General features: G+C 45.8%; 53 protein-coding genes (2 of these 53 running past the window's edge). 7 read left to right on the plus strand and 46 right to left on the minus strand.

The genetic code is table 11. From position 1 onward, the window contains the following. The 3 genes in view from V7M78_RS06605 to lgt are tightly spaced (at most 20 nt apart) and all read right to left on the minus strand, a layout consistent with a single transcriptional unit that may run on beyond the window. Nucleotides 1-448: the 5' portion of a hypothetical protein gene (locus V7M78_RS06605; protein ID WP_333647662.1), read on the minus strand. It extends 35 nt beyond the left edge of the window; the window shows 448 of its 483 coding nt (coding positions 1-448); the start codon lies at nucleotides 446-448; its stop codon lies off the left edge, out of view. Nucleotides 449-468: 20 nt separating this feature from the next. Then, the gene (locus V7M78_RS06610; RefSeq protein ID WP_333647664.1) at nucleotides 469-621 is read right to left on the minus strand and encodes a hypothetical protein; all 153 of its coding nucleotides are present in this window, start codon (nucleotides 619-621) and stop codon (nucleotides 469-471) included. Beyond that, entirely contained in the window at nucleotides 590-1,501 is a 912-nt protein-coding gene (gene lgt, locus V7M78_RS06615; protein ID WP_333647666.1) for a prolipoprotein diacylglyceryl transferase, read from the minus strand. The genes V7M78_RS06610 and lgt overlap by 32 nt, the downstream gene beginning before the upstream one ends. Before the next feature lie 207 nt (nucleotides 1,502-1,708). Between lgt and ychF the strand changes: the two genes are divergently transcribed. Both ychF and V7M78_RS06625 read left to right on the plus strand, forming a co-directional pair. Beyond that, nucleotides 1,709-2,806: a redox-regulated ATPase YchF gene (gene ychF / locus V7M78_RS06620; protein ID WP_333647668.1), complete on the plus strand. Its 1,098-nt coding sequence runs from the start codon at nucleotides 1,709-1,711 to the stop codon at nucleotides 2,804-2,806. A gap of 146 nt (nucleotides 2,807-2,952) precedes the next feature. After that, nucleotides 2,953-3,645 carry a formate/nitrite transporter family protein gene (locus V7M78_RS06625; RefSeq protein ID WP_333647670.1) on the plus strand — a complete coding sequence of 231 codons (693 nt, stop codon included), beginning with the start codon at nucleotides 2,953-2,955 and terminating at the stop codon, nucleotides 3,643-3,645. A 433-nt stretch (nucleotides 3,646-4,078) separates the two neighbouring features. On the opposite strand, the gene V7M78_RS06630 is transcribed toward V7M78_RS06625, so the two are convergent. The 16 genes from V7M78_RS06630 to V7M78_RS06705 all read right to left on the minus strand — a co-directional run bounded on the left by V7M78_RS06630 (nucleotide 4,079) and on the right by V7M78_RS06705 (nucleotide 24,058). Next, nucleotides 4,079-5,566, minus strand: a complete 1,488-nt coding sequence (locus tag V7M78_RS06630; RefSeq protein ID WP_333647672.1) for a glutamate synthase subunit beta — start codon at nucleotides 5,564-5,566, stop codon at nucleotides 4,079-4,081. A gap of 13 nt (nucleotides 5,567-5,579) precedes the next feature. After that, nucleotides 5,580-10,139: a glutamate synthase large subunit gene (gene gltB / locus V7M78_RS06635; RefSeq protein ID WP_333647674.1), complete on the minus strand. Its 4,560-nt coding sequence runs from the start codon at nucleotides 10,137-10,139 to the stop codon at nucleotides 5,580-5,582. 413 nt (nucleotides 10,140-10,552) lie between these two features. Then, the gene (locus V7M78_RS06640) at nucleotides 10,553-10,819 is read right to left on the minus strand and encodes an HPr family phosphocarrier protein (RefSeq protein ID WP_333647676.1); all 267 of its coding nucleotides are present in this window, start codon (nucleotides 10,817-10,819) and stop codon (nucleotides 10,553-10,555) included. Between the two features lie 102 nt (nucleotides 10,820-10,921). Continuing rightward, nucleotides 10,922-11,557, minus strand: a complete 636-nt coding sequence (locus V7M78_RS06645) for an epoxyqueuosine reductase QueH (RefSeq protein ID WP_333647678.1) — start codon at nucleotides 11,555-11,557, stop codon at nucleotides 10,922-10,924. Nucleotides 11,558-11,626: 69 nt separating this feature from the next. Then, nucleotides 11,627-12,769 carry an RNA polymerase sigma factor RpoD gene (gene rpoD, locus V7M78_RS06650; protein WP_333647680.1) on the minus strand — a complete coding sequence of 381 codons (1,143 nt, stop codon included), beginning with the start codon at nucleotides 12,767-12,769 and terminating at the stop codon, nucleotides 11,627-11,629. Between the two features lie 117 nt (nucleotides 12,770-12,886). After that, the gene (locus V7M78_RS06655; protein ID WP_333647682.1) at nucleotides 12,887-13,801 is read right to left on the minus strand and encodes a diacylglycerol/lipid kinase family protein; all 915 of its coding nucleotides are present in this window, start codon (nucleotides 13,799-13,801) and stop codon (nucleotides 12,887-12,889) included. Nucleotides 13,802-13,806: 5 nt separating this feature from the next. Beyond that, nucleotides 13,807-14,904: an A/G-specific adenine glycosylase gene (mutY, locus tag V7M78_RS06660; protein ID WP_442914630.1), complete on the minus strand. Its 1,098-nt coding sequence runs from the start codon at nucleotides 14,902-14,904 to the stop codon at nucleotides 13,807-13,809. Then, entirely contained in the window at nucleotides 14,897-15,874 is a 978-nt protein-coding gene (locus V7M78_RS06665) for a biotin--[acetyl-CoA-carboxylase] ligase (RefSeq protein WP_333647686.1), read from the minus strand. The genes mutY and V7M78_RS06665 overlap by 8 nt, the downstream gene beginning before the upstream one ends. 5 nt (nucleotides 15,875-15,879) lie before the next feature. Continuing rightward, nucleotides 15,880-16,188, minus strand: a complete 309-nt coding sequence (locus V7M78_RS06670; protein ID WP_333647688.1) for a DUF6637 family protein — start codon at nucleotides 16,186-16,188, stop codon at nucleotides 15,880-15,882. 2 nt (nucleotides 16,189-16,190) lie between these two features. Further along, nucleotides 16,191-17,126, minus strand: coding sequence for an ornithine carbamoyltransferase (gene argF / locus V7M78_RS06675; RefSeq protein WP_333647690.1), 936 nt, complete (start codon nucleotides 17,124-17,126; stop codon nucleotides 16,191-16,193). Between the two features lie 84 nt (nucleotides 17,127-17,210). Continuing rightward, nucleotides 17,211-18,371, minus strand: coding sequence for a patatin-like phospholipase family protein (locus V7M78_RS06680; RefSeq protein ID WP_333647692.1), 1,161 nt, complete (start codon nucleotides 18,369-18,371; stop codon nucleotides 17,211-17,213). A gap of 121 nt (nucleotides 18,372-18,492) precedes the next feature. Continuing rightward, on the minus strand, nucleotides 18,493-19,425 hold the full coding sequence (locus tag V7M78_RS06685) for an SPFH domain-containing protein (protein WP_333647694.1): 933 nt from the start codon (nucleotides 19,423-19,425) through the stop codon (nucleotides 18,493-18,495). Nucleotide 19,426: 1 nt separating this feature from the next. Beyond that, a complete protein-coding gene (locus V7M78_RS06690) occupies nucleotides 19,427-19,867 on the minus strand; it encodes an NfeD family protein (protein WP_333647696.1) in 441 nt (146 codons plus the stop codon). A 114-nt stretch (nucleotides 19,868-19,981) separates the two neighbouring features. Continuing rightward, a complete protein-coding gene (locus V7M78_RS06695) occupies nucleotides 19,982-20,758 on the minus strand; it encodes a TrmH family RNA methyltransferase (protein ID WP_333647698.1) in 777 nt (258 codons plus the stop codon). A gap of 13 nt (nucleotides 20,759-20,771) precedes the next feature. Continuing rightward, a complete protein-coding gene (locus tag V7M78_RS06700; protein WP_333647700.1) occupies nucleotides 20,772-22,682 on the minus strand; it encodes an NAD(+) synthase in 1,911 nt (636 codons plus the stop codon). Then, complete coding sequence (locus tag V7M78_RS06705; RefSeq protein WP_333647702.1) at nucleotides 22,682-24,058, minus strand: MATE family efflux transporter; 1,377 nt, start codon at nucleotides 24,056-24,058, stop codon at nucleotides 22,682-22,684. The genes V7M78_RS06700 and V7M78_RS06705 overlap by 1 nt, the downstream gene beginning before the upstream one ends. A 167-nt stretch (nucleotides 24,059-24,225) precedes the next feature. Here V7M78_RS06705 and V7M78_RS06710 point away from each other — a divergent pair, with 167 nt between their 5' ends. Continuing rightward, entirely contained in the window at nucleotides 24,226-24,666 is a 441-nt protein-coding gene (locus V7M78_RS06710) for an RrF2 family transcriptional regulator (RefSeq protein ID WP_333647704.1), read from the plus strand. A 76-nt stretch (nucleotides 24,667-24,742) separates the two neighbouring features. Here the strand turns inward: V7M78_RS06710 and V7M78_RS06715 are convergent, their stop codons facing one another. The 16 genes from V7M78_RS06715 to V7M78_RS06790 form a co-directional block, all read right to left on the minus strand. Continuing rightward, nucleotides 24,743-25,498: an acyl-CoA dehydratase activase gene (locus V7M78_RS06715; RefSeq protein WP_333647706.1), complete on the minus strand. Its 756-nt coding sequence runs from the start codon at nucleotides 25,496-25,498 to the stop codon at nucleotides 24,743-24,745. A 3-nt stretch (nucleotides 25,499-25,501) separates the two neighbouring features. After that, nucleotides 25,502-26,656, minus strand: coding sequence for a double-cubane-cluster-containing anaerobic reductase (locus tag V7M78_RS06720; protein WP_333647786.1), 1,155 nt, complete (start codon nucleotides 26,654-26,656; stop codon nucleotides 25,502-25,504). Nucleotides 26,657-26,740: 84 nt separating this feature from the next. Next, nucleotides 26,741-27,481 (minus strand): amino acid ABC transporter ATP-binding protein, encoded by a 741-nt coding sequence (locus V7M78_RS06725; RefSeq protein ID WP_333647708.1) that lies wholly within the window; start codon nucleotides 27,479-27,481, stop codon nucleotides 26,741-26,743. Between the two features lie 20 nt (nucleotides 27,482-27,501). Next, nucleotides 27,502-28,335 (minus strand): transporter substrate-binding domain-containing protein, encoded by an 834-nt coding sequence (locus V7M78_RS06730; RefSeq protein ID WP_333647710.1) that lies wholly within the window; start codon nucleotides 28,333-28,335, stop codon nucleotides 27,502-27,504. Between the two features lie 28 nt (nucleotides 28,336-28,363). Continuing rightward, nucleotides 28,364-29,026 (minus strand): amino acid ABC transporter permease, encoded by a 663-nt coding sequence (locus tag V7M78_RS06735; protein ID WP_333647712.1) that lies wholly within the window; start codon nucleotides 29,024-29,026, stop codon nucleotides 28,364-28,366. Nucleotides 29,027-29,212: 186 nt separating this feature from the next. Then, a complete protein-coding gene (locus tag V7M78_RS06740) occupies nucleotides 29,213-31,567 on the minus strand; it encodes a ribonucleoside triphosphate reductase (protein ID WP_333647714.1) in 2,355 nt (784 codons plus the stop codon). Between the two features lie 404 nt (nucleotides 31,568-31,971). Beyond that, nucleotides 31,972-32,832: an Rpn family recombination-promoting nuclease/putative transposase gene (locus V7M78_RS06745; protein ID WP_333647715.1), complete on the minus strand. Its 861-nt coding sequence runs from the start codon at nucleotides 32,830-32,832 to the stop codon at nucleotides 31,972-31,974. 304 nt (nucleotides 32,833-33,136) lie between these two features. Continuing rightward, a complete protein-coding gene (hflX, locus tag V7M78_RS06750) occupies nucleotides 33,137-34,384 on the minus strand; it encodes a GTPase HflX (protein WP_333647717.1) in 1,248 nt (415 codons plus the stop codon). A 9-nt stretch (nucleotides 34,385-34,393) separates the two neighbouring features. After that, entirely contained in the window at nucleotides 34,394-35,170 is a 777-nt protein-coding gene (locus V7M78_RS06755; RefSeq protein ID WP_333647719.1) for a tetratricopeptide repeat protein, read from the minus strand. Nucleotides 35,171-35,210: 40 nt separating this feature from the next. Continuing rightward, complete coding sequence (locus V7M78_RS06760) at nucleotides 35,211-35,648, minus strand: dUTP diphosphatase (RefSeq protein ID WP_333647721.1); 438 nt, start codon at nucleotides 35,646-35,648, stop codon at nucleotides 35,211-35,213. Next, nucleotides 35,645-36,352 (minus strand): SMC-Scp complex subunit ScpB, encoded by a 708-nt coding sequence (gene scpB / locus V7M78_RS06765; protein WP_333647723.1) that lies wholly within the window; start codon nucleotides 36,350-36,352, stop codon nucleotides 35,645-35,647. Before scpB ends, V7M78_RS06760 begins: the two co-directional genes overlap by 4 nt. Beyond that, nucleotides 36,345-37,205 (minus strand): segregation and condensation protein A, encoded by an 861-nt coding sequence (locus tag V7M78_RS06770; protein WP_333647788.1) that lies wholly within the window; start codon nucleotides 37,203-37,205, stop codon nucleotides 36,345-36,347. Before V7M78_RS06770 ends, scpB begins: the two co-directional genes overlap by 8 nt. 75 nt (nucleotides 37,206-37,280) lie before the next feature. Then, nucleotides 37,281-38,138, minus strand: a complete 858-nt coding sequence (locus V7M78_RS06775) for a metallophosphoesterase (RefSeq protein WP_333647790.1) — start codon at nucleotides 38,136-38,138, stop codon at nucleotides 37,281-37,283. 165 nt (nucleotides 38,139-38,303) lie between these two features. Then, a complete protein-coding gene (locus V7M78_RS06780) occupies nucleotides 38,304-38,528 on the minus strand; it encodes a hypothetical protein (RefSeq protein WP_333647725.1) in 225 nt (74 codons plus the stop codon). Nucleotides 38,529-38,651: 123 nt separating this feature from the next. Next, nucleotides 38,652-39,995 carry a serine hydrolase gene (locus V7M78_RS06785; protein ID WP_333647727.1) on the minus strand — a complete coding sequence of 448 codons (1,344 nt, stop codon included), beginning with the start codon at nucleotides 39,993-39,995 and terminating at the stop codon, nucleotides 38,652-38,654. A 137-nt stretch (nucleotides 39,996-40,132) separates the two neighbouring features. Then, on the minus strand, nucleotides 40,133-40,810 hold the full coding sequence (locus V7M78_RS06790) for an NUDIX hydrolase (protein ID WP_333647728.1): 678 nt from the start codon (nucleotides 40,808-40,810) through the stop codon (nucleotides 40,133-40,135). Nucleotides 40,811-41,084: 274 nt separating this feature from the next. Here V7M78_RS06790 and V7M78_RS06795 point away from each other — a divergent pair, with 274 nt between their 5' ends. Both V7M78_RS06795 and V7M78_RS06800 read left to right on the plus strand, forming a co-directional pair. Next, nucleotides 41,085-41,579 (plus strand): superoxide dismutase family protein, encoded by a 495-nt coding sequence (locus V7M78_RS06795; RefSeq protein WP_333647730.1) that lies wholly within the window; start codon nucleotides 41,085-41,087, stop codon nucleotides 41,577-41,579. Between the two features lie 122 nt (nucleotides 41,580-41,701). Continuing rightward, the gene (locus tag V7M78_RS06800; RefSeq protein WP_333647732.1) at nucleotides 41,702-42,358 is read left to right on the plus strand and encodes a phosphatase PAP2 family protein; all 657 of its coding nucleotides are present in this window, start codon (nucleotides 41,702-41,704) and stop codon (nucleotides 42,356-42,358) included. 57 nt (nucleotides 42,359-42,415) lie between these two features. Here V7M78_RS06800 and V7M78_RS06805 read toward each other — a convergent pair whose 3' ends face one another. Together V7M78_RS06805 and V7M78_RS06810 are read right to left on the minus strand one after the other, a co-directional pair. Continuing rightward, nucleotides 42,416-43,435 carry a glycosyltransferase family 2 protein gene (locus V7M78_RS06805; protein ID WP_333647734.1) on the minus strand — a complete coding sequence of 340 codons (1,020 nt, stop codon included), beginning with the start codon at nucleotides 43,433-43,435 and terminating at the stop codon, nucleotides 42,416-42,418. Continuing rightward, entirely contained in the window at nucleotides 43,432-44,184 is a 753-nt protein-coding gene (locus V7M78_RS06810) for a CPBP family intramembrane glutamic endopeptidase (RefSeq protein ID WP_333647736.1), read from the minus strand. Before V7M78_RS06810 ends, V7M78_RS06805 begins: the two co-directional genes overlap by 4 nt. Before the next feature lie 426 nt (nucleotides 44,185-44,610). Here V7M78_RS06810 and arcC point away from each other — a divergent pair, with 426 nt between their 5' ends. Then, entirely contained in the window at nucleotides 44,611-45,549 is a 939-nt protein-coding gene (arcC, locus tag V7M78_RS06815) for a carbamate kinase (protein WP_333647738.1), read from the plus strand. A gap of 66 nt (nucleotides 45,550-45,615) precedes the next feature. Further along, nucleotides 45,616-46,476, plus strand: a complete 861-nt coding sequence (gene pdaA / locus V7M78_RS06820) for a delta-lactam-biosynthetic de-N-acetylase (RefSeq protein WP_333647740.1) — start codon at nucleotides 45,616-45,618, stop codon at nucleotides 46,474-46,476. Nucleotides 46,477-46,521: 45 nt separating this feature from the next. Here pdaA and V7M78_RS06825 read toward each other — a convergent pair whose 3' ends face one another. The 9 genes from V7M78_RS06825 to V7M78_RS06865 form a co-directional block, all read right to left on the minus strand. After that, the gene (locus tag V7M78_RS06825) at nucleotides 46,522-48,255 is read right to left on the minus strand and encodes a restriction endonuclease FokI C-terminal domain-containing protein (RefSeq protein ID WP_333647742.1); all 1,734 of its coding nucleotides are present in this window, start codon (nucleotides 48,253-48,255) and stop codon (nucleotides 46,522-46,524) included. Between the two features lie 151 nt (nucleotides 48,256-48,406). Continuing rightward, a complete protein-coding gene (locus tag V7M78_RS06830; protein WP_333647744.1) occupies nucleotides 48,407-49,564 on the minus strand; it encodes a DUF4317 domain-containing protein in 1,158 nt (385 codons plus the stop codon). A 135-nt stretch (nucleotides 49,565-49,699) separates the two neighbouring features. Beyond that, the gene (locus tag V7M78_RS06835; RefSeq protein ID WP_333647746.1) at nucleotides 49,700-50,074 is read right to left on the minus strand and encodes a desulfoferrodoxin family protein; all 375 of its coding nucleotides are present in this window, start codon (nucleotides 50,072-50,074) and stop codon (nucleotides 49,700-49,702) included. 137 nt (nucleotides 50,075-50,211) lie between these two features. After that, nucleotides 50,212-50,637: a GNAT family N-acetyltransferase gene (locus V7M78_RS06840; RefSeq protein ID WP_333647748.1), complete on the minus strand. Its 426-nt coding sequence runs from the start codon at nucleotides 50,635-50,637 to the stop codon at nucleotides 50,212-50,214. Nucleotides 50,638-50,778: 141 nt separating this feature from the next. After that, on the minus strand, nucleotides 50,779-53,805 hold the full coding sequence (locus V7M78_RS06845; RefSeq protein WP_333647750.1) for a glycoside hydrolase family 2 TIM barrel-domain containing protein: 3,027 nt from the start codon (nucleotides 53,803-53,805) through the stop codon (nucleotides 50,779-50,781). Between the two features lie 93 nt (nucleotides 53,806-53,898). Beyond that, nucleotides 53,899-54,732, minus strand: a complete 834-nt coding sequence (locus V7M78_RS06850; protein WP_333647752.1) for a carbohydrate ABC transporter permease — start codon at nucleotides 54,730-54,732, stop codon at nucleotides 53,899-53,901. 1 nt (nucleotide 54,733) lies between these two features. Beyond that, on the minus strand, nucleotides 54,734-55,627 hold the full coding sequence (locus V7M78_RS06855) for a carbohydrate ABC transporter permease (RefSeq protein WP_333647754.1): 894 nt from the start codon (nucleotides 55,625-55,627) through the stop codon (nucleotides 54,734-54,736). 75 nt (nucleotides 55,628-55,702) lie between these two features. Next, nucleotides 55,703-57,064: an ABC transporter substrate-binding protein gene (locus V7M78_RS06860; RefSeq protein WP_333647756.1), complete on the minus strand. Its 1,362-nt coding sequence runs from the start codon at nucleotides 57,062-57,064 to the stop codon at nucleotides 55,703-55,705. Between the two features lie 100 nt (nucleotides 57,065-57,164). Further along, nucleotides 57,165-57,671, minus strand: the 3' end of a protein-coding gene (locus V7M78_RS06865) for a response regulator transcription factor (RefSeq protein ID WP_333647758.1). 1,047 nt of this gene lie beyond the right edge of the window; 507 of the gene's 1,554 nt are visible here — the last part of the coding sequence; its start codon lies beyond the right edge, outside the window; its stop codon occupies nucleotides 57,165-57,167.

Below are 57,671 nucleotides of genomic sequence, written 5' to 3' on the forward strand. Positions count from 1 at the left end.
GGCTGATTCCCGTTACCATCAGGGCTGCCAATGCAAGCATCACATAAAAGATCTGGAATCCGCTTTCATCTCCTGTTTTCGGAAGGCCATCTAATTGCTTATTACCGGTTTTGGTACTGTCTGCGCCTGAGCTGCCGGCAGCGAAGTAAAGTGTGTAATAGCACCTGCCGGTACGCTTCCCTCCGCGGCCTGAACTACCGGAATTTTTCCCTCCGGTGGGTTCCAGTTCTACATCATAGATCACAATATCCACTCCTGCTGAGATTGGCCCACTTGTATGAGTCACATAGCCGTCTTTTGTCACAATCAGATAATAGTCTGTATCAGGATATACCATATAGGCATACTTACCGCTTGCGTCACTCTTCTGGCTTAGACTTAAAAAATCAAAAAGGTGTGAAAAAGAGATTGATCTCTTTCCACACCTTTTTGATTTCTGTATCAGCACATCCACAGGCTCCTATACCATCAGTAGCCTGCAGCAATATATTGTTCAATTAATTTATCCAGCTCCACACTCCTTAAGTAAATAACATCCTTATCATCGCGTTCAATGCTGGTATTTAATCTAATTCTTGCTTCTTCAATATCATGTATCAACTCTTCTTTTGACATCGTCATAATCTGTTTCTCCTTTGCTCTTTTTTCGTATCTGTCTGTTTTTACAGAAGAGCACAAGAGCCGATACACCTACCAAAATAATAGACAATGCCTGAGACACAGGAATGCCAGTACTAAAAAATATCAACTGGTCTGTACGCAGCCCTTCAATCCATGCCCGTCCTAAACCATAGCCAAGCAGGTAGAGAAAAAGTATCTCCCCATCAAATCTCTTACGTTTCCGGTACCAAAGCAGGAATGCCAGAACGCAGAGATTCCAGGCTGATTCATACATGAAGGTAGGATGTACCTGAATATACTCTATACCGTCTTTTACGATCAAATGACCTAAAAGATCCCTGGATATCATGCTCTCATTAACCAGCGCCCTTCTGATTCTCATGGCAAACAGGCTTTCAGTATATCCGCCAAATGCTTCGCAATTAAAGAAGTTTCCCCATCTTCCTATAATCTGCCCGGTTATTAAACCTAGACAACCGGTATCTGCCAAGGAAAAGAAAGAAAGTTTCTTCGCCTTGGTATAAATGAGAAGAGTAATAACAGCCCCTATGATGCCTCCATAGATCGCCAGTCCCCCTCCTCTGAGATTTAAAATCTGAATCAGGTCATCCTTATAATTATCCCAATCAAAGATCACGTAATAGGCTCTCGCACCTATAATCGAAACAATGATCGCATACAAGGCAAAATCCATATAGATTTCCGGATCTTCTCCTCTGCGCTTTGCATCACTGACTGCAATCCAGAGGCCCGCTAAAATTCCAATCCCTATAATAATCCCGTAAAATGCGATGCGGAATCCAAATATCGAGATACTGTTTTGCAAATGGTCAATGGTAATCCCCAAATTGACAAAACTAATATCCGCCGAATTTGCCATTCGTCTTCTCCTTTCGATGTTTTCTTTATTTTACCCCGTGAAAACGCAAAAATCAAACAAATTCGCCCGACATATTCATCTATAATTCGACAAAAGAAAACGGTTCCTGCGTTTTTCACTTTTATTTTTAAGTAATATATGTTATTCTATATTAGTTATAGATAAAAATCAACTATAAATATAAACAATATTAGGAAGGTAATTGATATGAAATTAGGTATTGTCGGATTGCCCAACGTAGGCAAGAGCACTCTGTTTAACTCCCTTACAAAGGCCGGTGCAGAGTCTGCTAACTATCCATTCTGTACCATTGATCCCAACATAGGAGTTGTTCCTGTTCCCGATGTCCGCTTAGGACAGCTTGCTGCTCTTTATGATTCCGCCAAAATCACTCCTGCTGTTATCGAATTTGTGGACATTGCAGGTCTTGTAAAAGGAGCTTCCAAGGGAGAAGGTTTGGGCAACCAGTTTCTTTCCAACATCAGGGAGGTGGATGCCATCGTCCATGTTGTGCGCTGCTTTGAAAACGGCAACGTAATTCATGTGGATGGAAGTGTAGACCCGATCCGCGATATTGAGACCATTAACCTGGAACTGATTTTTTCTGACTTGGAAATTTTAGACCGCCGTATTGCCAAGACCACAAAAGGCGCCATGAATGACAAAGCTCTGGCAAAGGAGCTGACAACCTTAAAGAAGATCAAAGCTCACTTAGAGGATGGCAATCTGGCAAGAAGTCTGGAGGCAGAGGATAACGATGAAATGGAATTCATCTCTTCTTTAAATCTTCTCACTTTCAAGCCGGTTATTTTCGCCGCAAATGTCAGCGAGGACGATTTAGCCGACGACGGCGCTTCCAATGAATACGTGGGAAGGGTCCGGGAATTTGCAAAAGAAAACCATTGCGAGGTCTTTGTCATCTGTGCCCAGATTGAACAGGAGATCGCAGAGCTGGAAGAAGACGAAAAAAAGATGTTTCTGGAAGATTTAGGCCTGACAGAATCCGGCCTTGAAAAACTGATCGCAGCCAGCTACCATCTGCTGGGCCTCATCAGCTACTTAACTGCCGGCCCCACCGAAACAAGGGCATGGACCATTAAAGAAGGCACAAAAGCTCCCCAGGCAGCCGGAAAGATCCACACTGATTTTGAGCGAGGCTTTATCCGGGCAGAAGTTGTCAATTACCAGGACCTTTTAGACTGCAAAACCTACAGCGCCGCCAAGGACAAGGGCCTGGTGCGCCTGGAAGGAAAAGAATACGTAGTCAAGGATGGCGATGTAGTCCTGTTCCGCTTTAATGTATAGTCATATCATAGAATCATTTCATACCGGCGTCTTCTGGCGCCGGATTTTTCATGCCAAAGCCAACCCCATTCCCACCCGCAGCAGAGATTGATAAAGTATGTCAATAACAAAATTTCACTTGTAAACTTTCTTTCTTATGCTATAATATGACGTGGTCAAAGAACGCCTTTGAAATACCGTATAAAAAGTCAGAAAAAAGGAGTATTTGTAACATGAAAACATTTCTAAAAGCAGTCATGGCCGGAGTCGCCATCAGTGCCGGAGGGGTCATTTATTTAAGCCTTGAAAATCACATTGCCGGTTCTTTTTTATTTTCCATCGGATTATTTACCATTTACGCCTTTGGGTTTAATTTGTATACCGGAAAGATATGTTATATTGTTCAGGAAAAGCCCGCTTACCTATTAAACATACTTAATGTGTACCTGGGGAATTTTGTAGGAACCGTAGGAACCGGATACATATTCAGAAATACAAAGCTGTCCCGGCTGATCGGACATACCCAGGAGCTTGTGGCCGGAAAGCTGTCCGACACCTTGTTCAGCACCTTCATTATGGCAGTCATGTGCGGAATCATGATGTGCATTGCCGTAATCGGCTACCAGACCATAACGGACGGCATTGGGAAATATCTGGCTCTGATTCTGCCAATTATGGTATTCATCCTTTCCGGGTACGAGCACAGTATTGCGGATATGTTTTATTTCACCATGGCCGATGTATGGGGCAAAAAGGCATTTTTATACATTCTCATCATTTCCCTGGGAAATATGGCCGGAGGATGTCTGATTCCTTTATCGAGAAGATATTTTAAGGAGGAAATGCCCTCCCTTCACTGAAATTTAATACGCCTTTCCGTGACCGGGCTGTTTAAACAGCTCATTTGACGGAAAGGCCCTGAGCTAAATCCATCTTGTCATAAAATAAATAAAAAGCACCGATATGAGAAGCAGCAGTTTAATGTTGAAGCTGGTGAGGCGATTCCGAAAACTCTGATCTTGAATTCTTCTGAACATATTTTCTCCATCCTTTCTCTATTTTCAGTAAAATTGATTCCATTTCTTTATAAAAACTTCCATCTATATAATATAGTAACCAAAAATTCCATAATTTTATAGGTTACAAATTTTGTTGTTTATACAACCATTTTTCGTAACATCCAGTAATTCCCAGTTTTGCGGTCTTCTATAAGAAAGAAAAGACAGGTGCCAAGATGGAAAAGGCAGCCTGCTCTTTGCCTGCAGACTGCCCCTTTTTTATCTCTATAAACTTTTATGCCAAATTCGAATATCCCATCAGGCTGGCATCCACCTCTCTTGCCGCTTCCCTGCCTTCCCTGATAGCCCAAACCACCAGAGACTGGCCTCTGCGCATATCTCCTGCCGCAAAAACCTTATCCACATTTGTTTTGTATTTCCCATTGACTGTTTCAATATTGGTCCTGCCATCCATTTTCACGCCAAAGGCTTCCGCAACGTAGCTCTGGGCTCCTAAAAATCCTGCTGCAATCAGAACCAGATCTGCAGGAACTTCCTTTTCGCTTCCTGACACAGGTTCCATGGTCATACGGCCTGTTTTTTCATCCTTTTTCGGCTCCAGGCTCATGAGAACAGCCTTCACAACCTTTCCCGACTTATCTTTCAGGAATTCCTTTACCGTGGTTTGATAAACCCTCGGATCTTTGCCAAATACAGCAATGGATTCTTCCTGGCCGTAATCGGTTTTTAAAACCTTAGGCCATTCCGGCCAGCTATTGTCCGGGGTACGGTTTTCGGGAAGTTTGGGCATCATCTCAAGCTGGGTCACTGAGGCACATCCATGGCGGATGGCAGTTCCCACACAGTCATTTCCCGTATCTCCGCCTCCTATAACCAGAACGTGCTTTCCCTTTGCCGATATATAGCTCTTATCCTGCATATTGGAATTTAACAGACTCTTTGTGGTGGACTTTAAAAAATCCACTGCAAAATAAATCTCTTCCCCGTCTCTGCCAGGAACCTTTAAATCCCTGGGATTAGAGGCTCCGCAGGCCAGAATAATCCTGTCAAATTCCTTAAGCAGTTCCTTTGCCCTCCGGCTCTTTCCCGCATCAACGCCCGTCACAAAGGAAACGCCTTCCTCCTTCATGATATCCACTTTCCGGTCAATGATTTGCTTTTCCAGCTTCATGTTGGGAATTCCGTACATCAGAAGGCCGCCGATCCGGTCCTCTCTCTCCAGTACGGTTACGCTGTGTCCTCTTTTATTCAACTGGTCCGCTGCCGCCAAACCTGCAGGGCCGGAGCCGATGACAGCCACCTTTTTACCGGTTCTCAGCTTCGGCGGATTAGGAGCCGCCAGACCGTTTTTATAGGCCCGTTCCACAATGGCGTATTCATTTTCCTTAATGGCAACCGGATCTCCGTTTAAACCGCAGGTACATGCGCTCTCACATGGCGCAGGGCACACTCTGGCAGTGAATTCCGGAAAGCTGTTGGTCTTTTTCAGCCTGTTGTAGGCCTGATGCCAGGTTCCAGTGTATACAAGCTCATTCCACTCCGGAATTAAGTTATTCAAGGGGCAGCCGGAAACCATTCCCTTTAAGATCACGCCGGACTGACAGAAGGGCACACCGCAGTCCATGCAGCGGGCTCCCTGACACCGTTGTTCTTTTTCGGAAAGATGCAGATGGAACTCGTTATAATCCTTGATACGGTCCTTGGGATCTACGTTTTTTCCTGTTTCTCTGTTATATTCTAAAAATCCTGTCGGTTTTCCCATGATCTGCTCCTCCTTAATTTTTTGTATTAGCATAAAATGCTTCAATCTGTGCCTGTTCACTGCTTAAGCCCTTTTCCTCCATCTGGACAATGGTATTAAGCATACGTCTGTAATCATGAGGAAGAATTTTCTTAAACTTAGGCAGGTATTCTCCAAAATTGTCCAGAATTTCTTTTCCTTTTGCAGAATTGGTATAAGCCACATGCTCCTTGATCATAGCTTTCAGTTCAAGGACATCGTATTTATTGGTGACTTCTTCAAGGGAAACCATTTCCTTATTAAGCCTCTTGTACAAATCTCTTTTCTCATCCAGCACATAGGCGATACCGCCGCTCATTCCTGCAGCAAAATTCTTGCCGGTAGGCCCGAGAACTACCACGCGTCCACCTGTCATGTATTCACATCCGTGGTCTCCCACGCCCTCCACGACCGCAGAGGCTCCGGAATTTCGGACACAGAACCGCTCTCCTGCAATTCCGCAGATAAATGCCTTTCCGCTGGTGGCCCCGTATAGAGCCACGTTTCCGATAACAATGTTATCCTGAGGTTTAAATCTTATTCCCTGAGGAGGGTATACCACCAGCTTGCCCCCGGAAAGTCCCTTGCCGAAATAATCGTTGCTGTCACCTACCAGTTCCAGGGTAAGTCCTCTTGGAATAAAGGCACCAAAGCTCTGGCCGCCGCTTCCAGTACAGTTAATGGTAAAGGTGTCCTCAGAAAGCCCCTCCGGATACAGCCTTGTGATGGCAGAGCCAAAAATAGTACCCAGAGCCCGGTCCGTATTGGAAACATCGATCTGAAGGCTTTTCTTTTGTCCTGACTCCAGAGCCTGTTTTAATTTCTTAAGGAGCACTCTTTCATCAATGGTTTTATCCAGTTCAAAATCATATGCCTGCTTCTGGTCATAGCCCGCCAGCTTCTGCTCTGCATAAGGATTTCCTAAAATAGCAGTAAAGTCCACCTTCCCTGCCCGTTCAGAAGGAAGAAGCTCCTTCTTTTTCAGCAGGTCTGTTCTTCCCACCAGCTCATCTACCTTGCGGATTCCCAGCTTTGCCATATACTCCCGGAACTCGTTTGCAATGAAGTACATGAAATTGACCACGTATTCCGGTTTTCCCTTATAACGCTTTCTAAGCTCCGGGTTCTGGGTGGCGATTCCCACCGGGCAGGTATCTAAGTTGCAGACTCTCATCATCACGCATCCCAGAGTCACAAGGGGCGCTGTAGCAAAGCCGAATTCCTCTGCTCCCAGCATACAGGCAATGGCAACATCCCGGCCTGTCATCAGCTTTCCGTCCGTCTCTAAAATCACCTTATCCCGAAGTCCGTTCATGATTAAGGTCTGATGAACTTCAGAAATACCAAGTTCCCAGGGAAGGCCTGCGTTATAAATAGAGTTTCTGGGGGCAGCTCCTGTTCCTCCGTCAGAGCCTGACACAAGGATGACCTGAGCCCCTGCTTTTGCAACACCTGCGGCAATGGTTCCCACTCCTGCCTCAGAAACCAGCTTAACGGAGATTCTGGCACTGGTGTTGGAATTTTTCAGATCATAAATCAACTGGGCCAGATCCTCGATGGAGTAAATATCATGATGAGGTGGAGGGGAAATCAGACCAACACCTGAAGTGGAATGTCTGGTCTTAGCCACCCACGGATATACCTTTGCCCCCGGAAGCTGGCCGCCTTCTCCCGGCTTAGCGCCCTGGGCCATCTTAATCTGAATCTCCTTTGCACTCACCAGATATCTGGAAGTCACTCCGAACCGTCCGGAAGCCACCTGCTTAATGGCAGAACAGCGGTTTAGTCCGTCAGGGCCTACAGTCAGACGCTCCAGGCTCTCTCCTCCCTCTCCGCTGTTAGACTTGCCGTGAATCCGGTTCATAGCAATTGCCAGGGTTTCATGGGCTTCCTGGGAAATGGAGCCGTAAGACATAGCTCCTGTCTTAAAGCGTTTCACAATGGATTCTACACTTTCCACCTGCTCCAAAGGTATTTCCTTTGTTTTCGAATAGTCAAGCTCCAGCAGGCTTCGTAAGTTGACCGTCTGGCCTTCCTCTGTCAGCGCATGGGTATATTCCTTAAAAGTCTCATAGCTTCCCGTTCTGGCAGCCTCCTGGAGAAGGTGAATGGTCACAGGATTGTATAAATGCTCCTCCTGTCCCGCTCTCTCCTTATGGCTTCCCACACTGTCCAGGGTTAAGTCCACATCAAGGCCAAGGGGATCAAAGGCCGCGGAATGAAGAGTATCCATATCGCTTGCAATATCTTCTAAAGTAATTCCGCCCACCCGGCTGACCGTATCCGTAAAATACTTATCAATTACCTGTCTGGAAATGCCGATGGCCTCAAATATCTGGGCCCCCTGGTAGGACTGAATAGTGGAAATTCCCATCTTGGAGGCAATTTTTACAATACCGTGAAGGATTGCAGAGTTGTAATCATCAACAGCGGCATAATAATCCTTATCCAGCATCTGATTTTCAATGAGGGAGCGGATGGACTCCTGAGCCAGATAGGGATTGACTGCACAGGCTCCGTATCCCAGCAGGGTTGCAAAGTGATGGATCCCTCTTGGCTCGCCGCTCTCTAAAATCAAAGCGACTGAAGTTCTCTTCTTGGTCTTTACCAGATGCTGCTGAAGAGCAGATACGGCAAGGAGAGAAGGAATGGGCACATGGTTTTCATCAATATCCCTGTCAGACAGGATGATGATATTGGCTCCATCCCGGTGAGCCCGGTCTGCCTCCAGAAACAGCCTGTCAATGGCCTTTTCCAGAGAAGTGTTCTTATAATAAGTAATGGGAATCACTTCTACCTGAAAGCCGGGCTTTTTCATATGCTTGATCCGCAGCAAATCCGTACAGGTCAGGATTGGATTGATCACCTTTAATATCTTGCAGTTTTCCGCCTCTTCCTTTAAAATATTTCCTTCCTCGCCCACATAAACCGTGGTAGAGGTGACAATTTCTTCCCGGATGGAATCAATGGGCGGATTGGTAACCTGGGCAAACAGCTGTTTAAAATAGTTAAACAGAGGGTGATGCTTCTTGCTTAAAACTGCCAGAGGACTATCCGCACCCATGGCGGAAACTGCTTCTGCTCCATTTAAAGCCATGGGAAGGATTACCGTCTTATATTCTTCGTAGGTATAACCATAGGTCTTCTGAAGCCTTGCTCTTTCCTCACTGCTTATGGCAGGAACCCCTTTGTTGGGAATGGGTAAATCCTTCAGCTCAATTAAGTTGGAATCCAGCCACTCTCCATAAGGCCTGCGTGATGCATAGTTTTCCTTTAATTCCTCATCACTGACCAGACAGCCCTTTACCGTATCAATCAGCAGCATCTTTCCGGGACGGAGGCGTTCTTTCTTAATTACCCGGCTCTGCTCAATATCAATGGCTCCCACTTCAGAAGCCAGAATCATATGGTCATCATCTGTCACATAATATCTGGAAGGACGGAGGCCGTTTCGGTCCAGTACAGCCCCTACCAGATCGCCGTCACTGAATACAATGGAGGCAGGGCCATCCCATGGCTCCATCATGGTGGCGTAATAACGGTAGAAGTCCTTAACCTCCTGGGGCATGGACTTATCGTGCTGCCAGGGAGCCGGAATGGTGACCATAACTGCAAGAGGAAGATCCATGCCGCTCATCATCATAAATTCGAGAGCATTATCCAGCATGGCGGAATCTGATCCCTCCTGATTGATAATGGGCAGGACCTTGTGCATGTCATAGCGGAAATACTGGGATTCCATATTTTCTTCCCTGGCTGTCATCTTATCCACATTTCCCCTGATGGTGTTGATCTCTCCGTTATGGACGATCAGGCGGTTGGGATGGGCTCTCATCCAGCTGGGATTGGTATTGGTGCTGAAACGGGAGTGAACCACTGCGATGGCTGATTCATAATCTTTATCCTGAAGGTCTGAGAAGAACTTTCTCAGCTCCTTTACCAAAAACATGCCCTTATAGACAATGGTTCTGCTGCTTAAGGAAACCACATAAGTATTGTCGTTGCTCTGTTCAAAGACACGCCTTACCACGTAAAGCATTCTGTCAAATTCCAGACCCTTTGACCGGTCCGCCGGTTTTTTCACAAAACCCTGGACTATATAAGGCATGCATTCCACTGCCTTGTCACCGATCAGCTCCGGATGGGTGGGTACATCTCTCCAGCCCAGGAAATCAAGGCCTTCTTTTTTGACAATGATTTCAAACATCTTCATTGCCTGGTTTCTGGAAAGCTCATCCTGGGGAAAGAAAAACATTCCAACTCCGTACTCCCTTTCCTGCCCGATTTCCATTCCAAGGGAGCGGGTCACCTTCTGAAAAAATTTATGGGAAATCTGAAGCAGGATGCCGACGCCGTCTCCGGTCTTGCCCTCTCCGTCTTTTCCCGCACGATGTTCTAAATTCTCTACAATATGAAGAGCCTGCTCTACAGTCCGGTGGGTTTTCAAACCTTTTATATTGGCAACTGCGCCGATTCCGCAGTTGTCGTGTTCAAAGCGTGGATCATATAGTCCGGGACATGCCTTTTTGCTTGGGGATTGTAAACTCATATCCATAAATCTCTTCCTTTCCTTGCTCCTGCCATAGCTTTTAGCATATTGGTATGCCCATAGGGGTCTTCCTTTACGCTTCTCTGCTTTTTGGTATTAAAGTGCAACAGTGAATTTTAGTAGATGATACTACATTTCTAATAGCTTGTAAATGGATTTTCTTCCCTATATTTTCAGATAATATGACAATTAAAATCCCAAAAATAAATAGTCTGAATTCAACGTCTTTTCCATTATTGTTTACCTTTACACACATACAACTTAAACCTACTCTAAGAAATCTTAAGTAAATTTCTAATTTTTTTAAGTCTTCACTTTCAATTATTAAGCACCCTTTCATTTCCGGGGGGCTTGAGCACAAAAAAGGCCCTGGAAATATTCCTTCCAGGGCCTTGCATCATTCTTTATAAAATTATGTATTACATCTCACCGAGGCCGCTTTCGATAGCTTCTGTTAAAGCGCTCATAGCTGTTTCCTCATCTTCTCCGTCGCAGATCAAGTTGATCTCTGCGCCGCTCTTGATTCCGGCTGCCATAACGTTTAACACGCTCTTGGCTACGATTCTCTTCTCTCCGTATTCGATAATAACATCACACTTAAATTTCATAGCTGTCTGAGACAGAACTCCTGCTGGCCTCAAGTGAAGCCCGGATGGATTTACTACAGTTAATGTCTTTGATAGCATAGCAATTTCTCCTTTACCCTTATTTTTAAGACATACTCCTTATCGTCAATTTTATTACAATTCCCAGTTCATGTCAAGACAAACCCGGCTTGACCTGGGTATTTATTTTTCAGATAAGGACTTTTGTCTCTCTCTTTGGGAATATACGCATCCACAGTAATCCTGGCGGTAGAGTCCATGTTCCTGTGACAGCTCCACTGACCTTTTGTATCCGTTTTTCTTCTTAAAATCAGAGAATAAATAAGGGACTCGGTACTCCTTTGCCAGCTTTCCGCCTATTTCATTGAGCTTATCCGCATCCTTTAAGGGACTTATAGACAAAGTGGTTGTAAAATAGTCAAAACGGCTGGCCTGAGCCACCTTTGCCGCTTCCTGAAGGCGAAGCTGGTAGCATCTTGCGCACCGGCTTCCTCCTTCCGGCTCCTGTTCCAGCCCTTTTGTCAGCCGGTAAAATTCGTCTGGTTCATAAACTCCCGTCTCCAGGGTGACGGGGTGGAGAAATTCCATATCTTTTATAAGCCTCTCCTGCTCCTTGACCCTGCTCACGTATTCCGCAGGGGGATAGATGTTGGGATTATAAAAATACACGGTTATTTCAAAGTAGCGGGATAAGTATTCCAGCACGTAACTGCTGCAGGGCGCGCAGCAACTATGTAAAAGAAGCCTGGGAACCTTTTCCTGTGCTTTCAGCTCTGCAATGACTTGTTCCAATTCCTTCTGGTAATTTCTCCGGTTCATGGTTTCTCCTCCCATCGCTTTTTATGAACAGAAAAAAGGCGTGGACAATCTCATGCCACGCCTTTTTTCTTACAGGAAATCCCGGATACGCTTGCTGCGGACAGGATTTCTCAATTTTCTAAGCGCCTTTGCTTCGATCTGCCTGATACGTTCGCGGGTAACATTAAATTCTTTTCCCACTTCCTCAAGGGTACGGGGATGGCCGTCCTCCAAGCCAAACCGGAGTAAAATAACCTGACGTTCCCTTTCCTTTAAATCTCCAAGGAGAGCATCAATATGTTCTCTCAGCATGACGGATTCTACATTGCCTTCCGGCGTAACCACATTATTATCAGCTACAAAATCACCCAGGTTAGAGTCATCCTCTTCTCCGATAGGTGTTTCCAGGGAAGCAGGCTCCCTGGCGATCTGCATGATCTCCATGACCTTGTCCTCAGTCATTTCAAGAGCTTCTGCCAGCTCTGTTACAGAAGGCTCATATCCAAGTTCAAGTGTCAGCTTTCTCTGCATTTTAGACATCTTGTTGATTGTCTCGACCATATGCACAGGAACACGAATGGTTCTTGCCTGATCTGCGAGAGCCCTTGTCACCGACTGACGTATCCACCAGGTAGCATATGTACTTAATTTATATCCCTTGGTATAATCGAATTTTTCAACACCCTTGATCAGGCCCAAATTCCCTTCCTGAACCAGATCCAAAAAGCTCATTCCACGGCCTGTATAACGCTTTGCTATGCTGACCACAAGGCGCAGATTGGCCTCAATCAGCCGTTCCTTGGCGTTATCATCCCCGTCAGCTTTTCTCTTAGCAAGGCGCAGTTCTTCCTCTGCGTTCAAAAGTGGTACTGTGCCAATCTCTTTTAAATACATACGGACAGGGTCCTCTGTGCCGATCCCCTCCAACAAGTCGATGGCATCAAGGTCAATGTCTTCCTCATCTGAATCCTTCACAAAGCCGTCATCAAGATCATTATCCAAAATAAGGTCCTCTGACAAGAGCACATCATCAGTCAAAGCGGAATCATCCATGACCGGAATCACGTCCACGCCGCGATTCTCCAGGTACGTATAGATCTGATCCATCTGCTCTGCCGTCAGTTCTTCCCCTATAAAGAAATTATTGATCTCCGTTACATCTAAAGCATTGTGCTTTGTCTTCGCAAGCTCGACAAGCTTTCCCAGCTTTTCTAAAAAATTATCCTTTTCCACTTAATAACGTCCTTTCGCTAAGAAGTATACATAAAGCCCACACAACTTTTCATTATATACTACCGGAATCCATATTTCAACATATTTCTTCTGAAAAAAGCAGAATTGTTGCTTTTTCTACGGATTTCTCATAATCCGGATCTGTTTCTTCAGGTTGACGATATGAACCTCCCTTCTGGTCCCTCCGAATTCTCCGTCAAGAACCCAGTCAATAGGCTCCTCTGAGAAAATCTTCAAGGACTTCGTTCGAAATTTGTGGACGTATTCATTGGGTTCTTCCTTCAAAAACATGTAATTGATAATATTTGTCAGATCCATGGGGGTTTTGGGAGTCCGGATCAGCAGCACTTCAAATTCTCCGTCATCAAGAGCCACATCCTGGGTCACCAGGCCCTTAAAGCCTCCCACACTTATGGTATTGGTGACCATCCCGAAGATAAATTCACCTTCCAGAAGGATTTCTTCATTTAAGTCAGAGGAACATTCTTCGCATTCCACCCGTATGTTATAGGATTTTATGGAAGATAAGCTTTTCACGCATTCCAGCATATAAGCCTGATGACCCAGAACGTTCTTCTTATCCTGGGGAGTCAGATAGGAAACCTCCGTAAATGCCCCAAAGGCCGCTATATACACAAAATGCCTGTCCTCACTGAAACCGCCGATGTCAATGGGAAATGGAAAGCCCGAAACAGCTTCCTCTGCAGCTGTCTTCATGTTTTTAGACAGCTTTAGGCTGGAGGCAAAATCATTGGTGGAGCCTGCCGGAATATATCCCAGATCGGGAATATTCTCCAGCCTCATGAGACCGCTTATGGTCTCATTTAAGGTGCCGTCTCCTCCGCTGCACACCACCAGATCCATGTCATTTCCATAGAAAGCAGCCGCCTCCATGGCATCCTGGGGACCCTGGGTAACGTGGACCAAGGGCTCATAGCCCGCTTTTGCGAAAATATCTAGTATATCAATCAGCTTATTTTTAATCTGTGCCCTTCCCGAACGGGGATTGACAATAAAAAGCATCTTTTTCATTATGATCACCTGATTAACTTTGTATACGCTTTAAATGCTCCCGGCAGAGAATAAGTATGCCTCACCTCTTCCGCCGTAACCCATAAAAAATCTCCTGCCGTTTCACCTTTCAGCTCAACACGAAATCCTGTCATATGCCATTCCACATGGCTGAACACATGTTTTGAGTCGGGCAAAGGAAACACCTCCGCTTCTTTCACTCCCAAACTGGCAAGAATCTCCTCTTCATTTAAATGCCCTTCCAGATTGGGAAGTTCGTAAAGAGAAGGCAAAAGCCCTGTATCCTCTCTCTTTCGGATCGCCACCCGCCCTTCATGCCAGAGAACTAATACGGTTTTATCCTCTATTCTCCGGGCCTTTTTCGGTGTTCTTACAGGAATTACATCGGTAAGCCCCTTGACTCTTGCAAGACAGACGGCCGCCAGAGGACACTGGCTGCACAAAGGTGCTCCGTTAGGGACACAGACCAGAGCTCCCACTTCAATGAGCCCCTGGTTATAGGAACTTGCATCCTCTTTTGGCATGACTGACTTAAGCCGTTCTTCCATTTCCCGCTTAACGGACTGTTTTAAAATATCCTCATGGCTTTCCGTGACTCTGGATATGACCCGGAGCACATTGCCGTCAACAGCGGGAACAGGTATGCCAAAGGCAATAGAAGCGATGGCACCTGCCGTATAGGACCCGATTCCCGGAAGGGTCTTAAGCTCCTCATAAGAAGCAGGCAGCTCACCTCCATACTGGGAAACAAGAATTTCAGCCGCTTTCTTTAAATTCTTGGCTCTGCTGTAATAGCCAAGGCCTTCCCAAAGCTTTAAAAGCCTGTCCTCAGTTACTTCTGCCAAGGCCTTAATATCAGGAAGATTTTCCATAAAACGCTCAAAGTAAGGCTTTACCGCCTCCACTCTGGTCTGCTGGAGCATGATCTCAGATATCCATACCCGGTAAGGCGATGGTTCTTCCCTCCAGGGCAGGCTGCGGGCGTGTTCCCTGTACCAGAAAAGCAGAGGACCTTCCATGGCTTTTAAACGCTCCATGATATCCATCTCTTTTCCCTTTGGTCCCAGGATCTGTAACTTATTATAAAGCAGTTGATTACACATATCCATAAATTCCTCTGACAGACACCTCTCCGGAAATCACATGCCGGACTTCTCCTCCCGGCACTTCCACGAGAAGCTCTCCTTTTTCATTAATTCCCAAAGCCTTGCCTGTATATTCGCCGGCTGACTCCAAAACCCGGACTTCCTTTCCCATATTTGCCATATGGTTATTATAGACACTTATAAGCCCGGATAAATCACCCTGGCTCATAAATTCTTCATAATATTGTTCAAAAGCTTCCATAATAGCTGCAATCAACCGGCTTCTTCTCACTGTTTTCCCTGTTTCCAGGAACAGAGAGGTGGCTGTCTGGCTTACTTCTTCCGGAAATTCCTCCATGTTGACATTGATGCCGATTCCGGCCACCACGTAGTGAATCCCCTCGGGCTCGGCGCTCATTTCCGTCAAAATCCCACAGACCTTCTTTCCGTTTGAAACAATATCATTAGGCCATTTAATACCGGTATCCAGCCCTGTAGCCTTCTTAATTCCATCATATACGGCTAGGGCAACCACTAAGGTCAGCATGGAAGCTGAGGCCGGATGAATATCCGGCCTTAAAATCAGACTCATGAAAACATTTTTCCCGGAAGGCGAAACCCAGGCCCGGCCTCTTCTGCCCCGTCCTGCTTTCTGACAGTCAGATACCACTAAGGTTCCCCAGGCCGCTCCCTCTTCTGCCAGAAGCTTGGCCCTGGTATTGGTGGAATCAATGGTTTCGTGATATTCCACCTCTCTGCCAAAGCTTCCCCTGATACAGCTTTCTATCTCTGTTTTCGTCATTATATCACATGTGTCGACCAAAAGGTAGCCTTTATTGCGCACGGCCCGAATTTCGTAGCCTTCCTCCTCAAGTCTTTGTATGGCCTTCCAGATGGCTGTCCTGGAAACGCCGAAATGACGGCATAACTCCTGCCCGGAGATATAATCTCCCCGCTCTCTCAACTGCTTTAGTATCTCTGATTTCAACGGATTCACCCCCACCAGATGCTTACAGCACTGACCGCTGTAAGGACAAACAGCAGTACGCCGAATAAAAGAACTGCCGTTGCCGCCGCTTTCTTCTTCTTTCCCCTGCCGCTGAGCCTTATTTTATAAATCCCATTGACCAGATTGAGAACTCCGGCCAGGAAAAAGATCAGGGGAAATAAAAGCATGTGATCCTCGGGGTTTAAAAATGAAACAACTGCCAGCACCACAATTAAGATGCCCACTCCAATATGGATAAAATCCACGATCATAGAGGCATTTCTTAAGCTTCTGCCTCGTTCCTGCATATGCATTCCTATTCTCCTAATGTAGCAACCATCACTGCCTTAATGGTATGCATTCTGTTTTCTGCTTCGTCAAATACCACCGATACAGCCGATTCAAACACATCCTCTGTCACTTCATTTCCCTTGACAGCCGGCAGGCAGTGCATAAATATAGTGGTATCCTTTCCGGTTTTTTCCATCAGTTCCTTATTTACCTGATATGGTTTTAAAAGAGTAATCCGCTCTGCCGCCTTATCCTCTTCTCCCATGGAGCACCACACATCGGTGTAAATGGTATCCGCATCCTTAACGGCCTCAACATCCTCCGTCAGGGTAATGGTGCTTCCGCTTTCCTTTGCATAACCCTTGCACAGATCCACCAGCTCCTCGTTGGGCCACAGGCACTCAGGAGCCAGTATGGTAAAGTGAACTCCCATCTTGCTCATGCCGATCATCAGGCTGTTTGCCATATTGTTCCGTCCGTCTCCGGCATAGACAAACCGAAGGCCTTTCAAATAGCCGAAATGCTCCTTCATGGTCAGAAGGTCAGCCAGAATCTGGGTGGGATGGTATTCATCCGTCAGGCCGTTCCAAACCGGAACGCCGGCATATTTTGCCAGATCCTCCACTGTTTTATGCTTAAATCCCCGGAACTCAATTCCGTCAAAGACTCTTCCTAAAACTCTGGCAGTGTCCTCCACGCTTTCCTTATGTCCCAGCTGGATATCATCCTTTCCCAAATATTCCGGGTGAGCGCCTTCATCGACGGCAGCCACCACAAAGGAGCACCTGGTGCGGGTGGAAGGTTTTTCAAATATAAGGGCTATATTTTTTCCCTTCAGGGAATTTCCTGTAATTCCTTTTTTCTTCCTGGCCTTTAAGTCAGCAGACAGATCCAGAAGGTATCCGATCTCCTCGGGTGTAAAGTCCTTTAATGTAATAAAGTTTCTTCCTTTTAAGTTCATAACGCTTCCTCCGCTTATTAGTTGTATTTTTATGCATTATTATAGTATACTTAGCATAATCATGCAACATATATTTATTATTTTTCATTTCAGCAGAGCAGAGACATGGTCGGCAGCCTTCAGTTTTTTCCATACGGCTCCTGCCAGTTCATCTACGGTGTAAATCTGAAAACGCCTGATTCTCACGCGCTTTGCCAAATCCTCCAGCAGCCCAATGTACATATCCTTGTAATCCCAGCCCTCTTTCAGCTTATATTCCTCCGCAAGCCTGGGAAATATTTTTTCAGTAAAGGCCCGGTAGCCTGTCAGGGAGCCTGTGTCTTCCTCATGTATCCAGTCCTTTAAATACAGCTTCAGCATCTCCAGCTCCGACATCATCTTGTCAAAATAATAAGGCTCTCCGTTGGGGGCATCAATATAATAAATACGCCCGGCAAGTCCATATAAGAACCTTTTGGCATCGTAATATCCCAAGTTCATATTTTTTCTGGCCTGTTTTTTGTCAAATTCTAAAATTCCGCCTAAATCCTGTCTGGGAGCAATATGGCTGACCGTAACCCCTTCGGGAATCTTGACCACCCGTTCCCTGTCATATCCCCAGCCGTAAATACGGATGACAATGATATCTTCGTATCCTCTGTCAATGAGCACATCAATGGGGACATTATTAAAGCCCCCGCCATCCATATACCGTTTTCCACCCAGCTTTTCATTCTTAAAAGCAGGAAAATAGGCGCTTGCCAGCAGCATATCCTTTACGCAGCCCTCGTCCCCGCTCCGTACGTCCACTACCTTCCCTGCCCAGTCGGATACAGAATAGGTGATGGCATAAAGCTCTCTTTCGGAGTTTTTGATTTTTTCCTCATCTCCCACCACCTCTTCAATGAGATTTTTTAAGGGAGTGATATCAAAGCCTCCGTCCTTTACGATCTGAAACCCGCGGTTTATCAGCTCCTGCAAATTCAGAGATTTAAAATCCTTCTTTTTTATGGCCTCCATAACGTCATCACTGACCGACATGACGCGGGAATATTCAATATTTCTCCACACATCCTCGGCCCGTTCCAGATCATCCATGCAGATGAGGGCCCCGTTTAAAGAGCCTACAGAAGAACCTGCCACCCCTTTGATTCTTACCCCGGCCTCCCGGAGGGCCTTCCATGCACCAATCTGATAAGCTCCCTTGGCACCTCCGCCTTCCAGCACAAGTCCATATTCTTTGCTTAAATCCAGTTTCAGCTCCATAGCCTCCTCCTTTAAGCCTGCCTAACCAAAACGCAGCAAGAAAGCATCTGCCTCCTGCTGCGGTATTTATAATAAGGTGAATTTGCCCTGCTGGCAAAGAGCCCCCTCTTGAGGGTGAGGTTTAATTCTCCTTGGGAATCTCTGTAAGGGAAGAAACCAGTCCTGCCAGTCCCTGAATATCAGAAGGGATAATGATCTTGGTTGCCTTGCCGTCAGCGATAGTTTTAAAAGCTTCCAGGCTCTTAAGCACCAGAACTGCCTGATCAGCCCCTGCCTCACGAATCATGCGGATTCCGTCTGCATTGGCCTGCTGGATCTTTAAGATGGACTCAGCCTCACCTTCCGCCTCACGGATTCTCTTTTCCTTCTCTGCTTCCGCACGAAGGATGGCAGCCTGCTTCTCAGCCTCTGCATCAAGAATTGCAGAGTCTTTCTTACCCTCTGCCACAAGTACGGTGGACTTCTTCTCACCTTCTGCACGCAAGATGGACTCACGCCGCTCACGCTCTGCCTTCATCTGCTTTTCCATGGCATCCTGAATGGCTGCCGGAGGCATGATGTTCTTAAGTTCCACACGGGTCACCTTGATTCCCCATGGGTCTGTTGCAATATCAAGGGTTTCCCTCATCTTGGCATTGATGGTCTCTCTGGAGGTCAGGGTCTGATCCAGCTCCAGATCACCGATTAAGTTACGAAGAGTAGTTGCCGTCAGATTCTCAATGGCCATAATAGGATTCTCAACGCCGTAGGCATAAAGCTTCGGGTCTGTGATCTGGAAAAACACTACCGTGTCGATTCTCATGGTAACGTTGTCCTTGGTAATTACCGGCTGGGGCGGGAAATCAGCCACCTGCTCCTTTAAATTAACCCTTCTCGCCACCCGGTCAATGATGGGCAGCTTTACATGAACGCCTACAGACCAGGTTGCCATGTAAGCGCCAAGGCGCTCCACCACCAGGGCCTGAGCCTGAGGTACAATCCTGATGCATGATGCCAGCAGCACCAAAATAATAACCAATATAAAAATAATTGCTGCAAATCCAAAAAATCCCATATTATTCTCCCTCCTGTTTCCTGCTTACAATTAGTTTCACACCTCTTATGTCCACGATTTCCACCATGGTACCCGGGAGGTATGTCTTTTCATCCTCCAGTGATCTCGCCGTCCATTCCTGTCCGTTAATGACCGCTGCCCCTTTTCCTTCTATGTTGTTGACCTCAACCGTGACTCTGGCGGTTTTCCCTACCAGGCTTTCGGAATTGGTCTTAACCGTGTTCCGGTTCACATACTTTAACGCAAAAGGTCTTGTAAAAAATAAAAGGATGAAGGATACGATTACAAATACCGAAAGCTGCACCTGAATATTGGCTCCAAGCAGAGCCAGCAAAAATGCTGCCAAAGAACCTCCTGCAAACCAGATGGTGGTTAACGCCATAGTTCCCGCTTCAATGCCCAGAAGCACTACAAATGCAATAAGCCAGTAAACTGCTGCCATTTTCTCACTCCCCTTTCCTGACAAGGCTTTTTGGTGTTTCCATTATTATCATACTATATGTTATGGCTTTTCTCAATATCTCTTAACATGAAAAGCCTTACAATTTTCTGACGATTACCCTCTCCGCTGCCTTGCTGTCTCAAACATCAGCACGGAAGCAGCTATTGCTGCATTCAAGGATTCTACTTTGCCTTTCATGGGAATCTTCACATATGCATCCGCCAGAGCCGCTGTTTCCCTGGTCAGGCCCTTTGCTTCATTTCCGATTAAAAACCCTGTATCAACAGTATAATCCTCTTTTTCATAATTATTCCTGCCATCTAAATGAGCTGCATAAAGCCTGACGCCCCGGCTTTTTAACTCTTTTAAGGCCCCCTGGAAATCACTGGTATAGGCAAAGGGAACCCGGCAGATGGAGCCCATAGTGGAACGGATCACCTTTGGATTGTAAATATCCGCTGTTGTTTCGTTCATCAGTACTCCCGTAATTCCCGCTCCTTCTCCCGCCCTTAAAATAGTCCCCAGATTTCCCGGGTCCCGGATATCTTCCAAAATCATGAGAAACGCAGCCCCTGTTCCAAGCAAATCCTCTGCCTTATAGGCATACTGCCTGACCAAAGCCAGGATTCCCTGAGGGGTCTGGGTATCTGACATAGTCTTAAACACATCGTCAGCCACAATCTCATATTTGTATCCTGACAAAAGATTTTTATGGGCTTCATCTTTTAAAAAGCTTTCCGACACAAAAATGCTGTCTATCCTGTTCTTTGGTATCTCCGTAAACATGCGAAGACCCTCTGCCACAAAAAGTCCGCTCTCCTGTCTGGCCTTGGCCTTTTTTGTCAGGCTCATCACCTGTTTTACCCTTGTATTGGCACTGCTGGTTATCATAAGTTACCTCGTTTCATAAGTTTTCCAGTTCTTCCAGCCATAAGCGGCTCACCCCGTCGCTTGGCATCCTCAAATCTCCTCTTGGCGATACTGCCACGGAACCTACCTTAGGCCCGTCAGGCATACATGAACGCTTAAACTGCTGGCTGAAAAACCTGCGGTAAAATACCTTAAGCCATTTTAATATGACCGCTCCTCCGTAGCTTTCCCCAAATGCGCAGACTGCCAGGCGGTAAACCTTTTCCGGCCTGCATCCAAACCGCAGGATATGATAGAGGAAGAAGTCGTGAAGCTCATAAGGCCCCACCAGATCCTCTGTTTTCTGGGCGATCTCTCCATCCTGGGGAGGCAAAAGTTCAGGGCTTACGGGTGTGTCCAGAACATCCAAAAGCACTTCTTTTAATTCTGTTTCTTCGCAGGTATCCGCATAGTAACGGACCAGATGACGAACCAGGGTTTTAGGTACCGAAGAGTTGACTCCATACATGGACATATGGTCTCCGTTATAAGTAGCCCAGCCAAGAGCAAGCTCAGACATATCTCCCGTTCCTATGACCATTCCGTTTATCTGATTTGCCACATCCATCAGGATCTGGGTCCTTTCCCTTGCCTGGGAATTTTCATAAGTCACGTCCCGGTCAGACTCGCTGTGTCCGATATCCCGGAAATGAAGCATGACAGCTTCCTTTATATTAATTTCCGTCAGCTCTGCCCCCAGCTTTCTGGTTAAAAGGCAGGCATTCTGGTAAGTTCGGTCTGTGGTTCCAAAGCATGGCATGGTGATGGCATGAATCTGGTTCCTTGGTATTTCCAGCATGTCAAAAGCGCGGACTGTCACAAGCAGGGCCAGGGTGGAATCCAGACCTCCTGAGATTCCCAGAACAGCGTGACGGCAGCCTGTGTGGTCCAGCCTTTTCTTTAACCCCATGGCCTGTATGGAAAGGATCTCTTCACATCTTCGGTTTCTCTCAGCTTCATTATGGGGAACAAAGGGCATGGGATCTATGAATCTCTTTAACTCTATATCTTCCTTTTTCATACGGAAGGAAACCACCTCATATCCTTCCCTGTTTCCGGCAGGAAATGTGGTCATGCGGCGTCTTTCATGAATCAGACGGTCCAGATCCATATCCCCATATATGGTTTCATTTCCAAAGCGTTTGGATTCTCCGAGAAGAGTGCCATTTTCTGTAATGAGATTCTGGCCGCCGAACACCAGATCCTGGGTGGATTCGCCTTCTCCTGCATTGGCATAGATATAGCCGCATACCAAATTGGCGGAATGACCTATAATTAGGCTTCTCCGGTAAATATCCTTTCCTGTTGTCTCATCGCTGGCAGAGCAGTTTACAATAACTGTGGCTCCGGCCAGTGCATGTCCGATGGAAGGCGGATTTGGCACCCAGGCATCCTCGCAGACCTCTGCTGCTACAACCAGATTGGGAATGTCCTCACATTGGAACAGGATGTCGGTGCCCATGGGGATAAAATCATCCTCCCATTTTACCATCACAGGTTTTTTATTTCCGGGGGCAAAATAACGGAGTTCATAAAATTCCGAATAATTGGGCAGGTTACGCTTGGGAACGATTCCAAGCAATCTTCCATTTTGAAGGGCAGCAGCTACGTTATAAAGCTTTCCTTCTCTCTCCCATGGCATTCCAAGGAAAACCAGCATATCAAGGCCCTTTGTGGCCTTTAAAATTTCCTTCAGCTCCTCCTTTGCCTTTAAAAGCAGGGCCTCTTGTCCAAAAAGATCCCCGCAGGTATAGGCGGTCAGACACAGCTCCGGAAATACCATAATCTTTCCATGATGGTTTGCTCCCTCTTTGATCAGTTCGCAAATCCTCTCCCTGTTAAATTGGGGATCTGCCACCTTTACATCAGGGGTCGCCGCAGCAACCCGGATATATCCATGTTTCATCACTGTTTATCTCCTATCTGTTCATTCCTGTCCTTTGGTATCCATTTCGCTTTTATACTATATATACAATCCATGAGCATGGTAGTGACCCATGTTATAGGATAACACCACATGACCGCCTCAAAACTGGGGAAAAATGGTACCAGGAAATTAATATAAACCATGCGCAGAAGGCACATATTTCCCACTCCGATCATCATGGAAACCATGGTCCGCCCGCTTCCGCGGATGCTGCCCATTAAAATCTGATGAATGGCCATGGTCCAGTAAAAAGGCAGCAATATGACCATGGAGGAAGTCCCGTATGCGATCACATCCCGGTCCGGAGAAAATATCTTCAAAAGAGGCTCTGCATAAAAATACAGGAATGTGGAAATCAGAGCCGTATAGCCAAGGCTTATGAAAATGCCCTGTAAAATCCCCTGCTTCACCCGCTTTGCTTTTCCCGCACCGATGTTCTGACCTGTAAAAACAGTGGAAGCCAGACAGAAGCTTTGCAGAGGAAGCATGGCAAAGCCGTCGATCTTGGTATAAGCTCCAAACCCGGCCATTGCAGCAGCACCGTAAACGTTGACATTGGCCTGCACCACCACATTGGACAGGGAAATAATGGATTGCTGGATTCCCGTAGGAATACCCAGCTTTAAAATACGCACCATCATCCGTTTGTCAATGGCAATCCGGGAAGGAATCAGGCGGTGGCTTTCCCTGGTTTTCACAAGTGCACTGACAACCAGCACTGAGGACACAGCCTGGGCTATGACTGTTGCAATTCCGGCTCCTGCCGTTCCCATTTTGAAAACTGCCACAAAAAGCAAATCCAGAACAATATTTACCACGGAAGACACTCCCAGATAATAAAGGGGCCTTTTAGAATCTCCCACTGCCCTCAATATACCTGCTCCCATATTGTAAACCATATTAAAAATTGATCCGGAAAAGAAAATTCTTAAAAAAGAAACAGAATTGGGCATTACATCCTCCGGAGTTCCCATCCATTTTAAAAGCAGGGGAGAAAACCAGACTCCGATCACGGTGAGGAGTACGCCTCCGATCAGACTCAAGGCAACAGAAGTGTGTACGGCCCATTGTAGCTTTTCCTTTTCTCCAGCCCCGTAATACTGGGAAATAATTACTCCGGCTCCTGTTCCGATTCCCATTGACATGCCGATGATTAAGTTAATCAGGGAGTTGCTGGAGCCTACGGCTGCCAGAGCCTGGCTTCCTACAAAATTACCCACCACCACGGAATCCACCGTATTGTATAGCTGCTGGAATAAATTTCCCAGTAAAAGAGGTATGGAAAAATAAAGAAGCTGCTTCCAGATCACTCCCTCGGTCATAGCCACCTGATTTTCCCTTTGCCGTATTTTCACCAATAATCCTTCCTTTCTCCCCTATTCCAATGAATATTAGTATACATCCATTTTGGCAAATTGGGAAGCCGGAGAATTAAAGGTTTACTTTTAAGGAATTTTCGTGTAGAATGACCTTATATATCATACTAAACTGATAAGAATAATCAGGAAGGAGACTTGCAGCTATGAGATTTTCTACAAAGGGACGCTATGCCCTTCGTATGATGCTTGATTTTGCACTTCATCCAGGCGAATGCACCAAGATCAATCAGGTGGCGGAACGTCAGGGAATTTCTGACAAATACTTAGAACAGATCGTCACCATTTTAAGCCGGGCCGGGTACGTGAAAAGCCGAAGAGGCGCCAAGGGCGGCTACACTCTTACGAAAGACCCTGACCAATATACGGTGGGCATGATTCTGCGCCTTGCAGAAGGAAGCCTGGTTCCCGTATCATGCATAGAAGAGGAAACCAATCCCTGCAGCAGAGCCGATGTGTGCGCCAGCCTCATGGTATGGAGAAAGCTGGATGAGGCCATTTCCGGCGTAGTGGACAACATCACTCTTGCAGATCTGGTGGAAGAACAAAAAAGATTGGACAGAAATTCCGACCATTATATGATTTAAAAAGGGAAAACCCGGCAGTATGGCAAGGTGATGCTTGCACACTGCCGGGTTTCTTTTCCCCTTATGCTGCTGTTATTTATCCCTTTAAAGCAGCGCCTATAGCACCGGCAAAGCGGGATAAAGGAGACGCTTCAACCGAATATTTCAACTGCCGTTCAAGGGCAGTCTTCAGCCCTTCTAAATCAGCCAATCCGCCGGTCAAAACAACGGTTGGCTCAATCTCTATGCGGGCAGCCAATGCCATGACTCTGGCCACCATAGACTGGACAATTCCTCCGGCAATTTCTTCACGGCTTTTGCCCGCTGCCAGCAGAGATATGATTTCTGAATCAGCAAACACAGCGCACATACTGCTGAGAGAACAGCACTTGCCCGGCTTTAACAGACTTGGGAAATCTGATAAATCAATTCCCAGCCGGTGGGCAGACATTTCCAGAAATCTTCCTGTACCTGCGGCACACTTGTCATTCATTTGAAAGGATACTACTTTGCCGTTTTCTACTGACATCACTTTTGAATCCTGTCCTCCGATATCAATAACCGTGCGCACACCTGGAAAAAGATATTCCGCACCTAATCCATGGCAGGTTATCTCGGTTACTGCTTTGTCAGCAAAATCAATTCCAACCCTGCCATATCCGGTGGCTACAACAGAAATCTCCTCTCTGGAGACTTTTGCCTGATCCATCAGATCCTCCAGCACTGTCCGTGCAGTCTCTTTGGGACTCCAGCCTGTAGGCTTTACACACATGGCTGCAACGGTCTGATCGCGGAGCAGAACCCCCTTACAGGCTGCTGAACCACAGTCAATTCCTACTGTTATCTTATCCATTCCCTATAACATCTCCACAAATGCACCGGCCCGGGTTGAAAGCTGTCCGATATCAGCAGTGCCATAATCCGTTTCTAACTGAAGATAAGGAATATTCCTGTTTTTCAGGAATGTTTTAACTGTGTATGCTTCTATTGCATAAGTATGACAAGCCTGCAAGGTCATTTCCACTACTCCGTCTACATTAAACTGTTCACATAGTCTGCCCAAAAGTTCAAATCTGTTGGGATTGGGAGTCATAACTGAACATCCGATCTGTAAATAATGATCTGCAATATTGGTAATGGGGTCCCCATCTTCCCGGCACTGACGGTCCATCTGCTTTGCGCCTGTACAGTTTTCAAAGGCAACAACAACCGCACCTGCATCCTCAATTACCTTTACAACCTTTTCTGTTACTCCGCCCATAGGACATCCGGTAATCAGAATACGGGGGGCATTTTCAGCTATAGGACGGTCCCCGGCATCATAGGATTCCCTTATGCTGTTGATTGCATTTTGGATTTCATCCACCTTCTCCTGCCAGTCAAATTTATACTGTGCCCCAAACAGAATCTGAAGCTGCCGCAAACCGCTCATAGGAGGCGGACATAAGGTGCTGAGCTCGTACAATTCTTTTAAAAGCCTGCGTTCGATATTGCGTTTATGTATAGCTTCCCTCAGCATATCATCCGTAATGGTGACACCAAAATCATTTTCCACACGGGACTTTAACCTTAACAGTTCTGCATGCCAAAGGGCCTTGGCTTCGGGAGTATCCTGCCGGTGAGGAAGCTCCAAAACATGGACATTCTTTTTCTGAGCAAGTAACTCATACATTTTTACCTTACCGTCACAGGTTGTTTCACCCACCACCAAATCGGCAAAATACATATATGGACATTTGTCCGTAATGGCAAAGCCATAGCTGGATTTTATAAGAGGGCACAAATTACTGGGCAATTCTTTTTCCGCATCAGGAATGGTCTCATCACTGGTTGAGCACAGACTTACACTCACCAGGTCTGCTGCCATAAAGATTTCCAGAGGAGTATAGGTACAGAACTGTCCCACCACCCTTTTCCCTGCATCTTTGATTTTCTTGATGGCAAGAAATCCGTTTTTTCTTGCTTCTGCAAAGCTGTCAAATACCTGGGGTAATTCTGTTTTCATCTGAATCATTGTTAATCTCCCTTCTTACATACACCAATACGTTCCTTCTCCTTCATGTAACAAAACCTTACAAAAGCAAACGGGAAAATCTTAAAATTGCTTTTTATAGTTTAAAAAACGCTGAATTCTTGCATCTTCCGGGGAATCCAATATCTCCTCCGGTGTTCCGTCTGCAACAATTGACCCTTCGTTCATAAACAAAATACGGGTTGCAACCTGACGTGCAAATTGAATCTCATGGGTGACAAGAAGCATGGTGGTTCCCTCTTGCGCAACTGTCTGTATGGTATTCAAAACCTCTCCTACCAGTTCCGGATCCAGGGCAGACGTGGGTTCATCAAACAAGAGAACATCCGGATTGACTGCCAGGGCCCGGGCAATACCCACACGCTGCTGCTGTCCGCCGGAAAGCTTAGACGGAAAATAGTCCTGCCGGTCCATCAGCCCTACCTTTTCCAATAATTTTAAGGCGATGGTCCGTGCCTCTTCCTTGTCCATTTTAGATACCATAATCAAGGCTTCCATGATATTTTGCTTTGCTGTTTTATTTTTAAAAAGATTATAATTTTGAAAGACCATAGCTGAATGCTTGCGCAGTTCCAATATATCCTTTTTTGTGTGCTGCTTTGCATCTACTGCTGCGGAACCAATTTTTATAATTCCCTCCGTAGGCTTGGTCAAATAATTCAGACATCTCAGCAGGGTGGATTTTCCGGTTCCGGAAGGGCCAAGAATGGCAACCACTTCACCTTTTTTCACATTCAGATTAATGTCTTTTAAAATAGCAGTCTGTCCGTCAAAGGTTTTTGACAGATGTTGTATTTCAATCATAAAACACCTCGCCCGGTTGTTTATTCATGAATTAGCTGGGTCATATCAGAAAACATCCATTTTGTAATGATTTTAGATGTTGTTCCATCCTCCATCATTTCATCAAGGACTTTATTGACTTCATCACAAAGTGCCTGTCCCTCATCATTTTTTTGGAAAAAGTAAGCAACGTTATTAGAAAGAAGACGGCTGTCCATAATATGAAACTTCATGTTCTGTGAATTTTCGTATTTATAAACGAGACTGTCCGTAGTTGCCATTGCATCAATTCTTTTTAAATTAAGGTCCTGATATCCGGTGTCACTGGTTTCATAAACTACAACGTTCCAATCATAGGTTTCGGCCATCTTTTCAACAGATACCTGTGACGCCTGTCCCTGAGCAACACCAATAGAAGCACCTTTCAGCTGTTCAAAGGTATTGAAATCAGACTTATCTTCATTGACAATAATACACTGGGCATCGCCGTAGTAAGGATTAGAAGTAAGGTATTTTTCCTTTCTGGCATCTGTTACCGCAAAACAGTTTGCCGCTACATCCACCCGTCCGGTATCCAATTCCCCAAATAATGAAGAAAACTCCACCTGTTTGGCTTCAATCTCCCAGCCTGTACGCTTTGCAATCTCGCTCCACATTTCCGCATCAATACCTGTCCAGGTCTTGCCGTCAGCACTGAGCAAGCTATAAGGCTCCCCTGAACCGCCGGTGGCAATCACAACTTTACGGGACTGCTCCTTGTCTGGTGCTTCAGCGGCCGTTTCGTTTGCTGCGGACGTATTAACCGGAGCGCTGCTGCTGCAGCCTGTCAATATAATTGCGGTCATAGCCAGCAGCAAAGGTAAAACTTTTTTCATTTGAATTTCCTCCATATATGTAATAAATTTAATACATCTCTGAACATTTCGTATCCATAACCTTATGGACACGGGTAAGCGCCAAAACCAAAAGCCAATAGATCAGCATAACGGCTAAATAAATTTCAAAATAGCGAAAAGACTGGGCGCCTTCGCTCTTAGCCTGTCCCATAACATCCCGTATACCAAGCATAAACGCCAGGGAAGTGGATTTTAATAAATTAATCAGGTCATTAAAAAGCGCCGGCAGTGCCACCCTGAAAGTCTGAGGCAGAACAATTCTTACAATCGTCTGGATTTCTGACATTCCCAACATGGCTGCCGCTTCTTTTTGGCCCGGATCAACAGAAAACAGCGCCCCCCGAATGCTTTCGGACATAAACGCACCTGTATTAAAACTCAGCACCAGGGCTACAGCGGTCAGCGGCTTCATGTTCAGCACAATTTCGCTGATATGGGCCAGACCATAATAGAAAAAATATAACTGGGCAACTAAGGGTGTCCCCCGCAGAACGGACAAGTATAAACGGGTAACAGGATAAAAAACCTTAACTTTGTAATAGCCGATAACCGCGATAATAATTCCAATAAGCAGTGAAAAAACTGCTGCTATAAGAGTCAGCATCAGTGTTACCTGCAATTTTGACGCAATTTGGGGAAACACTTCGAAAAAGTAAGAAAAATCAAACAAAATTATCTATCCTCCAAAATGTAATAGAAATCTCAGCCAATTGTAACACTCTGTTATATCAAAATCAAATTGAAAATTCAAATAGGTGGTATTTGATTTATCTATATATAAATTGTTTCTACAGTTACAATTTAAAGGGTCACGACTAATTTTCGCCGTGACCCTTTTGAACATCATCATATTTTTTTATCTTTCCGCATACTTGCGGATATCAGAAATATTGGATATCTTCTGAATTAACCCTTCCTTTACAATGACAAGGGTAGGCGCCTGCATAATACCCAGGCCTGCTGCCAGCTCCGGATGCTTTTCTGCATCAATGGTTTCATATGCTGCATTCTGTAAAAACTGTTTTGCCATCCGGCAATTGGGGCAGGTCTGGGTGATGAAAAGGTAGGTACCCTCCGGGATTTCCACCTTTTTCTCCCCGGTTCTTTTCCTGGCTGTCTGGCCTCCCTTTTTCAGCATTGAACGGGATAGGCTGTATTCTGTCCTGTTTTTATATTCCTGGGTCTTTCCTTCATTCCAGTTCTGGACAGGGCGGTAATAGCCTGTAATACGGCTGTAAACCTCCGCCGGTTTTCCGCAAACCGGGCATACCCGCTGTTCTCCCACAAGATATCCATGATCAGAACAGATGGAATAGGTAGGGGACAAGGTGTAGTAAGGCAGCCGGAAATTTTCTGCAATGGTGTGCACCAGCTTGGCCGCCGCCTTCCAGTCAGGAAGCTTTTCGCCTAAAAATGCGTGGAACACAGTTCCCGAAGTATAAAGGGTCTGAAGCTCATCCTGAATCTCTAAGGCATCAAAAACATCAATGGTATAATCCACAGGCAGATGGGAGCTGTTGGTATAATAAGGCGTATCCCCTTCATTTCCTGCTGTCTTTATTTCCGGATAGCGGTCCCTGTCGTGCTTTGCCAGACGGTAAGCTGTGGACTCTGCCGGTGTAGCTTCCAGGTTGTAGAGATCTCCGTACATTTCCTGGTAATCAGAAAGCTTTTCCCTCATGTGCTTTAACACTTCTTTTGTAAACTGGCGGGTTCTGGTGCTTGTCAAGTCCCCTCCCAGCCATTTGGCATTTAAACCGGCCTCATTCATGCCTACAAGCCCAATGGTGGAGAAGTGGTTTTCAAAGCTTCCCAGGTAACGCCTGGTGTAGGGATAGAGTCCCTGGTCTAAAAGCTTGGTTATGACCTCACGCTTGGTGTGCAAAGACCTGGCGGAAATATCCATCATATGATCGAGGCGCTTATAGAAGTCAGTTTCATTTTCAGAAAGGTAAGCGATCCGGGGCATGTTGATGGTCACCACGCCTATGGAGCCGGTGCTCTCTCCTGAGCCAAAGAAGCCTCCGGTCTTTCTCCTCAGTTCCCGCAGATCCAGCCTTAAACGGCAGCACATGCTTCTCACGTCACTTGGCTCCATATCGCTGTTAATATAATTGGAGAAATAAGGAGTGCCGTATTTGGATGTCATCTCAAAAAGCATACGGTTATTTTCCGTATCAGACCAGTCAAAATCCTTTGTAATGGAATAAGTGGGGATAGGATACTGGAATCCGCGTCCGTTGGCATCTCCCTCGATCATGGTCTCAATAAATGCCTTATTGACCATGTCCATCTCTTTTTTGCAGTCCTTATATTTAAAATCCATCTCTTTTCCGCCTACAATGGCATTCAGTTCCGCCATGTCCGCCGGAACGGTCCAGTCTAAGGTGATGTTGGAAAAGGGAGCCTGGGTTCCCCAGCGGCTGGGAGTGTTGACGCCGAAAATAAAGGATTCAATGCATTTTTTCACTTCCCGGTAAGGGAGATTATCTGCTTTTATAAAGGGAGCCAGATAGGTGTCAAAGGAAGAAAATGCCTGGGCTCCTGCCCATTCATTCTGCATAATTCCCAGAAAGTTGACCATCTGGTTGCAGAGAACGGATAAATGCTTGGCCGGAGCAGAGGTGATTTTACCCGGTATGCCCCCAAGCCCTTCCATGAGAAGCTGCTTTAGGGACCAGCCTGCACAGTATCCGGTCAGCATGGACAAATCGTGAAGGTGGATGTCCGCATTCCGGTGTGCTCTTTCGATCTCCTGGTCATAAATCTCAGACAGCCAGTAATTAGCTGTAATGGCCCCGGAATTGCTGAGAATCAGACCGCCTACGGAATAGGTGACAGTGGAATTTTCCTTGACGCGCCAGTCCTCCACTTTCACGTAATTATTCACCACATCCTTATAATCCAGGATGGTATCTTTCATGTTCCTGATCTTTTCCCGTTGTTTTCTGTATAAAATATAGGCCTTTGCCACATCGGTATAGCCCGCCTGCTCCAGAACGTGCTCCACACTATCCTGAATCTGTTCCACCGTAATCTTGCCTTCCCTTATCTTATCCTGAAAATCAGCAGTTACCCTAAGAGACAGCAGTTCTAAAATCTCATCACTATGGACTTTTCCTGTGGCTTTAAATGCCTTTTTAATGGCTTCCATGATTTTACTCAGACTAAATTCCGCGTCTTCCCCATTTCTCTTTACTACCTGTATCATCAAGCATAAACTCCCTTCCATATCAGCCCCCATCCGGCTGGTTGTTTTTTCACACATTGGTATTATAGCAGAACAGAAAGAAAAGCACAATATATAGTCTGGAAAATTATTCCGTTTCTATATATTGTGCTTTTTGTATGTATTTCTATAAACTAATATATTTTTACCAAGAATTCGATACAGTTTTGCAATTCGGACATCCTGCATGATTAGGCCGGGCTATCTCGCTTTGATTTCCTCATGGATTGATTTGGAAAATGCCGACCGTGGATATTATAACACAATACGGACATGGTTACAATCAATTTATTTAATAAAAAAATAATCAGATTTTGTAATATGCCGTCAAAAACTGATTGTTATTAATTTTATAGTCTGTGTTTCTATAAATTCACATGTTCCTTCTAAAAAGTTTGGCAGGTTTCTTTCAAAACTTTTATTTCTTCCTCTGTGAGTTTTGTATACCTCATAATCTTTTCCAACGGTTCCCCATTTTGCAGCATCTCTAAAGCCATATTTTTTCTTTCTCTGAGCTTGCCTTCTTCAATGCCCTTTTCCATACCTTCTTCCCTGCCTCGTTCTATTCCTCTCCCATAAATGCTCATATTAACAGCCTCCCATTCCTCTGATTGCTTTACCTCGTTGACTATTGTATCCAGCTTTACAATTCTCTCATCCTGTACCAGAATATCTGGGTTGTTTAAATTTGATTGTTTCATATATTGGAGCAGGCTGATCAGTTCCGGCTCACCGTTTTTGCTTTTCATGTTAAGAAATAGCTTTTGCGTACCATCTTCTAATTCCAGTCCCTGTATTTCCTTGCATTGTTCCGTAAAAGTGTATTTTGCCAGATCCTTTCCGAATATATCTTCCTGCGTTATAAATATGATGACAGATGAAGGCAGGTACTTATACCTTGTTCTCTTTCCTGCCTTTAATACGGGTGAATCCAAAAGGCCCTGATAAAACCTCGCCCGCTTTCTTACATCATCAGAACTGGTATCATTCTGCATTTCTGTCACAAACTGACGGTCATCAATTCCAACTGCCCAGGCATCCATTCGTATTGCCCGTCTGCCGGAACGGTTCAATACCACCTGTTCCACTTTTACCTCTGCCAGCTTTAAATCTTGTTCATTCATGATAATACTTAAAGCGCATTCATACGCTTTCCTGTTTTTCATCACCGATAGAAACAGTGCAAAATCACTTAGGTTCAGTTCATCATTTTCCGGCAAAATATCATTCCGATGCTCGTATTCCATATTTGTTCTTCCTTTCGTTTTTATCCAGGAAGAACAATCTGCCCTCCCTGCTGTTTTTTGGGTATAAGCAAGGAGTCCTTGAGTTTTACAGACTGCTGAAAATCAGCATAAATGAGAATTTTAGATTTATTAATTTAGAAATCATTGCTTAGAAATAGTATAGCACAATGCAGCCCAGGATACAATCGGCTTATGAGCAAGCCCTGCAGTTTCATGTAGTTCTGCCCTTCAAAATGCAGCTCCACATAACAAAAAAACAATCAAGTTTTGCAATACACCCTTAAAACTTGATTGTTTTTATTTTTTATATCAGCCCGGCATACAGCTCCGCAGGCACATAAGCATTGACAAGGATTCCATCTTCCCGGTACTCTTCCTTTAATAACTGGCCGTATTTCCGGATGGTCTGTATTTTCCCTGCTTCCTGGTAGGAATAGACCTTTTCCAAATATACCTTCTGGTTTCTGAGAATGGTTTCCAGGAGGTTGACAAGCTCATCAAGCCCCTCCCCTGTCTTTGCAGATATCTTCACCTGGTGATCCGAGGAAATGTCCCGTAAAATCACCCCAGGCTCTGCCGCATCAATTTTATTGAACACGGTAATCATGATCTTATCCTCTACCTTCAGTTCCCTTAAGGTTTCATATACCACATGCATCTGCACATCCATCCGGGGATTGGAGCAGTCCACCACATGAAGGATGATATCGCTGTATTTGGCCTCCTCCAGAGTGCTTTTAAATGCTTCAATCAAATGATGGGGAAGCTTTCTGATAAAACCTACCGTATCCGTAAGAAGAATCTGCTGGCCTCCCGGAAGCTCTAAGTTTCTGGTAGTTGGGTCCAGGGTGGCAAACAACTTATCTTCAGCCAGTATCCCTGCATCGGTCAGCTTGTTTAACAAAGTAGACTTTCCTGCATTGGTATAGCCTACAATGGCAGCTACAGGCACATGGTTTTTGTCCCTCTGCCTTCTGGCAATATCTCTGTGACGCTTCACTTCCTCTAAATCCGCCTTCAATATTCCGATCCTGTCATGAATCAGGCGGCGGTCCATCTCCAGCTTTTTCTCACCCGGTCCCCGGGTTCCTATTCCGCCTCCCAGACGGGACAGAGAGCTGCGAAGGCCTACAAGACGGGCTGCACGGTATTTTAGCTGAGCCAGCTCTACCTGGATTTTTCCTTCCCTGGTAGTGGCTCTGGCGGCGAAGATGTCCAGAATTACCATGGTCCGGTCCATCACCTTAATGTCCAAAGACGATTCCAGGTTACGAAGCTGGGCCGGGGAAAGTTCGTCATCACAGACAATTCCCGTGGCATCAAGCTCCCATACCCTCTCCTTGATTTCCTCTATCTTACCTTTACCCAGGTAAGTCCCCGGATGAATTCTCTCCCGGTTTTGTATTACCTTATCCACAGTGGCAGCTCCTGCTGTCTTTACCAGCTCCTCCAGTTCGTCAAGAGATGCCGCTGCATCGTCTTCCTCCCCGGTGCTGACTGCCACCAGAATCACCCGTTCTTCAATTTCTTTTAATTCAATCAATTCTGCCATCAATTTTTCCTATCTTGTTTTTAAAAATGTGATCTCCCGCTCTGCCGCCTCATCGGGGCCATGAACGGACACATACTGCTGCATCAAATTAAGGGCTGTTTTAAAATCACCGCTGTATTCCTTGGCAACGGCCCTGTTAAATAAAAGCTCCGGAACCTGGGAACCGTCCGGCATGGAAAGGCCCAGCTCAAAATATCCGTCAGCCCCTGTCCAGTCCTCTTCTGCCATCCTGCACATCCCCATCCGGTTATAAAGTCCGGCACTTTGCTTGCCTTTTGACAGGGCATTTTCATAAAGAGCCATAGCCTGAACCGTTTCTCCTGCCTGTTCCATAGCCTCGCCTGCAGCCATCAAAGCTTCCAGGCTTCCGGGCGCCTTTCCCTCTGGGTCCAGGGAAACACTTTTCTGGTAATCCTCTGCCGCTCCGGCAAAGTTTCCCGCCCCGGCCCTGGCTGCAGCCCTCATATTGAAATATTCCGCTTGATCCCCGTCGATCTGGATCAGAATGCCGTAAGTGTCTGCGGCTGATGCATAATCTTCTGATAAATACTGAGCTTCGCCGCGGTATTTCAATACATCCTTTTCAAACTTTCCCACCAGGCCTTTGGAAGATTGAATCGCCTGGTCAAAGGACTCCAGAGCAGCCTCATAATTGCCTGCATTCAGAGCTTCGATTCCTGCGGCCCGGTAGGTGTATTTTGTTTCCTTTTTTCCGCAGCCTGAGGACATGGCAAGTACAAGGGAAAGAATCAAAACTGCCGCTCCGTATCCTGTCTTTCTTTTCATAACTTTATAATCTCCACTTTTAAGAAATTCAATTCACCTGTTACTGCTTTCCTGTGCTCCCATGGCCGCCCCGGTCCTGGTGCCCCAGAACCTTTGTCTCCTCAAAGCAAAGGGCAGGCTGATGAGCCATAATCCTGAACTGGCATATTCTGTCATTGATATGAATCACCGTATCCCTGAGAGCGTATGCAGGGAAAAACCACTGGTCATTGTCTCCGCAGTAGGTCTCATCAATCACTCCCATGCTGTTTGTCTGAATGATACCGTAATTTTTAAAGGTACTGCTTCTCGGCACCACATGGGCCTCATAGCCTGCCGGAAGCTCCATGGCAACTCCCAGAGGAATCAGCTTAAAGTCGCCGGCCTTCATCTCAATCTCCTCAGCCGCCCGTAAGTCAATCCAGTCGGACTTTCCTTCGATATAACACAGCTCTTCAATTTTATCTGTAAAATATTTAATTCTTATGGTTTCTGTCATGATTCTTCCTCCTGTATACTGTCCTCTTTGCTGTCTTCTTTGCTTGCTGCCTCTGGTTCCGATATTACGTCCCCAGTTCCTTTTCCCGGTATCAGGTCGCTGACTTCCGAAAGCTCTTCCTCCACTTCCATCCGGATTTCCGCCGTAACCACAGGGTCTGCGGCCGGGAGATTCTGGGTGGAACCGATGCCGAATCTTCTTAGAAATTCCTCTGTAGTGGCAAAAAGAGCCGGACGTCCCGGCGCATCCATACGGCCTACTTCGTATACCAGATTGTATTCCACCAGCTTATTGACCGCGTGATCGGATTTGACTCCTCGTATTTTCTCTATTTCAACCTTTGTCACTGGCTGTTTGTAGGCTATGATGGAAAGGGTTTCCAGTGCCACTTCCGTGAGAACCTGCTTTTTAGGTGTGGCGGCCACACGGATTAAGTTGTCATAGTATTCAGATCTGGTGCACATCTGGTAGCTGTTTTCCAGCTCAATGATCTGCAGTCCTCTTTTTCCCGTATCATAGCGCTTCATCAGGCGAAGGACCACTTCTCTTGCAGTCTCTTCATCCTGCTCTATGGCAGCCGCCAGCCTTCTCAGTTCCACCGAATTTCCCATGGTAAAAAGTACGGCCTCAATGACAGCTTCCCAAGTTTTTTCTTCTTTCGTCAGTTTCTTTGATCCCTCTGTACCCAGAGTTTCCTTATCCATCTGTTTCCTCTCCCCTGTCATCTTCCAATCCCCCCAGAGGGTCCTCTCTTTGCCCTGCAGGCAAATTCACCTCGTCCGGTAAATCCAGCCTTCCTTCTTCTCCCTCAGGCTCCAGAGTCTCAATGAGCATGTCATCAAACAACTGCTCCTGGCTCAGTCTGATTTTTCCGATCTTCATAAGCTCTAAAAGGGCCAGAAATGTTACCACTACCTCCACCCGGTCAGCCTGCCCCTCCAGCATCCTCCGGAAAGAAAACTGCCTGTGTTTTCTGGCATAGTCCATTACAGAGTTAATTTTATCCTCCAGGCTTACGGATTCCTTCCTGATGTTTCCAAAACGGCTTCTGATGGGATCTACCCTGTCTGAGTTGCGCTTTGTCACAGCCCGGAATATTTCCTGGAGTTTTGCAAGAGTCAGGCCGTCCAAAAGGCTGTCCAGATCAAGGGGCGGCTCGTATTTTGCCACCTCAGGCGGAACTGTAGGTTCCTTGTAAAACAGCTTGTCCGCCCCCACCTCCCGGTCTCTCAGCTCCTGGGACATGTATTTATAATACTTGTATTCCAGAAGGCGGGCTACCAGCTCCGCCCTTGGATCCTCCTCCTCGCCCTCTTCATTGATTTCCTTGGGCAGAAGCATCCGTGCCTTTATATCAATAAGGGTTGCCGCCATGACCAGAAACTCGCTGACAATGTTTAAATCCTCTGTTTCCATATGGTTTACAAAGTCTAAATACTGTTCCGTAATGACTGCAATGGGAATATCATAAATATTTACTTTATTTTTATCAATCAAATGAAGCAGAAGGTCCAGAGGGCCTTCAAAGTTGTCCAGTTTATATGAAATTCCCATGATTTCCTCCATAGCAGATAAAATACACTGCTGATTAGTATACCAAACCCTGCTCCATCTGTAAATATATGGCAGGCTTTAATTAGAAGACGGCTTTAAATCCACCACCACTACCTGAGGCTTATTATTCAGGCGAATGTTGATAGAGTGGGTTCCAAGGCCCCGGCTGACGATCATATGCTTTCCGTCCTCCTCAAACTCCCCGGCACACCATGGGAGAAAAAACTGGAATTGAGGTGTCATGACTCCTCCTAAATAAGGAAGCCTTATAGTTCCTCCATGAAAATGGCCGGAAAGGGTCAAATCCGCTCCCCAGTCTTTGCAGGCATGAAAATAAAGCGGGGAATGGCAAAGTAGAACCTGAAACCTGTTTAAAGCAGCCTTCCCCGCTTTTTCTTTTATTTCATGGGCAGTCAGCTTGCAGGGGCGGAATTTCTCATAGCTTTCAGGGGCCAAATCAATTCCTGTAACCGCAATATCTTCCCCGAAGAGCTCTGTTTTATTTTCCAAAACCCTGGCTCCCAGCTTTTTTAAGCTGTTCACGTATGTTCTGTACTGGTCTCCGTAGACAGAAGGCTCCCAGGCCATCCGGTTTTCGTGGTTTCCGTTCCCGCAGTACACGGGATACCGATTTGAAAGCATTTTGATCAATTCCAGGGGGATTCGGGTGTCCGCTTTGCCCTTGCTGACCGTCATATCGCCTCCCACCAAAACCAGGTCTGGTCCGATCTGACCCACTGCGCCAAGCAGCCTTTCATTTCCCTTTCCAAACTGGTGGTTATGGAGGTCGGAAAGGAATACCAGGGTGCAGTCCTTTCTGATCTTAGGGCTCTTTATAACAGTTCTTTCCACGGAAAGCTGTTCTTTTTCATATTCAGAGCGCAGCAATAAGCCTGCGCCTGCAGCAGCACAAAAAGCTCCGGCAGCAAACCACATTTGATTGTTCCTCATCTTCCATCCATTTTCCATTTCTGCCTTTTATCATACAATGGAGAGCCTGTCCCCGTCAAGTCTATGGAATTGAGAAAAAGAGCCCTTATAGGCTCTCCTCCACACCATAGTATTTAATTTGCTTGCTTGTGTTTTTTCTGCATCAATAACTTATAGCCGGGAAGCCCAGCCTCCGATTAAGTATTCAATAATAAGATTAGGCACAACTACCATAAGTCCTACTCCGGCACTTATGGCCATAACTCCCAATTGATATTGCCGATATCCCGGAAGGCCGCGGGAAGGCGGCACCATAAATGCAAGACGGTACATAGCAAAAAAAAGAATACCAAAACAGAGTGAGTAAAAAACTGCATTAAAAATATGTCTTCTCATTAATTTATTTCTCCTTCCTCACCAGATTATAATCCATTTTCGGCTAATATGCAATACCAGCTATGGGTTATTTCCGTCTTTACTGCCCCCTCTAAGAGGCCTCTCTTTGCCCTCAGGGCAAATTTAACTTGCCCACGCACCGGAAGAATCCAGACGGTAGCCGTCAGGAGTAACGGTGTTTTTAAGCATGACTCCGTCTCCTCCTAAGTAATACCATTTCCCGCTGCTTTCCACCCAGGTATTCAGCGCCTTGGCCCCGCTGCTGCGGAGGTAATACCAGGTCCCTCCTGACAGCTCTCTCCAGCCGGTAGCCATAAAGGAATCGGAATCAAACCAATAGTCCACTCCGTCTATTTTCTGCCATTCATTGGCGGCCTTTGCTCCATTTTGTTTTATGTAATACCATTTTGATCCGGTCTGCACCCAGCCCGCAGCCGGAGTCTGGGAATTCTGGGAAGCCTGGGAGGTTACCTCTCCTGATGATTTTAAGGCAAATCCGTAATCAAAAAGAGCCTTTGTATCTGCGTAATGGGTCGATTTGCTTTTCATAATTACCGCAATCAGACGCACGCCGTTTTTCTCCACGCAGGTGATTAAGGTGTTGCCTGCCAGGGAGGTATAGCCGGTCTTTCCGCCGACCACACCCGGGTAAAATCTGGAATCCCCGGAATAAAGCATCTTATGTCCCATGGAAACGGTTCTGGCCTTGGCGTTTTTCGTGGCAGGAATCTGATAGGTTAACGTAGAGGTTACCTTTCTTACGGTATCATTTTGAAAAGCTGCCCTGGCAATCAAAGCCATGTCCCGGGCTGTAGTCTGATGACTGGAATTGTTTAACCCGTTGGGATTGGCGAAGTTGGTGCTGGTACAGCCCAGCTCCTTTGCCCTTGCATTCATCAGGGCTGAAAAGTTGCTGACACTTCCTGAAATGTGCTCTGCCAGGCCATTGGCAACTTCATTGGCTGATTTCAGCATCAGGCCGTAAAGACTTTGTTCCACGGTCAGCTTGTCCCCTTCCACAAGGCCCAGGGTTACAGCTCCTGATTCCAGGTTTGTGGTGGCTGACTTTGAAAATGTCACTGTATCGGACAGGCTGCTTTTTTCTGCAACCAAAAGAGCTGTCATGATTTTTGTGATGCTGGCGGGATAATACTTTGTTTCTCCGTTTTTGGAGTACAGAATGGTTCCCGTGGCAGCATCCATAAGAACCGCCCCCTCAGACTGGATTTCCGGCTGGGCTATGTTTTTGGCTTCTGATGTCTGGGATACCTGGTTATTTTCTGCTGCCGGAAGGGTTATTCCAGGGCCTGCCTGGGACTGTCCTGCCGAAGGTCCGCTGACATTTTCTGTCCCGCTGCTGCTTCCCGGGAAGGCAGGAACGATGGGAACGTTTCCATAAGAAGGGATAACTGCAAGAAGGCTGAAACTGATTGCCAGGCTCCATAATCTGCGTGATTTTTTTATCATATCCTGTAATCTCCTGTGCATTTTCATTATAATAGGTAATTTCTGACAATAGTATATCACAGATCCCCTGATTTTCCGATTAAAATTTTCTTACAAAAAAAGTGCATCCCCGGCCCAGGCATGCACTTTTAAAAAATCTATTCTACATCTTCTTTTTCTATTTCTTCCAGCCGGTCCATAGCCATACTTAATATTTCAGCATGGTCAAAGGCCAGCTTTTCCTGATCCAGAATGTCGATGGCCGGCAAAAGCTCTGCCTCTGTCTCTCTTTTCCACATCATTCCCCGGCGTTCATATGTTTCCGTAATCCGGTAGCTCATAAATATATGTTTTTCTTCACTTTCAATGGTAAGTCCGTAAGTAGCTCCGTTTCCTAAATCAGACAGCTTTTTTTTCTTTACCTGGAACCAGCAGGCTTCTTCTGCGTCATCTCCGGCCTTCGGAATCAGGCTGTCTTTTGGAACTGCAGCCATGTAAGACACGGATATCACTCTGGTCCTTGGGTCCCGCTTTACGCTTCCCCAGGTATAAAGCTGCTCCATAAAGATATGTTTTAATCCGGTTTCCTCTTCAAGCTCTCTTGCTGCCGCTTCTTCCAAGGATTCCGACATTTCCACAAAACCTCCGGGAATTGCCCACTGTCCAATACAGGGATGGTTTTTCCGTCTGATAAGCAGAATCTCTGCTTCCGCTTCTTCCTGATCCACCGCAAAAATCAGCATGTCAACTGTCACTGACGGACGTTCATAATTTCCCGGGCGATACTGCGCAAGAAATTCTTTTTCTGTCAGTCCTTCTTCATTCTTTCGTTCCATTCTGCTCTTCTGCCTTTCTTCCTGCCAGGTTCTCGATGCTCTAAGCTCTCATAAGCTATGTTATGAAAACAAATTTTCATAATCGGATGGACGGCGCCAAAGGCAGCGCCTTTTATGAGAAGCTGAAAAGCAGCTTCTTATAAGCTATACTATACACAAAGTTTCGCCTGCTATCAACTACTTTATAAAAAGATTATACTTTTCATAAACTGCATAATGGAACCATAAAATAGGAACATAAAATCTCAATGCAAATTGTAAGGAGGTATCAGCCATGCAAGCTCAGCAAATTACGCCAGGAATGAATTTTAAACATATTTTAACCAACCAGACTCCACAGGCTATGGCATGGGTAACAGGCGGGACGGATTTTCCCGATATCAGCGGGATGGTAAGATTTTATTCCACCCCCTACGGCGGAATCCTGGTTGAAGCGGAATTTTTCAACCTTCCCAATGTCAACATCCCCGGCTCAAGCGATTTTTATGGGTTCCATATTCATGAATTCGGCGACTGCAGCCAGAATTTTGCCAACACAGGCGAACATTTCAATCCCAGACATCTTCCCCATCCATATCACGCTGGGGACTTCCCTCCTCTTTTCGGCAATCAGGGTTATGCCTGGATGGCTTTTTATGATAAGCGGTTCTTTATTGAGGACATTATGGGAAGATCTGTTGTGGTTCACCGCATGGTGGATAATTTCACCACCCAGCCTTCTGGAAACTCCGGAGAGAAAATTGCCTGCGGCGTTATTAAAACCAGTTAAGGTTTCCTAAATAAAATATTAACATTTTTTAAATACCCTTGTAGTGGCAAAATGAGTGTGATATAATCCATCAAAGTTGCTAAACATTATTTCAACCAGCAAAATGGAGAAGGGTAACTCTTATGAAAAATCTGTTTTACAGGTACAGACACGCCTGGGTTTTAAGCTATGCCTTTATTTATCTCCCATGGTTCCTTTACCTGGAAAAAAAGGTGACCAATCATTACCATATCATGCACGTTGCCATAGATGATTACATTCCTTTTAATGAGTATTTTATTGTTCCGTATTTTTTATGGTTTTTTTATGTATCGGCTGCCATACTTTATTTTTTCTTTGCCGATGTGAAGGATTATTATAAGCTGTGTACTATGTTGTTTACAGGTATGACTATTAGTCTGATGATCTGTACTGTATTTCCCAATGGGACGGATTTCAGGCCGGTCATTGATCCGGATAAGAATGTTTTTTCTTATATTGTTTCTTTCCTTTACAGCAAGGATACCTGTACTAATGTATTTCCTAGTATTCATGTTTATAATTCCATCTGTGTTCATATTGCAGTCAGCCATAGTGAGAAGCTGAGACAAAACAGGATAATTCAGGTTGGATCTTTTCTGCTGATGGTTTCCATATGTCTTGCAACTGTTTTCTTAAAACAGCATTCCGCATTTGACGGGCTGGGGGCTTTGGTTATGGCCAGTATTATGTATCAGTTTGTATATTCCGGTTCTTATGTACCGGGACGGAGTGAGGTTTCTGAAAAAGCTATTGGGTGATAATAAAACGGGACTGCTGCAAAGAGAACATTTCTCTTGCAGCAGTCCTGTTTTTGTTTAATTGAAACCGAAAAATCTTTGGGTCATTTTATAGATTGCAATGGGGAAATGGCGTCCGCTCTTTCCGGGCAGGTTTACTCCCTGTCCCATGAAGCCCCATCTAAGCCGCAAATACAGCTTTAAGTTCTGTTTTCTAAGATGCTGCCAAAGCTCTGCTTTCTTCTCCATGTTTTCTTCGCTTTCTGATTTGATAGCCAGAATGGAGGAAATGGTCATCATGATTTCCAGATAACGGACCATATAGTGGCGCAGTTTGCGCTGTTTGATTTTTGTTACATCGTAGTAGCCGAGCATTAGTTTTGTTACACGGATTTGCTGGTCAATGCGGCCGATCATGATGGTTTCGTTGACTGACTGGTCTTCTCTTCCGATGTAGTAGCGGTAGAAATTTACGTTTAAATAGTACATGGTTTTCACGTGAGGAAGGGGCTGGTAAACGAAAATATTGTCTACGTAAAAGGTATGTTTGGGGAGTTCCAGGTTACATTGTTTTAATAGACCGGTACGGTAAATAACGGAATGCATGAGGATGTATTGTCCCATCATGAATACTTTTACGTCATCCCAGGTGAATACCTGGCCTTCGGGGAGGGCTGTCTTGTAGTTCATGACTTTTTTTCGTTTTGCGCCTTGCTTTTCATATACGAAGTTGCTGATCAGCATATCTAAAGTTTGTTCTCCGTATACGAAGGTTCTTAAGGTGTTAAGGATTTCCCGGTAGGCGGATTCGTCTACCCAGTCATCACTGTCTACTACTTTAAAATAAATTCCCTGGGCATTTCTTAAGCCTGCGTTGACGGCTTCGCCGTGGCCGCCGTTTTCCTGGTGGATGGCACGGCAGATGCCTGGGTAGTTTTTTTCGTATTCATCTGCAATTTCTCCAGTTCTGTCCTTGGTAGAACCGTCATTTACGATTAGGATTTCGACTTCGTCTCCTCCGGGAAGAAGGGATTCAATACAGTTCCTCATATAGGCTTCAGAATTATAGCATGGAATTGCTACAGATAACAGTTTCACAAAATGTCCTCCTTTAAGGTGTTTTTCTGGTATATCCATATTCCGCAGACTATGGATATGGCTGCGGAAATGATTGCTGTGATTGTTAGGGTGGTTGATGTGGGGGCGGCAAATAATGGGGTTAAAAAATCCGTGTTGGTTATGCATACGGAAAGCAGGTTTGCGGATATGTGGAGCAGAATGGGGGCTGTGAGGGATTTGTAAAGCTCGTACAGCCAGGCTGCTGCTATTCCTATGAAAAATCCGTATACTCCCTGGGGGAGGTTTCCGTGGTAAAGGGCGAATATTAAGGCTGAGATACAGGCTGAGGGGAGGAAGGAAAGCTTGTCACGGAAGGGGGCGAACATCATTCCTCTGAAAATTAGTTCCTCTGCTATTGGGATTATGAGGGCGGTTGATAAAAGCTGGAGGATAAAGGGCGGGGAGTATATGGCACTGGCTGCTTCCTGGTAGGAAGGGGAGTTTTGAGGGAGGTTCAGGGCCGTTATTATGGTGTTTAAAAGGAGACATAGGGCGGCGCCGAATGCTGGGATTGGGAGCAGGCGGGGCCAAGGGAGGGATGGTGATGGTGTTGGCAGGGAGCGGAGGGTTTGGTCTTTGGTGTAGATGTAGGCCAGGGCTGGGGTGCATAGGAGGGCTGATAGGGCCGTGGACTCCAGGGGGCCAAGGGGGAGGAGCAGGTATAGGGCGGTGGTGATGGCGGTGTGGAAAAATATGGGGAGGATTAGGCGGAGGAGTATGGAGGGCATGGGGGGTGGGCTTCTTTCTTTTTTTTCTTTGGGGGTGGTTTTTTGTATGCGGTGCGGGAGGCTGGGTGTCCGCTTGCTGATTTTTTTGTGCGGTGTGCTAGTCCGCAGTGCAGCGCTCAAATCCTACGGATTTGAGCGCTCACGGGCGTTCGCCCTATGAATCAGAAAGTGGAAGCTTTTTTTCTTATGTGCGAGCACAACGAAAAAAAGCTTCCACTTTCTGATTCGCACTGCTCATTGCTTGTATGAACATTATACCCTCCCCCCTCTAAGATATCTACTTAAATTTACTTAAATACACCTAAATATTTCTAAATTTTTTCTTATCTCCTCCTTCTAACAAATCCTATTGCTATTTTTACCTCTCAATTATATAATATTCTTATACTTTTACTCAATAATCTACGAATACGAGAGGTGACTGATATGGCGAAAAGGCGGATTGTTTTGGCGTTGGGGCATCGGGCTTTGGGGACTAATCTTCCGGAACAGAAAAAAAGAGTGGCTGAAACGGCTAAGGTGATTGCTGATTTTATTGAAGCCGGCTGGCAGGTGGCTATTACTCATAGCAATGCTCCTCAGGTGGGCATGATTCATACGGCTATGAATGAGTTTGGAAAACTTCATGACGGTTATACTTCTGCTCCTATGTCTGTCTGCTCTGCCATGAGCCAGGGCTATATTGGTTATGACCTTCAAAACGGCATTCGCACTGAGCTTATGAAACGTGGTATTTATAAGCCGGTGGCTACGATTCTGACTCAGATGATGGTAAATCCTTACGATGAAGCTTTCTACACTCCTATGAAGCCGGTGGGCCGCCTCATGTCAGAAGAAGATGCTAAGGCAGAGGAAGAAAAAGGAAATTATGTGGAGGAAATCCCCGGGAAAGGGTTTCAGCGGGTAGTGGCTTCTCCAAAACCAGTGGCTATTGTGGAAATTGATATCATAAAAGCGGTTATGGATGCAGACCAGATCGTCATTGCCTGCGGCGGGGGCGGTATTCCTGTTATGGAACAGGGATATCACTTAAAGGGGGCCAGCGCAATCATTGAAAAGGACCGGGCTGCCGGGCTTTTGGCGAAGGAAATTGACGCTGATGTTCTGATGATCCTCACCAGCGTTGATAACGTCACCTTAAACTTTGGAACAACAGAGGAACAGGCTATCAGCTCTATGAATTTAGAGGAAGCCAAAGCCTATATAGAGGCTGGACAGTTTGAGTTTGCCTCCATGCTTCCGAAAATTGAAGCTGCCGCAGATTTTCTTCTCTACGGCAGAAACCGGAAGGCTATTATTACTTCTTTAGAAAAGGCAAAGGCCAGTCTGGAAGGGCAGGCAGGAACTACCATCAGGGAATCATAACCTTTTTGAATAGGGACAGACACAAGACTCATATCTTGAAACAAATGATATAACGGAGTCAAAAATATGAAATTTTTGCAAAAATTCAAATTTGCAGAAAAGATCAGAAACTTGTCTGTCTCCCCTGATGCAGGAAAATATGGGATTAAAGTATTTCTCCTCTTTCTCTGCGCATTTTTGGCCGGGCATCTCACTGCTATGATAACCGGACATTACAAGGCCGTGGAAACGGCTGCAGAAGGAAACTGGGGATTGAGTTTCCAGCAGGAGGGACAGCCGCCTGTGGCAAATGCGACCATGGACTATTTACGGCAGTTCGATGCCTTCTATGCGGAAAAAACGCCCGATAAAGTCCTCTATCTGACCTTTGATGCAGGATATGAAAACGGAAACACTGCCGCCATTCTGGATGCACTGAAAAAGCACAATGCCACGGCAGCCTTTTTCGTGGTAGGAAATTACATAGAAACCTCCCCTGAACTGATCAAGCGGATGGTTGACGAAGGCCACATCGTAGGCAACCACACCTTCCATCACCCGGATATGTCCAAAATTTCTTCAAAGGAAGCCTTTGAAAAGGAATTGAAGGATTTGGAAAGCCTGTTTGAACAGACCACGGGGCAGCCCATGAAGAAATACTACCGCCCTCCTCAGGGAAAATACAGTGAGACCAATTTGCAGATGGCAAAAGATATGGGATATAAAACCTTTTTCTGGAGCCTTGCTTATGTGGACTGGTACGTGGATAAGCAGCCGTCAAAGGAGGAAGCCTTTAAAAAGCTGATCGGAAGAATCCATCCCGGAGCCATTGTACTACTCCACAGCACCTCCAGAACCAATGCCCAGGTGCTTGATGAGCTCCTGACCAAGTGGGAGGAAATGGGATACCAGTTTAAATCTTTAGATGATCTGGTCACTTCCCAGTAAAATGAAAATGAGATAAGCCCTGGATTTTGGGTTTATCTCATTTTTTTATGGGCTGTCAAATGAAATTTCGTCATTGCAGTCAAACAGGGCAAAGCACTCCTCATAGCCCAGACGTCCGGATTTCAGTTCCTCTGCCATTAAAAGAAGGTTCATGGAGTTGATGACTGCCCCGCAGATTTCGGAGCGCATGGAAATATTGTTCAGCCTGTCCTTAAATCCCCCTGTAAATGCCCCGGAGATAAAAGCAAAGTGATAACGGGTCACAGATTCGTCAAAGATCTCCCACCACTTGTTTGGATTGAGCATTTCATTGCGGGCTTTGTTTTCTTCTATATAGCGGTACATTTCATCGGCCTGCTTGATGGGAAGGGAATAGCCCTTTCCATAAGCCTTATTGTCAATAATCAGCCCGTCTTTCCCATAATAAACACAGACATCCGGCTTCCTGGTATCCCCCAGCCTGGCTCCCTGAAAATCCAGTTCTGCCGTTAAAAGCTGGGCTGTCTGTATTTCGTAGTCCCGGTCTGAATTGCCGTCATAGCCTAAGTCCAGAAGCACCAGATACTTATGGTCTATATGAGTGAGATGAGTTCTTAAGTAATCCTTGCATATGGATACCTCTGATTTTACAGGAACCGATCCCTTGTCTGTACAAGGCAGCTCAAGCCCTGTTATTTCATCCATAATTCCGTAGGTATCCCCGCTCTTTTTCACATTTAGGCCAATATGTTCAAAGCTTCGTATGTCATCGAGAATGGTTTCCGCCTCTTCCTCCATGCCCGCCTCTTTTAAATATGCCTTCACCTTCTCCACAGAACGGCAGGTCCCCTCCAGATATGTTAAGATATGGGCTCTCCGACTGCGCAGATAATCCCGGTCTCCTGCCTTGGTCGCCAGCATATCCCACATGACCCGTTTGGGAAGCCTGGGAAATCTTGAAATTCCCTTGACGTGCTTTAAAATAGTTCTTCCTTTTAAGGTCAATTGATAGGATTGAGGGATAATTCCGGTATAAATCCGGCTTCCAATGCGGGCTGTTACTTCTTTTTCCACCTTATTGACCCAGCCCATCTGTATGAGCCAGCTGCATATGGTGCGGACGTATTTGTCGCTGGTTCCTTCCGTATCCTGGAGAAGTTTTGCCTTCTCTTCCCTGGTTTTTGCTTCCTCTAAGCCCTGAAGGATCATGGGCTGGGGAATGGAGGTGAAGCCGGCCTCTCCGATGAATCCCAGCCTGGCTCCGATTTCAAACTTGGTCAGGTGGCCTTCTTCGCCTAAAAGAGACAGTACCCTGCACACGGGGGGATAAGAAAGAAGAGCAGTCTTTAATACTTCCTTCTCCTCTTCGCTTTCCGGCAGCGCCTGGGCGTACTGAAAGCCTAAGGGAGACAGAAAACAGACATCCTTATCCCGGTCATAATCCAGAAAACCGATGCTGACTGCCCACCTTAAAAAAGAGTCGGCAGGCCAATCGCTCTGGTATTCCTTCCTCTGCCCCGGCAGAACTGCCTGAATAATCCCGGAACAGGGGGCGCTGCTTCTGGTATGGCCTGCTGGCCTCCCCTTTCCCTTCAGATGGATATATGGAATGACAATTTCCGTACCGCTTAATTCCCGTATAAATTCGTCTCTCCCATCCTTTTCCGATATGAGCCTGGGGATTTTATCCAGGCGCAGGGTCCGGTTGATTTCTGAATCCGGTACGAATACGGATACCACATTTTTTAAATTTCCCAGAGTATAGGCCTCCTGTATCCAGCCAAATGTTCTGTCTGCCACTGTCATTTCCTTTCTGTTCAAGCTTGCATCTTTGTTTCAGTCTGTAGCTCTGTTCCGGCCTGCATCTTTGTTCCGGTCTGTATCTCTTCCAGCCTGCATCTTTGTTCCGGTCTATATCTCTTCCAGCCTGCATCTTAAAACCCGAAGTTTTTTACTCTTCCAGCTCCATCGTTCTTTCCGCTCCGATAGGCCTTACGGTAATGCCGTTGATTTCCACATGTTCACTGATGCCGATTACAATACATGGACGTCCGTCGATCATCCGGTTTTCCACCAGATGAGTCTTATCCGGTGACACCTTTATGCTCACATCAGGGGTTTTAATCTCAAAACTTTTAGTATTGACCACATTAGAAGCGATAAAAGCGGTCTTTTGCCCTTCTTCTCCATCTCCAAAACGCTGGTCAAATTCCTCCAGCTTTTCCTGGCTGGCTCCATTGTTTTCCAGAAGCCTTTTCATCTGGTACTGATCCAGAGTAAAGGGAGCTGGCTCATCCTTTGTCTCTTCCAATATCTCATTTATATTTTCATGAAGATTCTTGACTGTTTCAAAGTCACAGTTTTCTCCCAAAGTTTCTTCCACAATGGCCTGAAATATCTCCTTCTGGCTTTTAGCAGACATAGGGATAATACAGCCCAGCAGTTCATCGATCAGGCGCTCCGGCATTTGTTCCGGATTTTTTGAATAGAACAAAAGGCTGTGGATGTCTGTGTTCCGGTCCGTAAATGCCGGGAATAAAAAGCCGGTGTCCGGTGCTTCCACCAGCCAATCCCTGCTGCGGTTTTCAATGGCATTGGTCTCTGAATTGTAGCAAAGACCGGCCTTTGACAGCTTGACAGGGCAAATGGTGCATTGGATGAATTCATAAACAAAATCAGAAGCATCAAACATTTCAATTCCATCGGTGGATTTGGCAGGAATGTCATAGGCACAATGGTTCAGGATAATATAATAATTTTCACCGTAATCATAACCGGCGATCACCTTGTCATAAAACTCTTCAATCAGGGCGTCGTCCTTTAACTGGCTATCCCGAAGCTTTAAAAGAAACTCCTGGGTTCCTCCTTCTGCCTCTGTATGTAAAGGAAATTCCATATTGATCATATTCTTTCCGATGGTTCCTGACAGTCCGTTTCTGAAAATGGTAAAATATTTAAACGCCTCTTCCTCCGGAAGAGATAAAAACGCTTCTTTCAGCTCTGTTCTCTTATTCTTTTCCGCATCCACATAACAGCCGCAGATCCGGGTTATGGCACATCCCGTCGGAGTAAAAAGTTTCTTTATTTCATTGGCTTCTTTTTTGTTCATCTTACAACATTCTCCTGTCTTAAGGTTGCATTTCTGTTTAATACTAGAACAAATTCCGGCAGAAGTCAAGAACAGGCAATGGCTTTAAAAAGCTCACAAACCTTACGGCCTGTGAGCTTTCCACTCTTCTTTTCTTTATTTCTCTGCCTTCCATAATCCGTGAAGATTACAGTATTCATATGCAGCAAGAACCTCATCGTCTTCGCAAAGAACGAATTCAGCAACCGGCTTATCTCCTGGATCCAGTACCTTTCTCTGATTGCCCTGCTTGGTCTCTAATGCGATCCAGCCAATAAAGTGCTCAGGAACCATTGGATGCTCTACAGAACCTACGGTAACTTTCACATTCTGTCCGTCGATTTCAATGACAGGAACGTGCTTTTCTGTTGCCCCATCGGTTGTATTGGCTATCATTTCTCCCATTGGTTCTCCGCAGCAAGTAATTACGCCGCCTTTTTCTTCCACAACTGCTACAATGTTTCCGCAATGTTTACATTTTAAAAACTTCATGTGAATACCTCCTAATTTCTTTCTGACCCCAGATTAATTACGAGTCAAGTATATCACAAATTCTGTTATTTTACAATATATTCCAACTTTATACCGCTATTTTGACAAAATTGTAATCATTATAGAATGAATGGCCCTTAGCGCTTCGGCCGCTCTTTCCTTATTTCCAGCCATCTTTCAGGCTTTGAAACAGGGGTAAATCCCATGGATTCATAGACTCCTTCCACCTCGGTCTTTAATACCCATTGATATACGTCTTTTAAAGAGTCATGGGATAACAGATGAGCTACCATCTTCTTGGCTATTCCCATGTGCCGGAAACGGTCATCTACATACACATCTGAAATATAAGCGAATCTGGTCTTGTCAGATATTGCCCTGGCATATCCAACCTGAACATTTTCATGAAATGCTCCTACAACCAGGGCTGCATTGGAAGCTCCCTGCTTAACTTCGTCCATTCCTATCCCTTTGCTCCACTCCGCACAGGACAGCATTTCCGTTACTCTTTCAAAATCCATATGTTCTAAGCCAGCCCGCACTTCAATTTCATTTGTTTTCATATCAAACCTCCAAAGTATAGATATATCCTCCTTAAACATCTCACCCGCAAGGAATGTCCGCCAAGGAGGACTTATTTATCTATTCTAAAATTTTATGAAGGCTGCGTCAAGTCTAATATGATTGGCTTTTGTCAGGCTTTATTACATTCTTTCAATTATAAATTCCGTTACGATCTCTTTTTCCCCGCTTACACAGTACTCCGGATAAACCGGTGCTCCCCAGCTGTCATCTCCGCCTACGCCTCTCATGGCACCTAAAATATTTACCACAGTATACCTGGGAGCAGGAAGCTCTTCCCGGTGGGTGGCCGGCTCCAATTCCTCCGCCGTATAGGGAAGAACAGAAGCATCAAAGGGCTGGGAGGAAGCACGAAAACCGATGGAATGGCCTTTCATATCTGATACCTTAAGCCACCGGACCCCTGTCCTGTTGCCGCACTCCTGAGGCACCAGATAGCGGGACAAGTTGTTATCAGGGGTATCCTCATAAATCCCCAGCCTGGCCCCTTCATTCCTGTCGCAGTAATTCTCCTCCGGTCCCCTTCCATACCAGGTGAACTTTTTGGCAGCTTCCGGTGTAATAAGCCTCATGCCAAAGGCCGGAAGCTCCGGCAGCCCCTGCTGCCCTTTAAACAGGGCTCTCACTTCAATGGCACCATTTCCATCCACTTCATAGGAAACCTCTGTTACTGCTTTGGGAACTGTAGAAAGCTCATAGGTATAGGTCACCTTTACCCGTCCATCTTTCTCTTCCACCTCACAATTTTCATTGCTGTAATAAGGGAACCTGCCTACTCCAAACCAAAGGGCGCTTTTCACTGAAAACTTATTTCCCTTGTCGTTATCCGTTGTTGCCCTCCAGTAAACCGGCATCAGGGGCCTTCCCAGCCACTCTTTTCCGTCATAGACGAGAGAAACCATACTGCCCTCCTGCCTGGAAAACAGTACACGGAAGCCATCTCCCATAACACCGATGTTTACATCACCGTAAACAATTGTCAAAGGCTTTTCACAGCATTTTTCCGGCTGTCCTTCCACTGACTTAACCGCCTCGCCAAAGGCCACCTCATAACCGGCCTCAGCCCACAAGGTATCGTTTTTAAGAAGGGCTGAAACCTGGAGGACATATTCTCCCGGCTCTGTAAAATCAGGAATGGAAAGGGATTCATACCCTGTTTCCAGAGGCTTTACCAAGGCATTAAACTTCTTTTGATAAACCGGCTCCCCATCTTTTAAAACTGAATAGACAAATTCTATATCCGAGGTGTCAGTAAATAATCTTCTGTTTTCTATGGATACTCCCCCAAAATCAGGTGTCAGACGGATATCCTGATACAGATATTTGACCTCCTGAGCTTTGGGAGAAATGGTTCTGTCTGCATAGACAATTCCGTTTCCGCAGAAGCTGTAATCCGTGGGCCTGTCGCCGAAATCTCCGCCATAGGTCATATGTTCCCCGCCATAAGCATCCTTTTTCATCAAAGACTGATCAATATAATCCCAGATAAATCCGCCCTGGTACATCTGGTACCTGTCTTCCAGATCTGTGTACTTTTTCATCCCTCCAAGAGAATTTCCCATGGCATGCATGTATTCACAGAGGACATAAGGCTTGACCGGGTTATTTTTTAAATATTCCTCCGCCTCGGCAGGCTTGGCATACATCCGGCTTTCCATGTCGCTGATCTGGTCAAATTCCCGGTTCCAGAACACGCCTTCATAATGAACCAGTCTGGAAGGGTCCCGTTCTTTAAAAAATTCCGACATCGCCAGAATATCCTCTCCTGCATAAGATTCGTTTCCGCAGGACCAGATCAGGATGCTGGGATGGTTCTTATCACGTTCCACCATGGACTTGGCCCGGTCCACCACACAGTCCTTCCACTGAGGCAGGCTTCCCGGCACATTCCAAGAAGGCTCACATGCACCCATTTTCTGCCAGGAACCGTGACTCTCTAAATTCGCCTCATCTATAAGGTAAATTCCATATTCATCGCAAAGCTCATACCATAAGCTCTGATCGGGATAATGACAGGTTCTGACCGCATTGATGTTGTGGCGTTTCATGAATTGGATGTCCCATATCATATCCTCTTTTGTAATGGAACGGCCCCTTCTCACATTAAATTCATGGCGGTTGATTCCCCGGAACACCACTCTCTTTCCATTTAAGCACATCAGGCCGTCTTTCAGCTCAAAACGGCGAAAGCCCATTTTCTGGAGAATGATTTCCTTTACATTTCCCTGTTCATCATAGAAGGTGACAGTAAATTCATACCGGTAAGGATCTTCGCCGCTCCATAAACGGGCATCAGAAATGCGGCAGGAAAATTCCACTTCCTTATTTGCAGGAACTGAGTCCCATGAGGCGGAAATATCTCCGGCTCCATCCTTTAAGACAGCACCAATACTCCCCCTTGTTTCCCCGGAAAGGGTCAGAACAGCCCGGAACAGGCCATCTTTATAATCTTCAGACACATCTCCGTGGATGAACAAATCTTCTACATGGCACTCCGGAATTGCATATAAATATACATCACGGAAAATCCCGGAAAACCGGAAAAAGTCCTGATCCTCGATCCAGCTTGCGCTGCTTCTTTTATAAACCTCTACTGCAAGGCGGTTGGTTCCCGTCAAAACAGCATCCGTAATCTCAAATTCAGAGGGCGTGAAGGAGTCCTCGGAATACCCTATAAAGGTTCCGTTAAGCCAGACATAAAAGGCCGTTTCCACTCCCTGAAAGGACAGGAACAGCCGTTTTCCTTTTAAGAGCTCTTCCACTTCAAATTCCCTGATATAGCTGCCCACCGGATTGTTCTGCCAGTCTATGTGAGGGGGCCTGATATCAGACAGACCATCCCAGGGATACATGGTGTTAATGTACTGGCATTGGCCGTAGCCCTGAAGCTCTATGTGGCCGGGAACCTCTATGGCACCAAAGCCGTCCGGATTAAAATCTTTTTCATAGAAATACTCCTTCCGCTCCCCGGGATTTTCTGCATAGGAAAATTTCCAGGTTCCGTTTAAGGACTGGCGAAGTCCCATGATTCCCTTTAAAGCTTCTGCTTCTGTTTCATAATAACAGTGGTCGGAATGGGCTGGCAGGCGGTTTACTGCAAAGACCCGGGGATCTTCCAGCCATTCCAGTTTTGCGGTTTTCTGTTCCATTGAAAGAAACCTCCTTCTATATAATACCCTGGGTTCATTATAAGCGACCCCGGAGAGAGAATCCATTGCATTTTTTACGATTTCCTGTATCTTTTATTCCTTTACGGCTCCTGCTGCAATCCCTGCCAGAATGTATTTCTGGAAAAAGAGATAAATCAGAATAGTGGGCAGCATGATAATAATGATTCCTGCCGCCAGCTTCTGCCAGGACCCTTGCTGGGCATTGGCATAATTCATTAAAAAGGTGGTCAGGGTACGCAGCCTGTTCTTTGGCATATACAGGTATGGAATATACATGTCATTAATAATGGTGATGGCCTTGATAATCACCACCGTAGCAGTGGCAGGCGCTAACAGAGGGAAAATGATCCTGGTAAACAGGCCAAAATAGGAACAGCCATCCAAAAGAGCACTTTCATCAAGGGACACCGGAAGGGTGGAAATGAACTGCCGGTAAATATAAAGCTGCATTAAGTCTGATGCCACATAAATCACAATGGGTGCTCCCAAGGTATTGTAAAGTCCCATGCTGTTGATGACCTTAAATCTGGCAATTTCCGTCACAAAGCTGGGAATCAGCATGCCCAGGAAAAAAAGACCCATAATCAGCTTTTTAAGCTTAAACTCAAAACGTTCCAGAATAAATGCGGTTATGGTTCCGAACAATACATTAAACAGAATGCTGACTGCCAGTATGATACCTGTATTTTTAAAACCAATCAGCAAATATTTATCTCCCAGCACCTTTTCAAAGTTCTGGAAGGTTATTCTTTCCATAGGCGGCAAAAGCAGGGGCGAGGTGTTCACCATATCCGCCTTTGACTTAAAGCCTGCAAACAGAGTCAGAAGAATGGGGGCCAGAACCACCAGAACCATCCCTATACAAAGAAGCTGTTTGAAGCCCTGTTCCATTGTACGTTGTTTCATCTTATTTTCCCCCTCCTTTCAAAATGACTCCATGGATGATCTTGTTCTGGATCAGATAAATGACAACGATCATGACCATAATCGCCACCGCCATGGTGGAAGCAAGGCCAAAGTTGCTGTATTTAAAGGCTGTATCAATGGTATAGAGGGTAAAGGTGGAGGAAGCATATCCCGGCCCTCCGCTGGTCATGACGTAAGGGATATCAAATACCTGGAGAGCGCCCCGGATGTTATCAAAGAGGACAAAATCCACCATGAGCATAATGGAGGGAATCTGAATATAGCGGAACATCTGCCAGGCCCCTGCGCCGTCCACTCTGGCAGCCTCCTGCACATCCTGAGGGAGGGATTGGAGGGCTGCCATAAAGAGAATGACATGATACCCGGAAAACCTCCAAAGAGAAACAAAGGTCAGAACAAAGTTGACCAGTTTCGGATCTGACAGCCAGTTCCTGATAAATCCCTCCAAATGAAACATGGTCAAAATCCCATCAAAGGCCCCGTTAATAGGAGAAAAGAAATAGGAAAAGGCGTAGGAAATAGCCACTCCGTTGATGATATATGGCATAAAAACCATGGTCTTGTAGAATTTTGCCGCTCTGAGCCTGGAAGTCAGCAAAACAGCAAACAGCAGCTCTACGGGAATAAAGATCAGATGCCCGAAAAAATATACCGCATTGTTGCGCAGAGACAGCCATAGGTCCTTATTGCGGAGCATGGCAGTATAATTGCCGAAGCCAATGGCATCATAAGTTTGGGAATACCCATCCCAGTTTGTAAAGCTCATGCGGATTAAATCAAAGGCCGGAAACATCACAAACCCGATGAGCAAAGCCATGGGAACCACAAGGGAACATACAATAAACCTTTTTTTCTGTTTTTCCAGTGAATTCATAGATACCTCCTGATTCAAGTTCTTGGGTGAAAAGGGGACAGGGCTTCCATCACCCTGTCCCCTCTCCTGTTTTGTTTATTTAATTCCCAGCTTTGTTCTGGCTTCTGCCCATTTTGTATTGAGCCCATCCAGTTCTGCCTTAAGATCAAATCCGTCGGTAAACATCTGAGAACCCAGCTTCTTGTAATCAAATGCGATTTCATTCTGGATTGCCTGGAAATCGTCTCCGCCGCCGTCATACATAACCAGTTCCTTATCCGGCTGCTGCTCATCTGCCTGGGCCAGAATGGGATCCTTTTCCTTAGGGAAGTTGGTCATAGAGGAGGCACTGGTCACATAGTTGATGTATCCCGGATACCAGTCTTCACTGTAGAACCATTCCACAAATGCCTTTGCCAGCTCCGGATTCTTGCTGTGAGTGGTCACTCCCATAAAAGAATCGCCCTGAACGATGACGCGGAAGGGATCGTTTTTGGAATCTCTTACCGGAAGGTAGAAGGTGCCCAGCTCTGAAATATCGTCAGTGCCGTTTTGAATATTCTGAAGGCCCCAGTCTCCCAGTGCAATGATGGCTGCTTTCTTCTGTGCAAATAAGGACGTTACCTGATCATTTCCCATGCCCAGAGGATCTTTGCCGAATACATCCTTGCTGAACAAGTTATATACCTTATTATAGGCTTTGTTAATGTCCGTTCCCTCTGCAAAGGGAGCGTCTGCCTTTGCCATGTCATTCCAGTTCTGGCCGTTGCCGCCCTGAAGTGCAGGCATAAATTCCATATAGGGATAATCCGGCCATTCATCTTTTGCGCCAAGGGCAATTGCCATAAAATCCGGGTCATTTTTGCCGTAATAATCCTGAAGGGTCTGGGCTGTTGTTTCAAGTTCTTCCCAGGTGGTGGGAACCTCTACGCCCGCTTCCTTAAACATATCCTTCCAGTAATAAACGTATTCGTATCCGGCTGTCATAGGAACGCCCAGAACCTTGCCATCCATGGCATAGCCGGAAGCCAGTTCATTGTTTTTTGAAGCTTCCAGATCGGATAAGTCCAGAAGATAATCTTTAAATCTGGATAAGGTAAATGGCTTGTTGAACATAACGTCAGGAAGCTGGTTTGCCGAAGTTCTCATCTTCATGGCATTCCAGTATTCGGAGTCGTCCTTGATCTTTTCCACTTCTATATCTGCATTGGGATACTTTTCCTGAAATTTCCCAACCATATCATTTTCATCAATATAATCCATCAGGTTGTTATCCCAGATGGCAAATACCAGGCTGCCTTCCAGTTCTTCTTTTGCCTCTGTTCTTCCTGTCTCTGAGGGCGCCTCTTCCTGGCTCTTTGCAGTTGTTGCTGATGTTCCCTGGGAAGAAGAACAGCCGGCCAATGTCCCCACTGCCATTGCCGCACAAAGTCCTAAAGCAAACATTCGTTTTCTCATATTTTGTAATACCTCCCTTGTTTTGATGATATTATAGTATCATTTCAAAACAGTCTTCTCCATGAGATATGGTTTGAAAACTTGATGTTTCGTCAGGTTTTTACTTTCTGTATCCGCCCGGACTGATTCCGCACTGCTTTTTAAACACTCTGGTGAAATGCTCCACGCTGTTGTAGCCCACACTCTGGCTGATTTCATAGATCTTTAAATCCGTTGTTTCCATCAGCTCCCTTGCCTTGCGGATGCGGGTCTCTGTCAGATAATTGCTGAAAGTCAGTCCTTCTTCCTTTGTAAACCTGGTGCTGAAATATTTTTCATTCAGGCCTACAAAGTCTGCCACACTTTTTAAGGTCAGCTCCGGATTGGCGTAATTGTCCATAATGAACCGCTTCGCCCGGATCATCATATCCGCCTGTCTCCGGTCTGTCTGATGGGCATTGTAATCCATGATCCAGCGAAAGAAATTGTTCAGCCACAATTCCAGGCTTCTCATCTCCTCCAGCCGGCCTATTTTCTCATAGTAATTGACTTCTTCCACAAACAGGGCACTGATATCGTCGTGGTTGTCCGAAAGCTGCCAGGCTATGCTGCAGACGATACAGAGACA

Source organism: Lacrimispora sp. (assembly GCF_036758025.1).
Classification (GTDB): Bacteria; Bacillota; Clostridia; order Lachnospirales; family Lachnospiraceae; genus Lacrimispora.

Excerpts from the sequence above, each read along its gene's own strand:
- V7M78_RS06610 (WP_333647664.1), bottom strand. The coding sequence starts at position 621 with ATGACGATGTCAAAAGAAGAGTTGATACATGATATTGAAGAAGCAAGA.
- lgt (WP_333647666.1), bottom strand. The coding sequence starts at position 1,501 with ATGGCAAATTCGGCGGATATTAGTTTTGTCAATTTGGGGATTACCATT.
- ychF (WP_333647668.1), top strand. The coding sequence starts at position 1,709 with ATGAAATTAGGTATTGTCGGATTGCCCAACGTAGGCAAGAGCACTCTG.
- V7M78_RS06625 (WP_333647670.1), top strand. The coding sequence starts at position 2,953 with ATGACGTGGTCAAAGAACGCCTTTGAAATACCGTATAAAAAGTCAGAA.
- V7M78_RS06630 (WP_333647672.1), bottom strand. The coding sequence starts at position 5,566 with ATGGGAAAACCGACAGGATTTTTAGAATATAACAGAGAAACAGGAAAA.
- gltB (WP_333647674.1), bottom strand. The coding sequence starts at position 10,139 with ATGGATATGAGTTTACAATCCCCAAGCAAAAAGGCATGTCCCGGACTA.
- V7M78_RS06640 (WP_333647676.1), bottom strand. The coding sequence starts at position 10,819 with ATGCTATCAAAGACATTAACTGTAGTAAATCCATCCGGGCTTCACTTG.
- V7M78_RS06645 (WP_333647678.1), bottom strand. The coding sequence starts at position 11,557 with ATGAACCGGAGAAATTACCAGAAGGAATTGGAACAAGTCATTGCAGAG.
- V7M78_RS06655 (WP_333647682.1), bottom strand. The coding sequence starts at position 13,801 with ATGAAAAAGATGCTTTTTATTGTCAATCCCCGTTCGGGAAGGGCACAG.
- mutY (WP_442914630.1), bottom strand. The coding sequence starts at position 14,904 with ATGTGTAATCAACTGCTTTATAATAAGTTACAGATCCTGGGACCAAAG.
- V7M78_RS06670 (WP_333647688.1), bottom strand. The coding sequence starts at position 16,188 with ATGCATATGCAGGAACGAGGCAGAAGCTTAAGAAATGCCTCTATGATC.
- argF (WP_333647690.1), bottom strand. The coding sequence starts at position 17,126 with ATGAACTTAAAAGGAAGAAACTTTATTACATTAAAGGACTTTACACCC.
- V7M78_RS06680 (WP_333647692.1), bottom strand. The coding sequence starts at position 18,371 with ATGGAGCTGAAACTGGATTTAAGCAAAGAATATGGACTTGTGCTGGAA.
- V7M78_RS06685 (WP_333647694.1), bottom strand. The coding sequence starts at position 19,425 with ATGGGATTTTTTGGATTTGCAGCAATTATTTTTATATTGGTTATTATT.
- V7M78_RS06690 (WP_333647696.1), bottom strand. The coding sequence starts at position 19,867 with ATGGCAGCAGTTTACTGGCTTATTGCATTTGTAGTGCTTCTGGGCATT.
- V7M78_RS06695 (WP_333647698.1), bottom strand. The coding sequence starts at position 20,758 with ATGATAACCAGCAGTGCCAATACAAGGGTAAAACAGGTGATGAGCCTG.
- V7M78_RS06700 (WP_333647700.1), bottom strand. The coding sequence starts at position 22,682 with ATGAAACATGGATATATCCGGGTTGCTGCGGCGACCCCTGATGTAAAG.
- V7M78_RS06710 (WP_333647704.1), top strand. The coding sequence starts at position 24,226 with ATGAGATTTTCTACAAAGGGACGCTATGCCCTTCGTATGATGCTTGAT.
- V7M78_RS06715 (WP_333647706.1), bottom strand. The coding sequence starts at position 25,498 with ATGGATAAGATAACAGTAGGAATTGACTGTGGTTCAGCAGCCTGTAAG.
- V7M78_RS06725 (WP_333647708.1), bottom strand. The coding sequence starts at position 27,481 with ATGATTGAAATACAACATCTGTCAAAAACCTTTGACGGACAGACTGCT.
- V7M78_RS06730 (WP_333647710.1), bottom strand. The coding sequence starts at position 28,335 with ATGAAAAAAGTTTTACCTTTGCTGCTGGCTATGACCGCAATTATATTG.
- V7M78_RS06740 (WP_333647714.1), bottom strand. The coding sequence starts at position 31,567 with ATGATACAGGTAGTAAAGAGAAATGGGGAAGACGCGGAATTTAGTCTG.
- V7M78_RS06745 (WP_333647715.1), bottom strand. The coding sequence starts at position 32,832 with ATGGAATACGAGCATCGGAATGATATTTTGCCGGAAAATGATGAACTG.
- hflX (WP_333647717.1), bottom strand. The coding sequence starts at position 34,384 with ATGGCAGAATTGATTGAATTAAAAGAAATTGAAGAACGGGTGATTCTG.
- V7M78_RS06755 (WP_333647719.1), bottom strand. The coding sequence starts at position 35,170 with ATGAAAAGAAAGACAGGATACGGAGCGGCAGTTTTGATTCTTTCCCTT.
- V7M78_RS06760 (WP_333647721.1), bottom strand. The coding sequence starts at position 35,648 with ATGACAGAAACCATAAGAATTAAATATTTTACAGATAAAATTGAAGAG.
- scpB (WP_333647723.1), bottom strand. The coding sequence starts at position 36,352 with ATGGATAAGGAAACTCTGGGTACAGAGGGATCAAAGAAACTGACGAAA.
- V7M78_RS06775 (WP_333647790.1), bottom strand. The coding sequence starts at position 38,138 with ATGTGGTTTGCTGCCGGAGCTTTTTGTGCTGCTGCAGGCGCAGGCTTA.
- V7M78_RS06780 (WP_333647725.1), bottom strand. The coding sequence starts at position 38,528 with ATGAGAAGACATATTTTTAATGCAGTTTTTTACTCACTCTGTTTTGGT.
- V7M78_RS06785 (WP_333647727.1), bottom strand. The coding sequence starts at position 39,995 with ATGATAAAAAAATCACGCAGATTATGGAGCCTGGCAATCAGTTTCAGC.
- V7M78_RS06790 (WP_333647728.1), bottom strand. The coding sequence starts at position 40,810 with ATGGAACGAAAGAATGAAGAAGGACTGACAGAAAAAGAATTTCTTGCG.
- V7M78_RS06795 (WP_333647730.1), top strand. The coding sequence starts at position 41,085 with ATGCAAGCTCAGCAAATTACGCCAGGAATGAATTTTAAACATATTTTA.
- V7M78_RS06800 (WP_333647732.1), top strand. The coding sequence starts at position 41,702 with ATGAAAAATCTGTTTTACAGGTACAGACACGCCTGGGTTTTAAGCTAT.
- V7M78_RS06810 (WP_333647736.1), bottom strand. The coding sequence starts at position 44,184 with ATGCCCTCCATACTCCTCCGCCTAATCCTCCCCATATTTTTCCACACC.
- arcC (WP_333647738.1), top strand. The coding sequence starts at position 44,611 with ATGGCGAAAAGGCGGATTGTTTTGGCGTTGGGGCATCGGGCTTTGGGG.
- pdaA (WP_333647740.1), top strand. The coding sequence starts at position 45,616 with ATGAAATTTTTGCAAAAATTCAAATTTGCAGAAAAGATCAGAAACTTG.
- V7M78_RS06830 (WP_333647744.1), bottom strand. The coding sequence starts at position 49,564 with ATGAACAAAAAAGAAGCCAATGAAATAAAGAAACTTTTTACTCCGACG.
- V7M78_RS06835 (WP_333647746.1), bottom strand. The coding sequence starts at position 50,074 with ATGAAGTTTTTAAAATGTAAACATTGCGGAAACATTGTAGCAGTTGTG.
- V7M78_RS06840 (WP_333647748.1), bottom strand. The coding sequence starts at position 50,637 with ATGAAAACAAATGAAATTGAAGTGCGGGCTGGCTTAGAACATATGGAT.
- V7M78_RS06845 (WP_333647750.1), bottom strand. The coding sequence starts at position 53,805 with ATGGAACAGAAAACCGCAAAACTGGAATGGCTGGAAGATCCCCGGGTC.
- V7M78_RS06850 (WP_333647752.1), bottom strand. The coding sequence starts at position 54,732 with ATGAAACAACGTACAATGGAACAGGGCTTCAAACAGCTTCTTTGTATA.
- V7M78_RS06855 (WP_333647754.1), bottom strand. The coding sequence starts at position 55,627 with ATGAATTCACTGGAAAAACAGAAAAAAAGGTTTATTGTATGTTCCCTT.
- V7M78_RS06860 (WP_333647756.1), bottom strand. The coding sequence starts at position 57,064 with ATGAGAAAACGAATGTTTGCTTTAGGACTTTGTGCGGCAATGGCAGTG.